The sequence below is a fragment of the Caulobacter sp. ALps2 genome (assembly GCF_058681635.1).
The window spans coordinates 5,218,086-5,273,644 of sequence record NZ_CM178743.1 but is presented as its reverse complement, the minus strand read 5'-3'; the positions used below and the strand labels follow the sequence as shown (position 1 = coordinate 5,273,644).

The 55,559-nt window shown below is 66.5% G+C and carries 55 protein-coding genes and 1 pseudogene (2 of these 56 cut by a window edge); 38 read left to right on the top strand and 18 right to left on the bottom strand.

Features of this window, described 5'->3' with window-relative positions; translation table 11 throughout:
* The 3 genes from ACW173_RS24925 to ACW173_RS24915 all read left to right on the top strand — a co-directional run.
* Window positions 1–1,058, top strand: partial view of a ParB/RepB/Spo0J family partition protein gene (locus tag ACW173_RS24925; RefSeq protein WP_492082838.1) — the 3' portion only. The gene continues 1,048 nt to the left of window position 1, outside the view; the window shows 1,058 of its 2,106 coding nt (coding positions 1,049–2,106); its start codon lies off the left edge, out of view; its stop codon occupies window positions 1,056–1,058.
* A 726-nt stretch (window positions 1,059–1,784) separates the two neighbouring features.
* Window positions 1,785–2,132 (top strand): DUF736 domain-containing protein, encoded by a 348-nt coding sequence (locus tag ACW173_RS24920; protein WP_492082837.1) that lies wholly within the window; start codon window positions 1,785–1,787, stop codon window positions 2,130–2,132.
* Window positions 2,133–2,203: 71 nt separating this feature from the next.
* Window positions 2,204–3,136, top strand: coding sequence for an ArdC family protein (locus ACW173_RS24915; protein ID WP_492082836.1), 933 nt, complete (start codon window positions 2,204–2,206; stop codon window positions 3,134–3,136).
* A gap of 3 nt (window positions 3,137–3,139) precedes the next feature.
* Here the strand turns inward: ACW173_RS24915 and ACW173_RS24910 are convergent, their stop codons facing one another.
* Window positions 3,140–3,508, bottom strand: coding sequence for a hypothetical protein (locus ACW173_RS24910; RefSeq protein ID WP_492082835.1), 369 nt, complete (start codon window positions 3,506–3,508; stop codon window positions 3,140–3,142).
* A gap of 366 nt (window positions 3,509–3,874) precedes the next feature.
* On the opposite strand from ACW173_RS24910, the gene ACW173_RS24905 reads away from it, so the two are divergent.
* Entirely contained in the window at window positions 3,875–4,213 is a 339-nt protein-coding gene (locus ACW173_RS24905) for a DUF736 domain-containing protein (RefSeq protein WP_492082834.1), read from the top strand.
* Between the two features lie 15 nt (window positions 4,214–4,228).
* Here ACW173_RS24905 and ACW173_RS24900 read toward each other — a convergent pair whose 3' ends face one another.
* A complete protein-coding gene (locus ACW173_RS24900; RefSeq protein WP_492082833.1) occupies window positions 4,229–4,723 on the bottom strand; it encodes a helix-turn-helix domain-containing protein in 495 nt (164 codons plus the stop codon).
* Window positions 4,724–5,053: 330 nt separating this feature from the next.
* Between ACW173_RS24900 and ACW173_RS24895 the strand changes: the two genes are divergently transcribed.
* From ACW173_RS24895 to ACW173_RS24885, 3 genes are all read left to right on the top strand, one after another.
* On the top strand, window positions 5,054–5,611 hold the full coding sequence (locus tag ACW173_RS24895) for a GntR family transcriptional regulator (protein WP_492082832.1): 558 nt from the start codon (window positions 5,054–5,056) through the stop codon (window positions 5,609–5,611).
* Between the two features lie 940 nt (window positions 5,612–6,551).
* Complete coding sequence (locus ACW173_RS24890; RefSeq protein ID WP_492082831.1) at window positions 6,552–7,214, top strand: lasso peptide biosynthesis B2 protein; 663 nt, start codon at window positions 6,552–6,554, stop codon at window positions 7,212–7,214.
* A 3-nt stretch (window positions 7,215–7,217) separates the two neighbouring features.
* On the top strand, window positions 7,218–9,062 hold the full coding sequence (locus tag ACW173_RS24885) for an asparagine synthase-related protein (RefSeq protein ID WP_492082830.1): 1,845 nt from the start codon (window positions 7,218–7,220) through the stop codon (window positions 9,060–9,062).
* On the opposite strand, the gene ACW173_RS24880 is transcribed toward ACW173_RS24885, so the two are convergent.
* The 4 genes from ACW173_RS24880 to ACW173_RS24865 form a co-directional block, all read right to left on the bottom strand.
* Window positions 8,960–11,440: a prolyl oligopeptidase family serine peptidase gene (locus tag ACW173_RS24880; protein ID WP_492082829.1), complete on the bottom strand. Its 2,481-nt coding sequence runs from the start codon at window positions 11,438–11,440 to the stop codon at window positions 8,960–8,962. The two genes, ACW173_RS24885 and ACW173_RS24880, sit on opposite strands and share 103 nt — an antisense overlap.
* 34 nt (window positions 11,441–11,474) lie before the next feature.
* Window positions 11,475–14,444 carry a TonB-dependent receptor gene (locus ACW173_RS24875; RefSeq protein ID WP_492082828.1) on the bottom strand — a complete coding sequence of 990 codons (2,970 nt, stop codon included), beginning with the start codon at window positions 14,442–14,444 and terminating at the stop codon, window positions 11,475–11,477.
* Window positions 14,445–14,607: 163 nt separating this feature from the next.
* Complete coding sequence (locus ACW173_RS24870) at window positions 14,608–15,618, bottom strand: FecR family protein (RefSeq protein ID WP_492082827.1); 1,011 nt, start codon at window positions 15,616–15,618, stop codon at window positions 14,608–14,610.
* A gap of 13 nt (window positions 15,619–15,631) precedes the next feature.
* Entirely contained in the window at window positions 15,632–16,135 is a 504-nt protein-coding gene (locus ACW173_RS24865; RefSeq protein ID WP_492082826.1) for an RNA polymerase sigma factor, read from the bottom strand.
* Window positions 16,136–16,285: 150 nt separating this feature from the next.
* Between ACW173_RS24865 and ACW173_RS24860 the strand changes: the two genes are divergently transcribed.
* The 18 genes from ACW173_RS24860 (at window position 16,286) to ACW173_RS24775 (ending at window position 35,638) form a co-directional block, all read left to right on the top strand.
* On the top strand, window positions 16,286–16,630 hold the full coding sequence (locus tag ACW173_RS24860) for a helix-turn-helix domain-containing protein (RefSeq protein ID WP_492082825.1): 345 nt from the start codon (window positions 16,286–16,288) through the stop codon (window positions 16,628–16,630).
* 168 nt (window positions 16,631–16,798) lie between these two features.
* Window positions 16,799–17,545: a DUF2285 domain-containing protein gene (locus ACW173_RS24855; RefSeq protein ID WP_492082824.1), complete on the top strand. Its 747-nt coding sequence runs from the start codon at window positions 16,799–16,801 to the stop codon at window positions 17,543–17,545.
* A 123-nt stretch (window positions 17,546–17,668) separates the two neighbouring features.
* Window positions 17,669–17,956, top strand: a complete 288-nt coding sequence (locus ACW173_RS24850) for a helix-turn-helix transcriptional regulator (protein ID WP_492082823.1) — start codon at window positions 17,669–17,671, stop codon at window positions 17,954–17,956.
* Window positions 17,949–18,428 carry a DUF2840 domain-containing protein gene (locus ACW173_RS24845; protein WP_492082822.1) on the top strand — a complete coding sequence of 160 codons (480 nt, stop codon included), beginning with the start codon at window positions 17,949–17,951 and terminating at the stop codon, window positions 18,426–18,428. The genes ACW173_RS24850 and ACW173_RS24845 overlap by 8 nt, the downstream gene beginning before the upstream one ends.
* Window positions 18,425–18,943 (top strand): S26 family signal peptidase, encoded by a 519-nt coding sequence (locus ACW173_RS24840; protein ID WP_492082821.1) that lies wholly within the window; start codon window positions 18,425–18,427, stop codon window positions 18,941–18,943. Before ACW173_RS24845 ends, ACW173_RS24840 begins: the two co-directional genes overlap by 4 nt.
* A complete protein-coding gene (locus tag ACW173_RS24835) occupies window positions 18,940–19,761 on the top strand; it encodes a lytic transglycosylase domain-containing protein (RefSeq protein WP_492082820.1) in 822 nt (273 codons plus the stop codon). The genes ACW173_RS24840 and ACW173_RS24835 overlap by 4 nt, the downstream gene beginning before the upstream one ends.
* Before the next feature lie 237 nt (window positions 19,762–19,998).
* On the top strand, window positions 19,999–21,717 hold the full coding sequence (locus ACW173_RS24830) for a relaxase/mobilization nuclease domain-containing protein (RefSeq protein WP_492082819.1): 1,719 nt from the start codon (window positions 19,999–20,001) through the stop codon (window positions 21,715–21,717).
* Window positions 21,718–21,729: 12 nt separating this feature from the next.
* Window positions 21,730–23,700 (top strand): conjugal transfer protein TraG, encoded by a 1,971-nt coding sequence (locus ACW173_RS24825; RefSeq protein ID WP_492082818.1) that lies wholly within the window; start codon window positions 21,730–21,732, stop codon window positions 23,698–23,700.
* Complete coding sequence (locus ACW173_RS24820) at window positions 23,697–24,110, top strand: ribbon-helix-helix protein, CopG family (RefSeq protein ID WP_492082817.1); 414 nt, start codon at window positions 23,697–23,699, stop codon at window positions 24,108–24,110. Before ACW173_RS24825 ends, ACW173_RS24820 begins: the two co-directional genes overlap by 4 nt.
* A gap of 276 nt (window positions 24,111–24,386) precedes the next feature.
* Window positions 24,387–28,358: an AAA family ATPase gene (locus tag ACW173_RS24815; RefSeq protein ID WP_492082816.1), complete on the top strand. Its 3,972-nt coding sequence runs from the start codon at window positions 24,387–24,389 to the stop codon at window positions 28,356–28,358.
* Between the two features lie 44 nt (window positions 28,359–28,402).
* Window positions 28,403–29,041, top strand: a complete 639-nt coding sequence (locus ACW173_RS24810; protein WP_492082815.1) for a hypothetical protein — start codon at window positions 28,403–28,405, stop codon at window positions 29,039–29,041.
* A gap of 936 nt (window positions 29,042–29,977) precedes the next feature.
* Entirely contained in the window at window positions 29,978–30,889 is a 912-nt protein-coding gene (locus ACW173_RS24805) for an AAA family ATPase (protein ID WP_492082814.1), read from the top strand.
* Window positions 30,886–31,362 carry a hypothetical protein gene (locus ACW173_RS24800; protein ID WP_492082813.1) on the top strand — a complete coding sequence of 159 codons (477 nt, stop codon included), beginning with the start codon at window positions 30,886–30,888 and terminating at the stop codon, window positions 31,360–31,362. The genes ACW173_RS24805 and ACW173_RS24800 overlap by 4 nt, the downstream gene beginning before the upstream one ends.
* Complete coding sequence (locus ACW173_RS24795; protein WP_304281566.1) at window positions 31,359–31,859, top strand: HORMA domain containing protein; 501 nt, start codon at window positions 31,359–31,361, stop codon at window positions 31,857–31,859. Before ACW173_RS24800 ends, ACW173_RS24795 begins: the two co-directional genes overlap by 4 nt.
* Window positions 31,859–32,761, top strand: coding sequence for a CBASS oligonucleotide cyclase (locus ACW173_RS24790; protein WP_492082812.1), 903 nt, complete (start codon window positions 31,859–31,861; stop codon window positions 32,759–32,761). The genes ACW173_RS24795 and ACW173_RS24790 overlap by 1 nt, the downstream gene beginning before the upstream one ends.
* 37 nt (window positions 32,762–32,798) lie before the next feature.
* Window positions 32,799–34,310: an SAVED domain-containing protein gene (locus ACW173_RS24785; protein ID WP_492082811.1), complete on the top strand. Its 1,512-nt coding sequence runs from the start codon at window positions 32,799–32,801 to the stop codon at window positions 34,308–34,310.
* A 3-nt stretch (window positions 34,311–34,313) separates the two neighbouring features.
* Window positions 34,314–34,844 (top strand): hypothetical protein, encoded by a 531-nt coding sequence (locus ACW173_RS24780; protein ID WP_492082810.1) that lies wholly within the window; start codon window positions 34,314–34,316, stop codon window positions 34,842–34,844.
* A gap of 71 nt (window positions 34,845–34,915) precedes the next feature.
* The gene (locus ACW173_RS24775) at window positions 34,916–35,638 is read left to right on the top strand and encodes a hypothetical protein (RefSeq protein ID WP_492082809.1); all 723 of its coding nucleotides are present in this window, start codon (window positions 34,916–34,918) and stop codon (window positions 35,636–35,638) included.
* A gap of 185 nt (window positions 35,639–35,823) precedes the next feature.
* Here the strand turns inward: ACW173_RS24775 and ACW173_RS24770 are convergent, their stop codons facing one another.
* Window positions 35,824–36,297 (bottom strand): MerR family transcriptional regulator, encoded by a 474-nt coding sequence (locus ACW173_RS24770; RefSeq protein ID WP_492082808.1) that lies wholly within the window; start codon window positions 36,295–36,297, stop codon window positions 35,824–35,826.
* 78 nt (window positions 36,298–36,375) lie between these two features.
* Here ACW173_RS24770 and ACW173_RS24765 point away from each other — a divergent pair, with 78 nt between their 5' ends.
* Entirely contained in the window at window positions 36,376–37,614 is a 1,239-nt protein-coding gene (locus ACW173_RS24765; RefSeq protein ID WP_492082807.1) for an NADH:flavin oxidoreductase/NADH oxidase family protein, read from the top strand.
* 73 nt (window positions 37,615–37,687) lie between these two features.
* Entirely contained in the window at window positions 37,688–38,593 is a 906-nt protein-coding gene (locus ACW173_RS24760; protein ID WP_492082806.1) for a hypothetical protein, read from the top strand.
* Between the two features lie 171 nt (window positions 38,594–38,764).
* Here the strand turns inward: ACW173_RS24760 and ACW173_RS24755 are convergent, their stop codons facing one another.
* The gene (locus ACW173_RS24755; protein ID WP_492082805.1) at window positions 38,765–38,926 is read right to left on the bottom strand and encodes a DUF1214 domain-containing protein; all 162 of its coding nucleotides are present in this window, start codon (window positions 38,924–38,926) and stop codon (window positions 38,765–38,767) included.
* A gap of 61 nt (window positions 38,927–38,987) precedes the next feature.
* Window positions 38,988–39,128 (bottom strand): annotated as a pseudogene (locus ACW173_RS24750) (DUF1214 domain-containing protein); the annotation flags it as partial.
* Between the two features lie 153 nt (window positions 39,129–39,281).
* Here ACW173_RS24750 and ACW173_RS24745 point away from each other — a divergent pair.
* From ACW173_RS24745 to ACW173_RS24735, 3 genes are read left to right on the top strand one after another with little or no spacing between them, the layout of a single operon-like run.
* A complete protein-coding gene (locus ACW173_RS24745) occupies window positions 39,282–39,869 on the top strand; it encodes an SRPBCC family protein (RefSeq protein ID WP_492082804.1) in 588 nt (195 codons plus the stop codon).
* Between the two features lie 29 nt (window positions 39,870–39,898).
* Window positions 39,899–41,089 (top strand): zinc-dependent alcohol dehydrogenase, encoded by a 1,191-nt coding sequence (locus ACW173_RS24740; protein WP_492082803.1) that lies wholly within the window; start codon window positions 39,899–39,901, stop codon window positions 41,087–41,089.
* Window positions 41,089–41,880 carry an SDR family NAD(P)-dependent oxidoreductase gene (locus tag ACW173_RS24735; RefSeq protein WP_492082802.1) on the top strand — a complete coding sequence of 264 codons (792 nt, stop codon included), beginning with the start codon at window positions 41,089–41,091 and terminating at the stop codon, window positions 41,878–41,880. Before ACW173_RS24740 ends, ACW173_RS24735 begins: the two co-directional genes overlap by 1 nt.
* A 191-nt stretch (window positions 41,881–42,071) precedes the next feature.
* Here the strand turns inward: ACW173_RS24735 and ACW173_RS24730 are convergent, their stop codons facing one another.
* From ACW173_RS24730 to ACW173_RS24720, 3 genes are all read right to left on the bottom strand, one after another.
* Complete coding sequence (locus tag ACW173_RS24730; protein WP_492082801.1) at window positions 42,072–42,581, bottom strand: CinA family protein; 510 nt, start codon at window positions 42,579–42,581, stop codon at window positions 42,072–42,074.
* A 3-nt stretch (window positions 42,582–42,584) separates the two neighbouring features.
* On the bottom strand, window positions 42,585–43,067 hold the full coding sequence (locus ACW173_RS24725) for a DUF421 domain-containing protein (protein ID WP_492082800.1): 483 nt from the start codon (window positions 43,065–43,067) through the stop codon (window positions 42,585–42,587).
* 104 nt (window positions 43,068–43,171) lie between these two features.
* A complete protein-coding gene (locus tag ACW173_RS24720) occupies window positions 43,172–43,816 on the bottom strand; it encodes a YoaK family protein (RefSeq protein ID WP_492082799.1) in 645 nt (214 codons plus the stop codon).
* Window positions 43,817–43,958: 142 nt separating this feature from the next.
* Between ACW173_RS24720 and ACW173_RS24715 the strand changes: the two genes are divergently transcribed.
* Window positions 43,959–46,460: a PAS domain S-box protein gene (locus tag ACW173_RS24715; protein WP_492082798.1), complete on the top strand. Its 2,502-nt coding sequence runs from the start codon at window positions 43,959–43,961 to the stop codon at window positions 46,458–46,460.
* Between the two features lie 171 nt (window positions 46,461–46,631).
* Here the strand turns inward: ACW173_RS24715 and ACW173_RS24710 are convergent, their stop codons facing one another.
* The 5 genes from ACW173_RS24710 to ACW173_RS24690 all read right to left on the bottom strand — a co-directional run bounded on the left by ACW173_RS24710 (window position 46,632) and on the right by ACW173_RS24690 (window position 51,213).
* A complete protein-coding gene (locus ACW173_RS24710; RefSeq protein ID WP_492082797.1) occupies window positions 46,632–47,930 on the bottom strand; it encodes an NRAMP family divalent metal transporter in 1,299 nt (432 codons plus the stop codon).
* Entirely contained in the window at window positions 47,927–48,118 is a 192-nt protein-coding gene (locus tag ACW173_RS24705; RefSeq protein ID WP_492082796.1) for a hypothetical protein, read from the bottom strand. The genes ACW173_RS24710 and ACW173_RS24705 overlap by 4 nt, the downstream gene beginning before the upstream one ends.
* 93 nt (window positions 48,119–48,211) lie before the next feature.
* Window positions 48,212–48,637 (bottom strand): helix-turn-helix domain-containing protein, encoded by a 426-nt coding sequence (locus tag ACW173_RS24700; protein WP_492082795.1) that lies wholly within the window; start codon window positions 48,635–48,637, stop codon window positions 48,212–48,214.
* 427 nt (window positions 48,638–49,064) lie between these two features.
* Complete coding sequence (locus ACW173_RS24695) at window positions 49,065–49,190, bottom strand: hypothetical protein (protein WP_492082794.1); 126 nt, start codon at window positions 49,188–49,190, stop codon at window positions 49,065–49,067.
* Between the two features lie 391 nt (window positions 49,191–49,581).
* Window positions 49,582–51,213 carry a Na+/H+ antiporter gene (locus tag ACW173_RS24690; protein ID WP_492082793.1) on the bottom strand — a complete coding sequence of 544 codons (1,632 nt, stop codon included), beginning with the start codon at window positions 51,211–51,213 and terminating at the stop codon, window positions 49,582–49,584.
* Between the two features lie 463 nt (window positions 51,214–51,676).
* On the opposite strand from ACW173_RS24690, the gene ACW173_RS24685 reads away from it, so the two are divergent.
* From ACW173_RS24685 to ACW173_RS24675, 3 genes are all read left to right on the top strand, one after another.
* On the top strand, window positions 51,677–52,159 hold the full coding sequence (locus ACW173_RS24685) for an Hsp20 family protein (RefSeq protein WP_492082792.1): 483 nt from the start codon (window positions 51,677–51,679) through the stop codon (window positions 52,157–52,159).
* 10 nt (window positions 52,160–52,169) lie between these two features.
* Window positions 52,170–52,433 carry a hypothetical protein gene (locus ACW173_RS24680; RefSeq protein ID WP_492082791.1) on the top strand — a complete coding sequence of 88 codons (264 nt, stop codon included), beginning with the start codon at window positions 52,170–52,172 and terminating at the stop codon, window positions 52,431–52,433.
* A 69-nt stretch (window positions 52,434–52,502) separates the two neighbouring features.
* Window positions 52,503–52,754, top strand: coding sequence for a hypothetical protein (locus tag ACW173_RS24675; protein ID WP_492082790.1), 252 nt, complete (start codon window positions 52,503–52,505; stop codon window positions 52,752–52,754).
* A 6-nt stretch (window positions 52,755–52,760) separates the two neighbouring features.
* Here ACW173_RS24675 and ACW173_RS24670 read toward each other — a convergent pair whose 3' ends face one another.
* Entirely contained in the window at window positions 52,761–53,123 is a 363-nt protein-coding gene (locus ACW173_RS24670) for a CZB domain-containing protein (RefSeq protein ID WP_492082789.1), read from the bottom strand.
* 345 nt (window positions 53,124–53,468) lie between these two features.
* Here ACW173_RS24670 and trbB point away from each other — a divergent pair, with 345 nt between their 5' ends.
* The 4 genes in view from trbB to trbE are tightly spaced (at most 44 nt apart) and all read left to right on the top strand, a layout consistent with a single transcriptional unit that may run on beyond the window.
* Window positions 53,469–54,422 carry a P-type conjugative transfer ATPase TrbB gene (gene trbB, locus ACW173_RS24665; RefSeq protein WP_492082788.1) on the top strand — a complete coding sequence of 318 codons (954 nt, stop codon included), beginning with the start codon at window positions 53,469–53,471 and terminating at the stop codon, window positions 54,420–54,422.
* A gap of 44 nt (window positions 54,423–54,466) precedes the next feature.
* On the top strand, window positions 54,467–54,829 hold the full coding sequence (locus tag ACW173_RS24660; RefSeq protein WP_492082787.1) for a TrbC/VirB2 family type IV secretion system protein: 363 nt from the start codon (window positions 54,467–54,469) through the stop codon (window positions 54,827–54,829).
* Window positions 54,829–55,095, top strand: a complete 267-nt coding sequence (locus ACW173_RS24655) for a VirB3 family type IV secretion system protein (protein WP_492082786.1) — start codon at window positions 54,829–54,831, stop codon at window positions 55,093–55,095. Before ACW173_RS24660 ends, ACW173_RS24655 begins: the two co-directional genes overlap by 1 nt.
* A gap of 2 nt (window positions 55,096–55,097) precedes the next feature.
* Window positions 55,098–55,559, top strand: partial view of a conjugal transfer protein TrbE gene (gene trbE, locus ACW173_RS24650; protein WP_492082785.1) — the 5' end (the start) only. The gene runs 1,971 nt beyond the window's last position; the window shows 462 of its 2,433 coding nt (coding positions 1–462); it begins with the start codon at window positions 55,098–55,100; its stop codon lies off the right edge, out of view.

The window sequence follows — 55,559 nt, the reverse complement described above, 5'->3', positions numbered from 1 at the left end:
AGGACGTGGAGGCGCGCCTCGTCGAGCTGGAAACCCTGCTGAACCCCGAGGTGGTCGAGGCCTACACGCCCGACGCCCTGGCGCGGGCCGGGGTCTGGGTCGTCCTCGGCTATGACGGTCAGGTGCGGATCGAGCGGGGCCTCGTGCGGCCCGAGGACGTGCCGGTCGCGCCCAAGTCCGCACCGGAGGACGACGACCAGACGGGCGAGGCCGAAAGCCTGGACGACGAGGCGGCGGCGGACGCGTCCCCGCCTGTCCGACCGACCGAGGCGGACGCCGAGCCCGAGGGCGACGCCACCGCGCCGCTGTCGGCGCGGCTGGTCGCCGATCTCACCGCCCACCGCACCGTCGCCCTGCGTCTGGCGATCAGCAACGATCCGGACTTGGCGCTGCTGGCCCTGACCCACGTCCTGACGCTGACCACCTTCTTCGGCGGCGGGCGCGCCTCGTGCCTGGAGGTTCGCACCGGCTCGGCGATGCTCACCGACCACGCGCCGGACATCCAGAACACGCCCGCCTTCGAGGCGTGCGAGGCCCGCTATGGCCAGTGGGCCAAGCTCATGCCTAAGAAGCCGGAAGAGGCCTGGAGCTTCGTCGCCGGGCTCGACGCGGCCAGCCGCCTGAGCCTCCTGGCCTACTGTGTCAGCCAGACGGTCAATGCGGTGCGCACCTGGGAAGAGCGCGGCGCGGCCCTGAACCAGGCCGACGCCCTGGCCAGCCTCGCCGGTCTCGACATGTGGCAGTTCTGGGAACCCACCGCCGAGCGCTACCTCTCGCGGGTCTCCAAGGCCCACGTGCTGGCGGCGGTGGCCGAGGCCGTCTCCCCCGACACCGCCACGCGCCTGTCGGGACTCAAGAAGGGCGACATGGTCGCGGCGGCCGAGCCCGAACTGGTCAAGGCCCAATGGCTCCCGGCGCTGCTGCGGACCAAGCCGGTGGCGCAGCCGGATGACCCGGAGGGCGGCCCGGCGGCAGCAGATGCGTCTGAGGGCTTGGCCCAGGACGCCACGCCCGACCCCGAGGTCTGCGAAGAGGCGATGCTGGTGGCCGCCGAATAGGTCCCTGGACGGGCCGCTCCCTTGGAGCGGCCCGTTTGGCCGCGCGTCAGGCGCTCTCCCCGACGTGGGATGAAGGGGCGCCCGCCGCGTGGCGGCGTGGGCAAGAGGGCGGCCATCAGGGCTTCCAGCTTGGAAGCGACCGGCGGGTCGGCGGCGTCGCGCCTGCGGGGCGGCGCCAGAGGCGGTCGAACCTCTGCGGAGCCAAGAGGCGGCCACTGACCGGCGCGGGGAAACTCGGGTCGTCCAGGGATCGACAGGGCGCCGAGACCTTCGGCCAAGGTGTGATCCAGGCCACGCCGACCCCGCCGCCTTCGACGAAGACACGTTAGACAGGCTGGCCCTGGCGCGACCGCCATCGCCTTGAGGGCGACCTTTGGAGGGGGGCGCTTCAGGCGCGGGCCGACCCCGAGACCTCGGGCGCGGCGGCGACCGCACCGATCCCGGCCATGGCCGTCCTGTCGCTGACCGGGCCACGTCTGTCGCGGCCTCTCTGGGCTTGATCCGAACCAGGGCGTCGCCCGGCGGCAACCTGGCCATCGGCTTTCTTCCCCGGCGCACACGCCTTCCTCGCGAGGCAACAAAGCCGCCGTCGGCGGTCCTGCGCTGCGCTGCGGGTCCGTCCCGTCCTTCGGCCGGAAGCGTCCTGCCGCCCGTCGCCTGTCCCCGGTCTCGGAGCGCCATCGAGGCCGCGAAAGGCGCGGCCCGAAAAAGCGAAAGGACTACACCATGGCCCGCATCGGCACGTTCACCGCCACGCCCGAAGGTTTCTCGGGTTCGATCCGCAGCCTGAAGCTCCACGTTCCGAAGGTCGTCTTCAAGGCGGTCGAAGGCGATCCCGCCAAGGACCAGCCGGTCTACCGCGTCTTCGCCGAAGGCGCCGAAATCGGCGCGGCCTGGAAATACACCTCGGCCGCCGGCGTCGACTACCTGTCGGTCCGCCTGGACGACCCGAGCTTCCCCGCGCCGGTCAGCGCCCGCCTCTTCGCCTCCGAAGAGGGCTTCGACCTGGTCTGGAGCCGCCCGCGCAAGCGCGACGACGCCGACCAACCGGTCGCTCCCGAACCGGAAGCCTGACGGCTCGCTCCCCTTGCCCCCGCCGCCAAGCGGCGGGGGCGCCCTTTCACCCCAACGCCAGGGAGGCCGCCATGACGCGCGCCCAAACCCCTTCGCGCCAGGACGGCGCGACCCGCCAAGACCTCTACGCCGCCATCACCAACCAGATCCTCGCCGACCTCGAAACGGGCGTGGCGACCTGGACCAAGCCCTGGGCCGCCGGTCATGCCGCCGGTTCGATCACCCGGCCGCTGCGCCACAGCTTCGAACCCTATTCCGGCATCAACACCGTGGTGCTCTGGGGCCGGGCCGTCGAGCAGGGCTACGCCGCCCCGATCTGGATGACCTTCCGCCAAGCCCTCCAATTGGGCGGGGCGGTGCGCAAGGGCCAGACGGGAACGATGGTGGTCTACGCCAATCGCTTCACACGCCAGGAGACCAATGACCGAGGCGAGGACGTCGAGCGCTCGATCCCCTTCCTCAAAGCCTACAAGGTCTTCAACGTCGAGCAGATCGAGGGTCTGCCCGAGCGGTTCCACGGGACCAGCGCCCCGCGCCTGTCCGAGAGCGAGCGCATTGCCCGGGCCGAGGCCTTCCTCGACGCCACGGGGGCCAGGGTCGAGCATGGCGGCGACAACGCCTGCTACAACCTCGCCACCGACCTGATCCGGCTTCCGGACTTCGCCGCCTTCGCCAGCGCCCATGACTACTACGCCACGCGCGGCCACGAGACGGTGCACTGGACGCGCCACCCTTCGCGGCTGGATCGCGACTTCGGCCGCAAGGCCTTCGGCGACGAAGGCTATGCCCGCGAGGAGCTGGTGGCCGAACTGGGGGCGGCGTTCCTGTGCGCGGACCTGGGCATCGACCTTCATCCGCGTCCCGACCATGCGGCCTACATCGGCAGCTGGCTGAAGGTGCTGCGCGGCGACAAGCGGGCCATCTTCACCGCCGCCGCCCACGCCCAGCGGGCGGTCGAGCACCTCAAGGCGCTTCAGCCGGTCTCCGAGAGGCGGCCGGACTGAGTGTCAGGCGGCCTGGCCGGCGGCGACGGCGCCGTCGGCCAGATCCGGCGCGGCAGGGTCTTCGAAGAGATCGTAGCGCAGGGGCGGGAAGGCGGCGTTGGGGGCGACCTCGCCGGGGGCCTGTTGCGAGCCCGCCAAATGCACCAAGACCTCATTCATCCCGCGCGAAACGGCATGCGGCCAAGCCTGGTGCCCCGGCACGGCTTCTCGGCTGATGTCCTTGGAAAGCTCCAGGCAGAAGATCGTCCGCCCGCCGTCGGGATCGCGCCGGGCGAAGGCGAAGAGGCCGCCGCCGCGCACGAACCGGCCGTCGTGGTGGTGCAGGCTCATGAAGCCGACCCCGTCGATCACCACGTCGCTTTCCTGCGCCATCGCATCCTCCATCTCGCGCCTTTGCCGATGAGAACAAAGATGGAACAAAAGTTCGCGCGAGTCGAATCCCCAGAGGTCCCGAGGCTAGGGGGACTTTGCGATTCTTTCCCAGAGGCTCTTTGTGTTTCCTGGAGATCTTCGGTGGATTGAGCGGGCAAAACCCTTGCGACACAAAGGTTTGGCGCGGACCAGATAGTCGCCTCCAACCGCCCGCCAGGCGCTCTATCGATCGTCCGCGACACCCGGCCCGCCGCCGCTCCCCTCGGCGGCCGGTCGCGGCGACCCGATCGACAAGGCGTTTCCCCCAACGCCCCGATCGGGTCGCCGCCTTGCCGGGGTCCCTCCCTCGGTGGGCTGGAGTCTCCCATGTCGATCCTTGGCCACTTCCGTCGCGAAGGCGACGGCTTCACCGGTCGCCTGACGACCCTCAGCCTCGACGCCGTCGTGCGCCTGGCGCCGACCGGCAAGGTCAGCGGCAAGGGACCTGATTACCGGGCCCTGGTCGGTGAGAACGAAATTGGCGCCGCATGGCGCGCGGGCGACGCCAGCGGCGCCCTGCTCAACGTCAAGCTCGACGATCCGGCCTGGCCCGAGCCGGTCAATGCTCGCCTGCTGGCGGCCGAGGACGGCGTCCTGCCGCTGACCTGGATCCGCCAGGTCGACAAGCCCGCCACGCCGCCCGCGCCGCCGCCGCCCTCGGACTAGGCGCGCGCCGTCGTCCTAGCCTTCGGCGTCATCGTCGGGATCCTCGTAGGTCTTGGCGATGGCCCGCTCGAGATAGTCCTCGGCGCTGGCGTCCTGGCGCTCGAACAATTTGCGGATCTCGTCGCCGATCTGCCGGTATCCCGAAACCAGCAGGCCCGGCGGCACCCGCGACAAGCGCGGTCCGATCTCCGTGTGGAGATCTCGCGTCAGAATGAAGAAGGCGGTCGCCATCATGTTGTCCATCATCAACACGGGCAATTCGGGCCAGTTGTACTGGACGCCCAGATGGATGCTGGTGGCGTCCGACCGCGTGGCCTTGGCGAACCGCCGGATCTTGTCGAAGTCGTAGGCGCGCAGCCCCTTCTCGAAGTCCTGATAGGTCCTGAGCGACACGCCCATGCCCGCCGCCACCTGGACGGAGGTCATGTGGCGCTCCTTTTTGACGAGCTTGAGGATCTGGGACAGCAGGCGCCTCTGACGCGCTAACGGCGTCTTGGGATTGGCGGCCATCCTTCGCTCCAAGGGACTCAATCAACCTGGAGGCTAGTAGAATAGCAAACTCCCGGCACGGCAACTCCTCCGAGTGGAGATGTTTGCCTGGGCGCGGCGAAATTTGGCCCGGACGGGCAATCACGATCGACATTCACCAAACTTGCCGGGCCACCCGCAACCGATCGGCCTTCGACCGGCAACCATTCCTGGGGTCAGCCCTCATGTGTTGCCGGTCGAATCAGCCGTCCACAGGAATGGCGGCTCACTCCAGGCGCTGGAGATGTCCGCCCATCGACGGGGTCCTGGCGACGGACGGAGACTTCAGGCCCCTCCATGGGAGACCTGACCTTGAGCCGAGACCGAGACCCGTTCGATCGCACCCTCGAAACACTGCGCCGGCGCCTAGCCGAACACGGTCCGCTGCAAGGCGACCCGCTACCCGTCAACAGTCTGGCCACCGAACTGGGCGTTAGCCCCACCCCGGTGCGAGAAGCGTTGGCGCGCTTGGCCGGCGAAGGTCTGGTGGCGCGGACGGGATCCGGCTACGCGGGCATCGTTCATGACGCCTTGAGTCTGGCGGGCCTCTACGGTTTGGCCGGTATCCTGGCGCTTCAATTGGCCCGCGCGACGCCAGGCGCGGCGGCGGTCGCCGCCGCGCCGTCGGACGCGATTGTCGTCATGGCGCGCGGAGCCGACAACCGGATCCTGGCTGCGGAGGTCCTGCGCATCGTCTCGCAACTGGCGCCGTTCAGCGCCGCCGAGCAGGTCGTGCTGTCGCCCGACCGCTGGCCGCCGGATCCAAGCGAGATCGCCGAATTCTTTCGTCGCTATTATGCGCGACGGGTACGGCGCAGCGAAGCCATCCTGACCGCCGCCGTGACCGCGAAGATGCGGACGCGAATATAGAATTGAATATAGGTCCAGCCGGTCGCCCCCTGATTGCGCCGCGATGATGCGGCGTTCAAAGGAGACGACCATGCGTACGCGACTGATCGCTATCGGCTCGGCCTCGGCCCTGACCCTGGCCGGCGAGATCCAGCTGGTGCCGGAAGACATGACCGGCAAGCTCTATTCCGGCGTCTGAGCCTGAAGAAGGCGGCGGACGCCTGGCGTCCGCCGCTGACGGTCGATCGACGCCGAAATGCGCGACGGTCCCAAAAGAGGGCGCAGGACGGACGACGCCGCCGTCCGGACCGCGCCGCGAATATAGGTTTGAATATAGACGCCAGCGCGCCGCGCCTGCTGAGGGCGCATTTGGCGGCCCACCTCAAGGGGCAAGCGGCGCCCATTCCCTACAGACTGATCGCCCCTGGCTCAGCCAGGCCCTGACCCTGGCCAGCGACCTTGTCCTGCTGCCCGAAGACCTGACCTGCAAGACCGTCTCGGGCTGAACCTGAAGGCGGCGGAGATTTGCGCTTTCGCCGCCGCGCGGGGCTTCATCGATCATACGAAGATCCATCATGATCAAACTTCTGATACGGGTCGGGTCGGCCAGACGCCTGACGCACGGTGCCGGCGGCACGATCCCCGAGGCTCTCGTGCCCCGGCATTGCGAGCCCGAGTGAGCGGCGCTCCGGCGAGCGAAAGATTCCCCGAATATAGATTTGAATATACGTCCGCCTGGTCGCCTCCTGATTGTCGCCGCATCTCGCGGTTGAAAAGCGAAGGAGAGACCACGATGACCCAGCGTCTGATCCGCGTCGGCTCGGCCAAGCAGCTGACCGAAGGCTCCGAAGGCACGATCCCGGAAGGCGTCCAGCCCCGGGAATTCTCGCTCGTCTGAGCCGTCGCCGACGGAAGCCAACCCGCTTCCGTCGGCGCCTTGTCGCGCGACCAGGAGATGACCTTGCGCCTGAAGCTGACGGAACCGGTTCACGCGGTGATGATCGATACGGATTTAGTCTTCCTCGACATCGACGCCGACACTTATTTTTGCCTCCCTCTGCCGGCGGGCCTGGCAAGGCTGGACGGCGAACGACTGGAGACACCCGACCCGCTGCTTGGCGAGGAGCTGATGGCCGCAGGCCTTGTCCGCCAAGACCAGGCCGGGACCGGAACCTCCCGCCACGCGCCGCCGCCGGCGCCGTCTCGCACGGCGCGGCGACTGCTGGAGCTCAAGGGCGGCGCCGAAGTCCGGATCCGGCCCGCGCATCTTGGGGCGTTGGCGGCGGCGGTCCGCGCCGGCGTGGCCAGCCGCAAGCGAACCTTTCGCCAGTTGATCGAGGCGCATACCAGGACCAAGGCCGATGGGCCGGTCGAGATGGACCGCCTGCTGTCCGACATCGCCGTCTGGCGGAGCCTCGCGCCATGGCTGCCGCTCGACGGGGTCTGCCTTTTTCGCAGCGGAATGCTCGCGGCCTTCCTGCGGAGCCTGGGTCATCGTCCGACATGGGTTTTCGGCGTGCGCACCTGGCCGTTCCAGGCCCACTGCTGGCTGCAGGTCGATGACGTGGCCCTGGACGACGAGGCCGAACGTCTGTGCGCCTTCGCGCCGATCCTCGGAGCCTGAGCCATGGCCTACCTGGCCCTCACCCATCCTGGCGGGCGGACCGCCGAGGCGTTCGACGCGATGGTGGCCGATCTCCAGAAGCGGGGGTGGAGGCGCATCCTAGCCCCTTACGCCCTGGCCATCCTCGTCAAGGACGTCGCCGCCCCGCCAGTGCGCCCGCTGGGCGACTGGCGTGGACCGGTCGGCGCGGTGATCGGCGAAATCTTCGATCGCGCGGCGCTCGACGCGGGCGAGGCGCGGCTGCTGGATCTGGACGTGCTTGGCGGCTTGGCCAGCGACGATCCCAAGGCCATCGCCCGGCTGCTCGCCCAGCACGGCTTTGGTGACTACGTGGTGGTGATCCGCCAACGCCAGGGCGGGACACCCATGGTCGTTTCGGATCCGCTAGGCGGACGTCCGGCCTTTGCCTGGGTTCGTGACGGCGTCACGGTCATCGGGGACGAGCCGCCCGATGGCTTGGCGGCGCCCGCCGACGTCGCCGTGGATTGGCCGGCGGTGGCGGCGCTAATGGCTGATCCGCGCCGCATGGGCGCGGCGCCGCCGCTTGAGGGCGTGACTTGGATTGAGCCGGGCGTCTGCCGGCATGGCCCTGACCTGCAACATCGTGATGTCGTATGGACGCCGGCCTTGGCGGCGCGGCGGGGGCCGCGCCGTGGGGATAAGGCCGGACTGCGCCGAGCGGTCGAGGGGACCCTGCGCGCGTTCTTGATCGGTCGAAGCCGGGTGCTGTGTGAGATCTCCGGAGGGCTGGACTCCGCGATCGTGGCGACCAGCTTGAGGGCCGTCGGGCGTCCGGCCGACGCCGGGCTCAACTTCTTCCGCGATCAGGCAGAGGCCGACGAGCGGGTCTATGCGCGGGCCGCGGCCGAGCGCGCGGACACGCCGCTGCGCTGCGTGGAGCGACCGCTCCTGGCTCTGACGATGGACGGTCTGATGGCCGATGCCGGAGCCTTCCGACCCAACTTTGAAATTCTTGACACAGACTTCGACGATCTGGCGCTGGAGGCGATCGCCGAAACCGAGGCCGACATCCTGTTCACGGGGCACGGCGGCGACGTGGTCTTTTACCAGCTGGCCGCCGCCGACCTGGCGGGTGATCTCCTGCGGGGCGCGCCCTGCGAAGGCTCGCGTCTCGCCCGCCTTGTCGAGGTCGCCCTGCGAACCCGGCGGTCGATCTGGAGCCTTGCCGCCCAAGCTCTGCGCGGGCGGCCCACGCGCGCGGTCGAGGCGTTGATGTCGGCGCCGAAAATCCTCGCGCCGAACTTGGCCGAAGGCGCGTGGCACCCGTGGGTCTCCGATCTGAACGGCCTGCCGCCGGCCAAGCGCGCCCAGATACGCGGCTTGGCGCTCACCCAAGGGGTGTTCGCCTACACGCGCCGAGGCGCGGCGGCGCGGCTCTGCCATCCGCTGCTCAGCCAGCCGGTCGTGGAGGCCTGCCTGGCGACGTCGACACCCGTGCTGAGCCAGGGAGAAGGCGAGCGCAGCTTCGCGCGCCGGGTGTTCGCCGACCGGTTGCCGGAGATCATCGTCTCGCGTCGGTCCAAGGGCGACATCAGCGTGTTCCTCGGAAGAACCTTGGCCCGCAATGCGCCGATGCTACGCGACTTCCTTCTGGACGGGCGCCTGGTGGCGAAGGGCGTTCTTCACCGCGAGGACCTCGAGGCCGTGCTCAGTCCCGAGGTCCTGATCTTTCGCAACACCTACGCCGAAGTGGTCACGGCCACCGTGCTCGAAGCCTTCGTTCGCTATTGGGAAGGTCGCGCGCCGGGGGCGGGCGCCGCCGCCTCGGGCTCGGCTGCAGCCCCTGTCTTGGATCCGGTCGTGCGGTCCTCGGAAAGCGCGGCGTGAAGGAAGGCGAAGGATCGTGCGTAGACGTCGCGGACGTTGGCCGGTGACTGCACCACGTGTCCCTCGCCCGCATAGGTAAGGAGTTCGACTGGTTTGCCCTGGCGGTAGAGCGCGGCGAACATCGACATCGACTTGTAGGGATCATAGTCGAGGTCGCCTTGGATCAGCAGGACGGGCGCTGTGATCTTGTCGGCCTGGAACAGCGGGCTGCCGTCGATGTAGCGCTGTGGCCGGGCCCAGGGCGGGCCGGCCATTCGGCCCTGTCCGCTTTCGGCCCAACCAAACATCGTGGAGACCCGAAGCATGACTTCCGGGATCGCCGTCGCGGCGGGGCCTTGGGCGGCCCAGTAGGACAGCAGGTCGCTGACGCCTGACGACGAGATCACCGCCTTGAACCGAGGCGTCTGGGTCGCAGCAACGAGCGCTCCATAACCGCCATAGCTATGACCCCAAACGGCCAGGCGCGTCCTTGACAGCCCCGGATCGGCGGCGAGCGCCGCATCGACCGCCATCAACATCGCTTCACCCAACCGGTCCTGTGGGGCGGCGTCGGCCGGGATGGGCAGGCTCGGCGCCAACACCGCGTAGCCGGCGCCGACCATCAGCCGGATGTTGGCGGTGTAGCCGCGAAAATCTGGAGCCGCCAAGACCGAAGGCGAGGTGTAGTTCGAGCCGGGGTAGGGCACCACGATCAAGGGACGGTCGTCACCAGGCTGGTGGTTGGCCGGCGTGTAGAGCCAGCTGGTGACGGTCTGGCCTGCGGGTGTGCGATGGATGATGGCCCTGGGGGGCTCAAGATCGATCTGAGCCAGGCTGGGGTTGAGGATCATCAGGGCGCGCGCGGGCTGACCCTCACGCGTCAGCCACAGCGTCCCCACGCCCTGGTCCGTCTTGCTGACGCTCAGGCTCGCGCCGACGATTGGGGCTTGTGCGAGCATGACCGTGCCCGTCGGGAGCGGCGAGGACGCGTGTTCCTGGCCATTGGCCATGATGGCTCTAGCCCCGTCAGCAGCTTCGACCTGGACGGCGGACGGAAGGTTTCCGGCCAGGGCCGGTGCGCTGACGACCTTGTCGTTGGGGCCGGCGATCCTGTGGGAAGGTCCGCCTAGCTGCAGGAGGCCATCGGCCGTGCGCACCAGGAAGCCTTGCGGCGACGGGGCCAGGCGTCGCCCACCCTCGACCGTCAGACCAGACACCAAGATCTCGGGGCCTGCCTGTCCCACGCGCCACCAGCTCATCGGCTCGCCCTCCCTGCGGTGGGCGAAGATGGCCGGCGCGCCATCGACCCAGCCGGCGTCCGGCTGCAGAAGCGCGGTGGTGGCGCCGACCGTCCGCGTGACGCCTGGCGCAAGGTCTGGCGCTAGCTTCACCGCCTGTCCGGACACGGCCGCGCGCCAATAACGGATGTCGCGCCAATCGCCCGACTTGGCGTCGTCCGGCCTGGCGCTGAACAGTGCGGATTGACCATCAGGCGACCAGCTCACGAGCGACGAGGCCAGGTCGCAGCGGAGGCAGGCCTGGACCAGGGCGCCGGAGCGAAGATCGGCGAACACCAGGCGCCGGCGTCGGTCGAAGAGACCGTTCTGAGCCAAGAACGCCCCGTCCATCAGCACCGGCTCGTCGGCCGATATCAACGCGGCCGTCCCGCCACCGGGGGCGACGGACAGCTCCATGAAGGGGCCACGCGCGACCACATGCGAGGCCCCCGTCGCGGCGTTGAACACGACAAGGTCCGCGTCCGGCCAGGGGGGATTGTGCTCGGCTCCGGGACCACCACGCAAGGCGATGACGCTTGGGCGCCCAGCCTGCGCCGCCGACCAGGCCGCCACGGTCCGCGCCTGCGCCTGCCAACCCTGGTTGAGCAGCATCGACGGGGTTTGCGGCGTGGTCGTGAGGGCGACGAGCTCGTCATTGTTGCGCCAGCGCGCCAGACTGAACCAGGCTTCCGCATCGACGGCGCGCCCGGACCAGCGCACCCGTCCGGAGGCAAGGTCGAGGACGCCCAGCTCGTTGGTGTGGTCCCTGAGGCGATAGATGACCAATCGCCGACCGTCGGGCGAGAGCTGACCCAGGCTCTCGCCAACGCCGGCCGGCGAGCCGAGCAACAACCGGGGAGCCCCCCCGTGTTCGACATCGACGACATAGAGACGTCCTGTCCGCTGGATCGACAGGAACTCCAGGTCCCATCGACCCGCGGCGGTCACGGGCCCCTGAACCTCGAAGACGAGCGTGCGCCCATCGCCCGAAAACGCCGCGCGACCGACATTGCGGACAGCCAGCATATCTTCGACCGTGTAGGGCCGCGCCGGTTTGTCCGAGGTCGCGGTCGCGGGTGTCGCCAGCGCGCAGGCAAGCGCCAGCCCTGCGAAAATTCGCATTGCCTTGTACTCCAATGTTCAGGGGGCTGGCGGCCTACCAGGCCTTGGTCAGCTGCAGCGCGACGACCCGGCCGCTCGGATCATAGTTCGTGGCGTCAAACCCCACGATCTGCGGCGCGTCATAGAAGGGCGGGTCCTGGTCGAAGAGGTTCTGGACCGTCAGCGCCACCGCCGTACCACGCCAGAGGCCCGAACGTGTCGAGGGCGACCAGCGCACCTGCAGGTCCGCTGTCGTCAGGGGCTTCATCCGACGACCCGCGTCCGTGTGCAGGTCGCCCGTATGGTTGAGCGACAGGGTGGTGGCGAAGGCGTCGTGGGTCCAGGTCGCCGAGCCGCGAGCGCGCAGATCCGCCGGGAAACCGGCCATCCCGGCCAGCTCGGCGGAACTGGAGGCCGAGGTGATCTTGCGCTTGTAGTGCATGAGCCACGACAGGTTGCCGGCAAGGTCGAGCCGGTCCGCGCCCAGATCCAGGCGATAACCGCCGGTGAGATCGACGCCCTCGACCGTGAAGGCGCCGGCGTTGACGTACCGCGCGTCGCCGATCGCGCCATAGGCCTCGGCGGGATAGAGCGCCTGGGCGGCGGCCGAGGCGTTGGCGAGATAGGATTTCACCAGCGCCAGGTCGGCCGCGTTGGTCGATGGTGCGACCAGGGTGCGGAACGGCGCCAGGTCGCTGGCCGTCAGGATGGTCGACAGGTAGTTGATCGCCGGCCGACCAATCCGACCTTCGAACTCGGTTCGAAAGAGCGTGCCGGAGAGCTTCAGTTGAGGGTGGTCTAGCGGCGCATATTCGAAGCCGCCGGTCCAAGACTTGGCGGTTTCGGGGGCCAGGTTTGGATTGCCGCCGATCAAGATCAGCGTCAGCACCGGGCGCGAGCCGTTGCTCAAGTTCACTGGTGTGGCGCTTGGGGCGTCGGTCAGTTGGCCGATCGACGGCGCGCGGAACGACTCGCCATAGGTCGCGCGCAGCGTCACGTCTTCGACCGGCGCCCAGGCCAGGCCAAACTTCGGCACGGTCGATTGCACGCCACCCCCATAGTCTTCCCAGCGCACGGCTGCTGAAAGCTCCAGCTTCGAGAAGCCGGTCTTCTGGAAGTCGCCGCCAAAGATCGGGATGCGCGCTTCGCCGAACAGGGCGTGGACCGTGCGCTCGCCACGGCGTGGCGCGATCGGCACAGGCGTCAGGGACGACGAAGTGCTGACCCCATACATCTTCAGAAATTCGCGGCGAGCCTGGGCTCCGACAGCCAGGCGCACGGCGCCGGCCGGCAGACTGAAGAGCGTTCCGTCGGCGGTCACGTTAGCGATGTCGAGCTTGCCAAACGTGCGGCGACGGTCCCAGCCGGAGACGACGAAGTCGAGCACGGCCTGCGAATTTCGGCCCTGGCCGATGTAGGGATTGAAGTAGCCGTCCCGCGCGGCGCTGTAGCTGCTGAGCGGATTGTCGGCCAAATTTCCGAGCGCCTCGTTTAGCGCCGCAGAGTTCACCAGCCCGCTCGATCCGCCGCGCGTCAGCTCTTCACCGTGCCCGGCATAGACGTCCAGGCGCCAGTCGGCGAGCAGGTCGACCTTCGCGCCTAGGGAGAAGTTGCTGCTGCGAACGCGGCCGACCCCGCGACTAGCGCCGGTTTCGTTCTGAAAGGAATAGGCGACGGTGTTGGACGCCGCGCCGTTGGGGGACACGAAGTAGGGGTTGGCGCGCGACACCGTCATGGCGGCGATGGGCGCGAGATTCCAATGCGCGTAGCGCCGATTGCTGAACCGCGCTTCGGCGTTTAGGCGAACTCGGGACCCGACCTCCTGGGTCGCCGAGGCGTAGACGGCGGTGCGCTCCTGCTCGGGCAGAATCCCCGCCACCTCGTTCTGGTTCTGATAGTTGATCTGACCGGCGAGGAAGGATGACGGCGTCAAGGCGGTGCCGCTTTGCCCCGACGGGATGGCGTAGGCGGGCGCGTTGGCGATCAGGATGTTGCCCGGTTGGCTATAGAAGAGCCGGTGATCAATGCCCCCGAACGATCGCAGGTCGGCGTTGGCCGTGTAGGCGCGGTCTCGGCCCATCACCTGATTTGTGCGTTGATACTCCGCGCTCAGGAGGAGTGAGCCGCTGTCCCAGGCTGTCCCGTAGGTTTGGGCCAGCTGGTACTGGCCAAGGCCGCCCTGGGTCGCGCCGCCGATCCGGGCCCGGGACTCCATCCCGACCCAATGGTCGCGCATTACGACGTTGACCACGCCGCCGACCGCGTCCGAGCCATAGACGGCCGACGCGCCGTCGAGCAGGACGTCGACTCGCTCGACAGCCGACAGGGGCAGGCTCGAAATGTCGGCGAAATCGGCCATCAGGCCCGCGCCGGCGACGCGTCGGCCGTTGACGAGAACGAGGGTCGCGTCGGCGCCAAGGCCCCGAAGGTTCACTCCGGTCGCGCGCCCGGCGTTGTTGCCGGTCGTGTCGGCGCCGATTCCGCCGGCCCGGTTGCTGGCTGTGCCCGAAAAGGTTTGCGGAAGCGCGGCTAGGGCGTCTCCGATGCTACCGAACCCGCCACGATCGATGGCTTCGCGCCCCAATGTTACGACGGGTGAGGCTGAATCCTTGCTGCCGCGAATGTGCGAGCCAACGATGACCTCTTCGAGCAAAACAGGATCGCTGTCCGGCGCTGAAGACGCGACCGCTTGACCGGCCTCCGCGCTGACGACCGCGCCGTCGGACCCCAAGGTGCTGACAGGGGCGCGGAGCGGGCGCAACACCAGCAGGCCTGGACGAATCTGATCGACGGCGACGTTGCTGCCCGACAGCAGTCGCTCGACGGCCTCGCGCGCCGTGAAGCGGCCATTGATCGCCGGAGCCCGAAGGCCGGCGACCAGCTCGGGCTCGAACAGGATCTTGAAGTTGGCTTGGCTCGCCACCGTGACGAGCGACTTCTGCATCGGTCCCGCCGGCACGGCGACCGAAAACACGGGCTCCTGCGCGGCGGCGATGGTCGGCGCGACGGCCGCCAGGACGCTCAAGGACGCTGAACTCAACAAACCGACAGTTACGCGCATCATCTCCAAATTCCCCCGCCATCGGCGGGCGCGACCTGTTTGATGCGCGCTTCAGCCGTCGATGGATCGCGGGTGAGACGACCGAACACGGCGGCTCGGGCGGTGGGCGCGTGAAAAAAATATGACGCTAGGCTTTTGGTTCCCTCTTGGGTTGCAATTCGATGTCTCCGTTCGAATTGCGTTCCGCCTTCAGGCCGTAGTGCCATGAGACCGCGGCGATGAAATCGTCATTGTCGCCAGTCGGAAAGACGCCGCTTATACGAGACGCGCGCGGCGCGCCGACGCCCAGCACCATCTTCTCGCGGCTGTAGCGGTTCAATTCGGCGACGGCTTCGTCGAGCGGAAGGTCCTGGAAGATCAAGGCGCCGGACGTCCAACTCGTCGCGGTTTGGACATCCACGGGGATAGGCGTCGCCGTGGCCGCGGCCGCAGGCTTCAACGCCAAGGCCTCGCCGGGCTTCAACCGCCAGGTCTTCGACTTGGCGTCGCTATCGACGATCTCAACGCTGCCCTGGGTCAGCGTCACGCGGACATCTTGGCCGATCTTGCGCACTTCGAACCGCGTGCCCGTGGCGCGAACGCGGGTGTCGCCCGCTCGGACGATGAACGGACGCTGCGCATTGTGGGCGACCTCGAACAACGCCTGACCGCGCAAGAGTTCAATCCGGCGCTCGCCGCCACTGAAACGGACGCGGACCCGACTGTCTGTGTCGAGAGTGAGCCGCGAGCCGTCCGCGAGCCGGACGCTGAAGGTTTGGCCGACGCCGGTCGCGTAGGTTGGCCGCATCGCGAAGTAGCCGCCCGCGATTGACGCCACGACACTCGCGGCGACAAGCGCGCCCACCACCACGCGCACCCGGCGCGTGCCAAGACGCATGACAATGCGCTTGCGCTCGGGCCCGCGCGCAAGCGCGTCGGCGGTGGCCTGGCGGATGTCGGGGTCATCCTGCAGCGCCCGGACGCCCCTGCTGATGTCGTCGACCCGCTCGTACTCGGCCCAGTTTTTGGGGTTGGACCGCCAGCTCGAGAAGGCCTCCAGATCGTCGGCGTCTAGCCGAGGGTGGGGGTCGTTGAGCAGCGCATGCCAGGCTCCCGCCTCGCGGATTACGCGCTCGTCCTTGGTTCGGTTATGGATCATGAGGAGCGCCGCCCTAGTCCCGCATGGCCGCCGACGTCAATGCTAGGGCGCGCCGCATCCGGTCCTTTACGCGGCGCTCCGGGATATCCCGGAGCTTGGCGACCTGGCGGTAGCTTAGCCCCTGTATATGGGTCAGCAAGAAAACATCGCGCAACTCTGGCGGTAGAGCCAGCACGATTTGCTTCAGCATCAGTGCATGTTCTTGAGGCGCGGCGGTCGACTGGGTCGTGAAGGCGTCCACGTCTGTTCGCCGGGTTTCCTCGCGCAGCGATCGTCGCGCGCGGTCTCGGGCCAGATTATCGGCCACCGTCAGCAGGAAGGCGCGGTGGTGCAGGATCCCTCCCGCCGCCTCCTGCGCGGCGGCGCGCAGATATGCCTCCTGGGCCAAGTCGTCGGCCTGGTCGCCGTAGCGTTTTCGCAGCACGCCGCGAAACCAGCTGTCGTATCGCCGGTAGAGCGCTTCGACCGCCCCGGCGAAGTGAGGGCGTGTCGGCGCTGGAGAAGAAAAGCCATCCATGGGGCTGTCCACCTGAGATTGCCCCACAGAATCCCGCATTCAATGTGTCAGATAAAGTCATATTTTATGAAAATAGGTCATATTACATCCTTAGACGTTCGCTGACGCGCTTCGACACTGACCGCCTCGTTGTCGAAGGGGTCTGTGCGTATGTCGTCGTTGCGTCGCCAAGTGGGGACCAAGGTTCGCCACTACCGCGAGCGTGCCGGCCTGACCCAGACTGAGCTTGGCGACCTGATCGGAAAGTCGTTGGAAACGATCGGTCGGATTGAGCGAGGGACTACCGCTCCCAGCTTGGCGCTTCTCGATAAGCTGGCTGACGCATTGAAGGTCGACCCGCGAGACCTGCTTGGCACCGGAAGCCATGCTGCAAAAACGCGCAAGGCAGACCCGCTTGCCCAGCTCATTGATAGACTCGCTGGACTCTCTGACGAGGATCTTGCGCGTGCCGAGAAGCTTCTTGCGGCAGCTATCGAATGGAAAAATTCGAAATAGGCTTCGCATTAATAGGCGAGCATCAATCGTTGACCGAGCAATGAACCAGCCAGGTCGCTGCAAATCGTTGCCGGTGTCTTGGCGCATGGCTGCCGATTGACCTGATCACAACTGTCGTAGCCGAGGTTGAACTGGGCCGCGGGGGCTGTCCTCTGGCTCCCTGTCGGCATGGCCGCGCCGCTCGCCAATCGGGGACCGGATCGGACGCCGAGCGCTGGCGCCGGCGGCGGCTGGCGCGCGTTTGTCAGGCTGACGACGCCAGCGCTGTGCTGGGAGTTTCTCCGACGCAACCCGGCCTATCGGGTGGACTTCGACCGCGCTCAGGGCGCCGGCGCACGGCTAGATCGACGCTGGGGTCTGGCTGCGCCCGCCGACCCTGATCTGTCCGCCGACGAGGGCAAGGTCATCTGGCGCGAAGACGTCGCGCCAGGTCTGGTCGTGCCGGTGGAGCGCGCATCCTTTGGCAAACCACGGTCGCTGCCCCTGGCGCGATCCGACATTCATCATGGCGAGGATGGGCGCCACATCCGTCTTCCGAGCGGACTGCAGGTCTTGCTGCGTGGAGACGCTCCGGCTGGCGGCCCGCTGATGGTGGTTATGGCCTATGACGCGGACTTCAACCTCCGGGTCCGCGCCGTCGACGCCTTGCGCCGCGCCGATTTCACCGACGCGCCGCCGGCCTCGCGCCTCAACACGGCGCAAAAGGAGCGCCTCGCGCGCTGCCTCTTCGCGCTGGATGCGACGCTCAGGGACCGCACCCACCGTGACATCGCCCGTGAGCTCTTCGGCCCCGAAGAGACAGAGGGACCTGGCTTCGCCACATCGACCATCCGCGACGTCACCGCGCGCCTGGTCCGTCGAGGGCGCGCCCTGATGTCGGGCGGCTACCTCCGCCTGCTGCGGGCCGGATTCTAGCCGGGGCGAATTCGGCCCCCTCCCTGCCTTCGCCATCCCTGATCGACGACCTGGTGCGCCAGCCTTTCCTGGAGCCGCCGCCCGATGTCCGGAGCTTTCCGGCGGCTCTCGTAGGATCAGGTCATGTCCCAGATCGATGAGCCGTCGCCCGAGCGTCTCCTGTTGGCTCCCGAAGCCGCCAAGCATCTGCGCCTTTCCCCGGCGACGTTGGCCAAGCACCGCTGCTACGGCACGGGGCCTGTCTATCGCAAGAACGGCGGGCGCATCCTCTACGCTTTGAGCGACCTGAACGACTGGTCGCGACGCGGCGTGCGACGCTCGACCAGCGATCGTGACGCCGTGGCGACGCCGCCGGCCCAGGCCCACGCCGCCGTCGCGCCGGCCTATACCGGGCGGCGCGGCGATGACTGAGCGCGCCAACTCCGGCCTGACCCGCGTCGATCTGGTGTTCCTTGCCAAGCGGATCGAGCGCTGGATTCGCTTTGGCCAGATCGCGGCTGAAGAGGTCCACGATCGTCGCCGTCGCACCGTGATGTTCGCGCCCGGCGAGGTTTTCGCCTTCGTCCGCTGGCGCGCGGAGTCCTATGGGACTGTAGACTCCCGGATCGCCATCCTGCGCGCGGTGCGCCCAGGCCAGGCCTTTACGACCTATCCCGAAGTGGCCCCGGGCGCCGAGATCCTGCTTGATATCCACGGCTGGTCGAAGGTCCAGGCAGTCCTGGAAGCCATCGACAGCGTCGAGCGGATTGGCGTCCAGCCGCATCGGGCCGCGCCGGACTATTGGCGTCACGTCGGCGCCCGGGTCGGCGTGGGCTTGCCTGCACGCGCCTACGACCGCGCCCGTCATCGCGCCTTCACCGTGCGCCGGGGTATCTTCCAATGAACCGCCGCCGCGTGGTTCCCGTCGCCGTCGCGGCCGCGATCGGTTGCATGCTGGTGCTTCGACCGGGCGCTCGACCGGCGCCGCGTCTGCTCTTCAACACCACTACCAGCGCGCCGATCGGCTTCTATCTTTTGACGCCAGGGCGCTACACCAAGGGGCAGCTGGCGGCGGTCTCACCGCCCCCTTCGTTGGCGAACTGGATGGCGCGGCGCGGCTACCTGCCGGCCAATGTTCCGCTGCTGAAGGAAGTGGCGGCCGTTGGCGGCCAGCGTGTCTGCGGCCGGGGCGATGCCCTGTCGATCGACGGCCAAACCCTTGCCCGCATCCGACCGAAAGACCGTTGGGGCCGGACGCTTCCCGCCTACCAGGAGTGCCGACAGCTTGCCGCCGGCGAGGTGTTTCTTCTCAACCGCCACGCTCCCAACAGCCTCGACGGGCGCTACTTCGGCCCAATGCCGGCGCGCCAGGTGATTGGCGGCGCGCTCCCCCTGTGGACCTGGGAGGCGCGGCGATGACCGACCGCCCGTTCCTTTCCTTGTTCGGTCGGTTTGCCGGTCCTTTCCTCGTCCCGGTCAAGACGACGTCGGCGGTCGCGCGCAGGCGCGGTCAAGGGCGGCCGCCAGGCCGGCGCGGGACGCGCCTTGCCCTTGACGGCGACGAGCACGGCCGCATGCTTGTTGTCACCGAGATGATCGTCAGGACTCCGCGCGCCGCGCGCGCGTCCGCCTCGATCTGTTCGGCGTTGGCCGCGCTCATGGTCGGCTTGGCGGCGACGCCTGCGTCGCCCGCACCAACGGTCAGCCGCAGTGAGACCATCGCGGCCGCCGTCGATGAGGCTTCGGGCCGTTTCAGCATTCCCGCCGCGTGGATCTACGCGGTTATGCAGCAGGAGAGCGGCGGGCAGGCGTCGGCGGTGTCGGCGAAGGGCGCGATGGGTCTGCTCCAGCTGATGCCCGCCACGTGGCGCGATCTGACGGCCGACTTGGGACTAGGCGACGATCCGTTCGAGCCTCGCGCCAACATCCTGGCGGGCACGGCGTACATGCGTCGAATGTATGATCGCTTCGGCGCGCCAGGGTTTCTCGCGGCCTACAACGCAGGCCCCGAACGATATGCCCGCTTTCTAGTTTCAGGAACGGCGCTCCCGCGAGAAACCCAAAGCTACGTTCGCAGACTGTCGCCCCTGATTGCGGAAGGGAGCCTCCAAGGCGTCTCGGCCAGGCCAGTCTCAGATTGGCGCACAGCAGGCGTCTTCGTCGCGCGGGAGGCGGACGACGCCAGGACCGGCGATCCTTTGGCTCCAGGTAAGCCTTGGGTGGCGGTGCGGCCATGACCGTCAGTAGATCATGGGGCTGGGAGGTCTGGCAGGGGAAGCTTGAGGCGAGGCAGGGACGGTTCAAACGCCACATCAGCCTAAGGCAAGATAAAAGCACAGGGACCTTCGGCCCCTATGTGTTTGATGATGTTCGGGTTTTACAGGGACCCTCGACGTCGTCGCGGTCCTCGAAGTCCAATTTTCTTCACGAAAACAAGGGCCTCATAGGGACCTTCCGCGTAGTCGCGTGCCGTCATGCGGCGTGACGACGATTTCGAACCCAAGGTTGGTCGGATCCGGGATCGAGGTGGCGACGCGGCGGGAAAAATCCGCAGCTTCTCGTCCGAGGTCGCAGCGGCCGCGCGAAAGACTGGCCTAGGCAGTCTGGATCTTGGCCCTCGCCGCGGCGTCCGGTCCCTCGGTCGTGGTCGCGCGATCCCGCGCTCACAGAGCCAGCGCCAGGTCATCGTCAAGGGCCGGATCATCCGCCATCGCGGCCAGCGATTCCGAGCGGCCAGCGTCGGGACGCATCTCTATTACTTGCGCAGAGGCGGCGCGGGACGCGATGGCCGCGCCGGCGAGTCCTTCGATCGTGACGGCGTCGCCGACCACGAGGGCTTTGCGAAGCGGGCCGAGCCGGACCGGCATCATTTCCGCTTTATCGTCTCGCCCGAGGACGCCGCCCAACTGGCCGACCTTCGCGCGACCACCCGCGATCTCATGGCCCAGATGGAGAAGGATCTGGGGACGCGGCTCGACTGGATCGCCGTGGATCACTGGAACACTGACAATCCCCACGTCCATTTACTGGTGCGGGGCGTTGCCGAAGATGGTCGCGATCTGGTGATCGACCGAGACTACATGACCTTCGGCCTGCGCGAGCGGGCCAAGCAGTTGGTCACGCAAGAACTCGGGCCGCGCTCGGCGCTGGAGATCGCCGCCGCCGCCGATCGTGAGATCGAGGCCGAACGCTGGACCGGCCTGGACCGTCGCCTGCGCGACAGGGTCGATCCCGCCAGCGGCCATATCGATCTTCGCCCCCATGACCGAGACCGCTCGGAGGACCGCCGGCGTCTGATTGGACGGGCGCAGGTTCTGCAGCGTTACGGCCTGGCCGAGGAGGTCGCGCCCGGTCGCTGGCGCGTACCAGAAGACCTTGAAACCAGGCTCCGCGAGATCGCTCTGCGCGGGGACATCATCAAGACCCTTCATCAGGCGCAGGGTGGCGTTGATCGGGATCCGGCTAGCCTGGTGATCGAGGGCGAGGCGCTGAACGCGCCGGTCACCGGGCGTCTGGCGGCCCGGGGGCTGCACGACGAACTCAATGGGCAGGCCTATGCCGTCGTCGATGGCGTTGACGGCCGTCTGCACCACTTCCGATTCCGCGATCTCGCCGCTTCAGGCGACACGCCCGTTGGCGGGATCGTGGAGGTTCGATCCGCTGTCGACGCCGATGGCGTCAAGAGCATGAGCCTCGTCCATCGCTCCGATCTGTCGATCGCCTCGCAAGTCTTGGCTACCGGGGCGACTTGGCTGGACAGGCAGCTCGTCGTCGCCGAGCCGACCACGCTCGCCCAGCACGGGTTCGGCGCCAAGGTGCGCGGCGCCTTGGATCGCCGCCGCGACCACCTCGTAGGCTTGGGCCTCGGCGAAATGCGCGATGGCCAGTTTCAGCCGGGGCGGAAGCTGATCGCGAAGCTCCGTGACGCCGAGCTCGACCATGCGAAGGCCAAGCTCTCAGTCGGCGGCAAGACGGTCGTGACGGGCGGGGAGGGGGAGGCGGTCTCGGGCGTCTACGTCCGCCGCCTCGACCTCGCCTCCGGCCGCTTCGCCATGATCGATGACGGCCTTGGATTTCAGCTGGTGCCCTGGACCCGGGCGCTGGAGTCCAGGCTCGGCCAGGAGGTGACGGGAACGATCACGAAGAACGGGGTGGATTGGTCGCTGGGGAAAAAGCGCGGGCTTGGACTGTGATGGTGCAAGCAAATGAACGGCACGAAAATCCTCTGGGGCCAGATCCTTGTGGTCGCGGCCCTGACCCTGGGCGGTGTCTGGGGCGCGACGCAGTGGACGGCGTGGCAGCTGGGGTATCAGGCGGCGCTCGGGCCGCCGTGGCTATCTGTCGGCGCCTGTCGCCTTTACCCGCCGCCAGCCTTCTTCTTCTGGTGGTTCGTCTACGACGCCTATGCGCCACCGATCTTCGCCCGCGGCGCGTTCATCGCGGCTGGGGGAGCGCTTGTCGGCGTCGCCGCGGCAATCGGTATGTCGATCTGGCGCGCGCGCGAAGCCAAAACGGTGACGACCTATGGCTCGGCGCGATGGGCCGAGCCGGCCGAAATTAAAGCCGCCGGTCTACTGGGCGACGACGGCGTGATGCTGGGTCGGATCGGCGAGGCGTATCTGAGGCACGACGGTCCAGAGCACGTGCTGTGCTTTGCCCCGACCCGGAGCGGTAAAGGCGTGGGCTTGGTCGTGCCGACCCTGTTGGTTTGGCCGGGCTCGGCGGTGATCCACGACATTAAGGGCGAGAACTGGCAGCTGACCGCTGGCGCCCGGGCCGCCTTTGGCTACGTCCTTCGCTTCGACCCGACTGACGCCGGGAGCAGCGCCTACAATCCCTTGCTCGAGGTGCGCCCCGGACCGACCGAAGTCCGAGACGTGCAAAACGTGGCCGACATTTTAGTCGATCCGGAAGGGGCGCTCGAGCGCCGAAATCACTGGGAGAAAACGTCCCACAGCCTTCTCGTCGGCGTCATTTTGCACGTTCTCTATGCCGAGCCCGACAAGACCCTGGCCGGCGTCGCCAACTTCCTGGCCGACCCGGCTCGATCAATCGAGGCCACGCTGCGGGTGATGATGACGACCCGGCACCTCGGGGACCGGGTCCACCCGGTCGTCGCCAGCGCAGCCCGAGAGCTGCTGAACAAAAGCGACAACGAACGCAGCGGAGTGCTCTCAACCGCGATGAGCTTCCTCGGCCTCTACCGCGACCCGGTCGTGGCGGCTGTGACGTCACGTTGCGACTGGCGCATCACTGACTTGGTCGAGGCCGACAAGCCGGTCAGCCTGTATCTGGTGGTGCCCCCGTCGGACATCAGCCGGACCAAGCCGCTGATCCGCCTGATCCTAAACCAGATCGGCCGACGGCTGACCGAAGGCCTTGAGGCGTCGCGCTCGCGCCGGCCGTTGCTGCTGATGCTCGACGAGTTTCCGGCGCTAGGGCGCCTGGACTTCTTCGAGGCATCGCTGGCGTTCATGGCCGGCTACAAAATCCGCGCCTTTCTAATAGCCCAGTCGCTGAATCAGATCGAAAAAGCGTACGGGCCCAACAACGCCATCTTGGACAACTGCCACGTACGCGTGGCTTTCGCGACGAACGACGAGCGCACGGCGCGCCGGATCAGCGACAGTTTGGGCACCGCCACAGAGATGAGGGCGATGAAGAATTATGCGGGCCATAGGCTCTCACCATGGCTTGGACATTTGATGATCTCGCGCCAGGAAACGGCGCGAGCGCTGCTGACACCGGGTGAAGTTATGCAGCTTCCACCGCAAGACGCCATCGTCTTGGTCGCAGGCGCGCCGCCCATTAGGGCGCGGAAGATCCGCTACTACGCCGACACGCGTCTCGCCGGACGTTTGCGACCGATCGCGAGCGTCGATCAGCGTCCGCTGGCCAGCGGCCCGCCTCCATGGGCGGTCGTGGCGACGGCTTCGGGAGCACCGGGCCCCCTGGCAAAACCCGGCGCCGACGATGGCGGCTTAAAACAGGAGCCGGAGCTGGCGGTTCATGAGCACCGGTCAATCGATCCAGCAGCTGATCCGATCGACGCTGAGCCGGAGGCCGACGGGGACGAACTGCAGCAGGGAAGGGAAATGCAGCGGCGCTTCACGGGCGTCGCGCGCCAGACCGCCATGGATCAGGACGACGGCATTCCCTTGGGCGGTGACTCGTGAAAATCCCCACTAAGGTCTTTCTCCCACCCGACACCATTCGCAAGCTCGACGCTCTTTCTGACCGGTCAGGGCGGGGCAAGTCGGAGATCACCAGGGCCGCGATCGAGTCGTACCTGTCTCCGGATTCTGCTGAGGCTGCAGAGGCGGCGATGACGCGTCGGTTAGACCGCTTGTCTCGTCAACTCGACCGGATCGAACGTGACGTCACGATCGTGACCGAGGCGGTGGCTCTCTATGTGAAGACCTGGTTGAAGATCACGCCGGCGATGTCCTCAGCTGAGGATCGCGCGGCTGCCGCGAAGGGGCAGGAACGATATGCGGCGTTTGTCGAACTATTGGCTAAGCGACTTACGGAAGGGCGTCTCCTAAAGGGGGAGGTGTTCGCTGATTTTCCCGACGACCCGTCCTGACTCATCGCTGAACTTGGGAATGTCCGCTCGTCGGCGAGCAGGTCGGCGCGTTGGAGAGGGAGCCTGCAGAACGGCGGACCTGACTCAAAGCGGAAGTCGGCGCGGACACGGAAGCCCGACGTTCAGCTGGGCGCTAAAATGACGGTGTACCGCCGCCGCCCCTTGGCGATAGGCCGTAGGTGGCACCTATCTTTCGCGCCTGGAAGAGATCGTGGTGTGGCGTCGCGTCACTACAACCCTGTATAAGCGTCGCCGACGAAATCGCAGGCGGTCGCCATGGCCCACAATATTGCTGATCTTACGCTCGATGAGGTGATCGCAAGGCTGATCGCAGGCGAAACCTTGCAAGTGTCGGGCGGCGGCGGCTTCAGCCTTAGCGTCGTGGACTCCCGCGCGATCTTGTCCTTCTACAACCAAGACCGTCGCGCCTACTGGAATCCGGACAAGGACACCGCCATTCAGGATGGCGAGATCGACAAGGTGTTGGAGGCGCTCGACCGTGCGCCGAAAGCCACCGCTCTTCCCAGCCGCGCCGCGTCCACAGCGCAGAAGTGGCAGTTGGTCAGCATCGAGGCGCACCGGTTCCGTGGCCTGCACCGCCACTGCGAGGAGGCGGGCAAGGACCCGAAGCCGTTCGAGCTGTCGCTCTCGGCGAGCGCAACGCTCTTTCGAGGGTTCAATGGCGCCGGCAAAACCTCGCTGATTAGCGCCGTCTGCTGGTGCCTGACCGGACTCGGCCACCACTCCCAAGGCCTGCCCGCGCCACTGCACGAGGTGCTGACCGTCCAGGTCGATGGGCCGCTCGGCGCCGACGGTGTCCCGCCGCCCGGATTCGAGCTGCCGGCGATCGTGCCGATCCCGACCGAGGCGGAGCTGATCGCCGTTGATGGGACGCCCAAGGTCGACACCTGGGTCCGCCTGACCTTCAAGTCGCTGGCCGATGGTCGCGAGGTCAAGGTCGAGCGCCACTTGCAACGCGACGGGAAGAAGGCGTTCAAGACCGTGGCGACCGGCCTAGAGAACCTGGGCCTCTCCGAGTTGGCGCTGCAGGTCGGCACCTTGATGCCGGGGATCGCGGCGGCCACGCGGTTCGACGACAAGACCACCTTGTCCCTCGCGGTCTCGACCCTGACCGGGCTTCGCCCCCTCGCGCACTTCGGGACCCGGAGCGAGCGGCTGCATGACCGCCTGACCAACAAATATCCGAAGCAGGCGCGCGAGGAGAAGGCGGCCGCGGAGAAGACGGCGGCACTGCAGAAGCAGACCCTTGAGGATCTGTTGAAGGATGGCGAGGGCCTGCCGAAGCTCGATTGCGTCGCCCTCCCGAACGACGCCGATCCGAAGGCTTGGTCGCTTGGCCTCACCGAGGCGGAGACGCGCCTGAAAGCGGTCGAGGACCGCACCGCGAGCGATGCGACCTTGGTTCTGGGATCCCTGCCGCCGTTGACGACCGATGTCGAAATCCGCCGGTTCGCCGAAGGCCTGAAGAACGCGGAGCACTGCACAAGCAACGCGGCGCTCAAGGGCCTGCCGTCGATCCAGTTGGCCGGCCGCCTCGGCGAACTGACCGACGAAGTGCTCACCGAGGGCGAGGCGGTGCTGGCCACGCTCGAGGGCGAGGCGGACGCGCTCGTGCGGACCCTGTCCCAAGCAGACCGGGCCGATCGACTGCGCCTCTACGGTCTGGTGGCGCGCTGGCACGACGACGCCCACCCAGGCCATCCCTTTACGGCCTGTCCCGTCTGCGAGCGTGATCTGACGCAGCCGGGCGCCATCCCGCAGGACGCGCTCCTGGACCGGTCCGTCGCCGACGCCCTTGAGCAAGCGCGCAATGCGGACGCCGCGCTGTTGAAGACGGTGGCGGAGTGGGAGCGGGACGCCTTGCCCGACCTGCGCCGCCGGCTCCCCGCCGCCTTGCAGCCCTTCCTCGACGAAACGGTCCCAGACGACCTGTCGTCGATCTACGAGACCGCTCTGTCGAAGGAGATGTTTGCGCAGTCGGACTTCCCCGCCGCGTTGAAGCCGATGGCGGCGCACGTTTTGGCACTCTGCAAAAAGGCGAGCGCGGCAGCGCCGGCGCGGCCGCCGTTGCCCACCGCCGCCCTGCCGGCGGAGATCCCCGACAACGAAGGCCTCAGGGCGAAGATCAAGACCATCCGACGGGCGATCATGCTCGCGCGGTATCGCCGCGAACACGCGGAGTTCGCCCGCTCCCTGGTCACCGGAGTGTTGAAATCCGCCGATCCCGAGGACGCGGTCGCCGCGAACGAACGCTCCATCCACGGGCAGCTGACCGTCCTCAGCGGCTATCTAGAAGCGGCGCGGGTGTTCGCCGGCATTCGCCGCCAGCTCGCGCAGATTAAGCAGACCTGCGAGCTCTGGGAGGCCAAATGCACCCGGATCACCAAGCTGGATCGCGCGGCCAAGGCGGTGGAGCCGTTCATGGCCTTCCCGGCCCTGGTCCATGATCAGGTCACCGGCCTGATCACCGCGCTGGACGGGCAGGCCAACACCTGGGCCCGTCGGATGTATAAGGCCCAGTTCCTCCAGGCCCCGACCTATTCGGGCCTGGATCGCAAGAAGGGCGACGGCTTCACGTTCCTGGCTTCGCAGGGCAAGCACCTGGTGGAGGCACACCATGTGATGAACGCCTCGGCGCTGCGCGCCTATCTGTCCTCCTTCGTGATCGCCCTCTGGCAGCAGGTCTGGGACCGGACGGGGGGGCTGTCGACCTTCCTGATGGACGACCCTCAGGATCTGCTCGATCCCGCCAATGTGGCCAACTTGGCCGCGACCATCCCGCACCTGATCGGCGCGGGCTTGAACCCGATCGTGGTCAGCAACGACTTTGGGTTCATCCCGGCCATCGAAGCGTTCGTCGCAGCCCATCCCGCGTCCCCCGCCTCCGCGGCGGCGGGGCCCCGCACGGCGGTCTGGGAATTTTCCGCAATCTCGACCAGCAAGTGCACGGTCAGCTTGGCACCGGTCACCGACGAGGTGCGCGCGCGCTGCGACCTTTGGACCAAGGATCCCAACAACGTCGGCCTGGCGCGCGACTTCGTGCACCCGGTCCGTGTCCGCATCGAGATCAAGATGTGGGATCTCTTGGCGTCGGACCCGTCGGTCCTGCGCGATCCGACGTTGAACGACCTTCTGGGCCGGGTCGCCAACGCGCGCAATCGCGGCGAGCGTCCCTTCAACGAAGAGCCCTTCAAGAAGCTCATCGAACTGCCCGCGCTTCGCGCTGGCGCGCCGTTCCGCGACGTGATCAACAAGGCCCATCACAGCCGCGCCGATCAAATCACCCCGGTCGATGCGGAAACGGTGCGGGTCAACTTCGAGGAGGTCTTCGCCGCCCTCGACGCCTGCTGGCTGGCCTACGCGCGCTTCATGGGCCGCTTGCCGCCGGAACAGGCCGTGGCCGAGGTGCGCCAAGCGCCGCCGGACCCCGTCATCATCCCATTGCCCGCCGAGCCGATCTCGGTGATCGGGCGGCTGGCCGCGCGCGAACGCGGCGCCCGCCTCTCCGCCATCGAAGACGCCATCGAGACCTACGATCTGGCCGGGCTCGGCGATGTTTCGCTCTTCACCCTGCGCGCGCCGACCCTAGGCCTGGTGGCTTTCCCGGGTCAGACGCTCATCGTCTCAATCGGGGCGGAGGTGCGCAACGGCGACCTCGCGGTGATCCAGACCGCCGGCCGAACCTACGCACGCCGGGTCGGAATCGATCCGGCTGACACGACCCGGATCGCACTGGAATCCATGCCGTCGACCAACTCGCGCGTACCGCCGACGCACTTCGTGCAGCGCAGCGGCTCGACCTTGAGCAAGGTCATCGGCGTCCTGTTTGACGAGACGGCGCCGCCGAAATCCAACGACGAGGCCGTTCCTGCACTGTGCTCTGACGTGTTGGGGCAAGTTCTGGCTGCGGCCGGCGTGGTTGGCGACAGCGCCTTCCCGGTCGCCCGCGACAAAGGGCACGTGCTGCTCGGCAAGGCGTCGGACATCAGCGGGCTCGGCGGGCGAATCCTGGCGATCGTCACGCGAGAAGACGAGTTCTCGACCGAGCACTTCGCCTACCTCAAACGCCTCGGCAAGCAGATGCCGGGCGCGCCCGCGGTCTACTATCTAGAGAACGTCGGCCAGAGCGGCGAAGGCGAGTTCGTACAGTTCCCCTCGTCCTCGACCCTGATGAACGGCGTGCCGATCGTCCTCGACACCTGGCGGGTATTGGGGACGATATTTTGAGGCCATCGCCGCCCATAGGCGCACCCACAGGAGATAACTCGCCCATGCGCCTTGCCGACGTCTTTCCGAGGGCTGAGATCGCGGCGGCCGTGCCAGGGGCGGTGTTCCGCGACCTCGACGTGCAGGGACTGGAGGCTTTCACAGCGGATAGCCCAAACACCATGATCGCCTTCGGGTTCGCGACCTGGGACCACGCCTTATCCTCGGGCCGACATGACGATCTCGATCCCCAGATGCTGGCGGGGCCCATCAGCGATGAGGACCCCTGGCTTATTCGGCACGTCGAAGCGGCGCTTGGGCGGCGGGCGCTTCTCGATTTCCACCATGCCGAGGCGCGGACGCCTGGGGCGCCGGAGCCGTTCGCTTCGGTCAGCCTGGCCCACCTATACCCCAACCATTTGCATATCGGCGACGTGCTACTCCTCGACCCGAACCGGCCGAGGCAGGATTCCCGATGGGTCGACCAGAAGTACGCCAGCCTTCGACTTTTCGGTGTTCTGCTGGAAAATCTGGAGGCGGCCGCCGCCGCGATGGGTGTGGAGAAGCTGACGCTGACGGCCGCCAATCGGCCGTTGCGGGCCGCATTCGAGCGGCACGGCTTCCGCCTGGCCGACACCATGGGCGCGCGGATGATCGAAGCGGTTGGCGTGGCTCACAGCTTCCCGATGGAGCGGGTGGTTTAGCGTGTGTTTGGCATTGTGGAAGGGCCGGAGGGCCCGTCAATGCACCCGGCGGGCACCGCAGAGAGTGCGATCTGCCTAATTGCGTTAATGGCAACACGTATTCGGACGCAGCCACATGTCGGTGCGGCATTCCTTAGGACGGGGCGCGCTCGGCTCGACCCGCGTGCCGGCAATTATCTGGGGATACTAGACGATCGGAAGCGGAGCGGCGCCGGTTCAAACCCGCCACTCGAAGTCCGATTTCACCATGATCTGGAGGCTATGGACGTCTGGACCACTACATCTTGACTCGAAGGTCGACAGGTGGGACGAATCGACCTCATAGTCGGAATTGGTAAATGGGGTCTTTCCGCCCACAGCCGACTCGTACTATCGGGTACTGGCGAGTGGATGATTCCGGTTTCCACTCCCACATCATTTGAGTTTGCTTATCTCGCCGACGGGCTTGGTCGGATGTTCAGGACGTCTTCAAAGCAGGAGCGACGGCTGAAAAGCATTGAAGCAGCGTAGATCGCTGATGGTGGGGAGAGGACGGAACATCCTGGAACTTTGCCGGTCACCGGAAAGTCCATCCTCTCACCCGATTCCCAACCCGTTTCCGAGTCGGTAAGCGAGCAATAGCGGCGGCCGCGTAAGCACACAATGGCCGCGACTGCTAACAGCGCCGTTGGCCGGCTCGGATGTCTTCAAATCATTCCTCCAGGGTCGTGAAGGACCCTCAGTAGGTACAGCGCGCGCTGGCGGCTGACCCTACGTCCCATTTTGTCGGGGAGGTCTGGTTACATCCGCCCGCGACCGTGAATGCCACAGCCATTCAGCGGCCGAGCGCCAACCAAAGGAGGGGCCCATGGTCCCTAGCGCCGACCTCGACACCGCCCACTGCTGTCCTCGTTCAACGCCACCGGCCCGTCAGGCCGCTCGCCTGGAGATCCAGCTATGAGGGACGGTCACGCCTATAACGCGGAACTGCCCAAGGGCATCAGCCGCAGCCGGCCGCTGCCGGACGAGAAGCTGGGCGCTTTGTGGGACTCCATCGTCATTGAGGAGGAGACCAAAAAGCAGCTTCTGTCCCAGGCGGTGCTCAACTTCACCCTGCGGGGCAAGGTTGATCGGACCGTCATTCCCCTGCACGGCGTCATCCTGCTCACCGGTGAGCCCGGCACAGGCAAGACGTCGCTGGCGCGGGGGCTGGCTCATCGCACGGCGATGGCGTTCCGGGGCGGCCGGTTCAAGCTGCTGGAAGTCGAGCCCCATTCCCTGACCAGCTCGGCGATGGGCAAAACCCAGCGGGCAGTTTCGGACCTCTTTTCCCAAGCGATCGCCGAGGCCGCCATGAGCGGGCCCACGATCGTCCTATTGGACGAGGTCGAGACCCTGGCGGCTGACCGCTCGAAGATGAGCTTGGAAGCCAACCCCATCGACATCCACCGCGCCACCGACGCGGTCCTAGTGCAGTTGGACGCGCTGGCCGAGCGGTTCCCCGATCTGCTCTTCGTGGCGACGAGCAATTTCCCCGACGCCGTCGACAGCGCGTTCACCTCCCGCTGCGACCTGGTCCTGCGCGTGCCGTTGCCCGACCGGGCGGCCTGCGGCCAGATCCTGCGCGACTGCCTGACGGGCCTGGGGAGGACCTATCCCGAGATCGGTCGCCTGGCTTCCGCGCCGGGCTTTGACCGCTGCGCCCAGGAGTGTGTCGGGCTCGATGGCCGCGCGATCCGCAAGATGGTGGCCAACGCCTTGGCCTGTCGCCAGGAAGTGGCGATGGATCCGGCCAAGGTCACGCTCGATGACGTGCTGCGCGCGGCCCAGCGCGCCAAGGCCAATCGCACGGGGGGCAAGTCGAAATGACCACCGTCGCCAGTCGCAGGTTTTCCAGCACGCCTCAACGCGACGCCGGCGCCACCTGGCGGGCTGTCGTCGATCTTCTGACGGGGGGCGCGACCGGTGCCAAACGTGACGAACTGCTGGCCGTGGCCGGCGTCGCCTCGAGCATCATCGCCGACAAGGCGGCCAAGGACGCGGCCATCGTCGTCACCTGCGATGGGCCGCGCACCCGCATCTATTGTCTCTACGACGATGACGCCATCGACGGCTCGGACGCCAACGAAGACGCCCTTGGCTATGATCCCCTGGACGGCGATTGGGGCGTGTCGCTCCCTTGCGAGCCCGACGACCTGGCTTGGGTCCAGGGCGCGCTGAAAAAGCACAGCACGCGCATTACCGCCCGAGACAAGGCCTCGGCCACCGGCGGCGAAAGCGCCAGCAGTGGCCAGAAGGCCGCCGGTCTCGTCCTGGACCCGAAAGGATTCCTCGGGTCATGACCGCCGTCACCGTCAACACCTACACCCACTCGGTCACCTACGTGGCTGACAACATGCTCAAGAGCCTCAAGGACATCATCCGTCTGAGCGGCCTGGACCCCGCCGCGTTCATCGACGACTGGGACGTCAACATGCGGGGCATCCGCACCTGGCTCGACACCGGCGACCTCGAAACCGTCAAGCTCGAAATTTTCGATCCCAAGACCGACGCGCTTCTTGTTCGCTGGGACATGGACGTCGTCTACGGCTGGAGCTCCGGCGACGGCAACTTCTGGGTCGACACCGAGCAGTTGAAGTACGCGATCCTCAAGGCCGGCGTGTGGCCCAGCCAGGCCAGATACCGTTTGCTGCTGCACACCAAGCCGGGCCGCCCCGACGTGGCCGGCTGGAGCAAGACCAGCGCCCGCTCCACGGCCGGCTTCACCAAGCAGTCCCTGGGTACAACGATCGATCACAGCGGCCTTGGGGCCAATGCCGGTTACTGGAGGAAGGCCTGATGCTCACCGTCGATGAAGCGTTTCGGAAGTTCAAAAGTCGTCTGGAGCTGAACGACCGCGAGCAGAAGAACGCCACCGCGCGCCATACCGAAGTGCGCGACTACATCCGCACGAAGTTCAAGATCGAGAAGGATTTCCTGACCGGGTCCTACAAGCGGCATACCAAGACCAAGCCGCTCAAGGACATCGACATCTTCTTCGTCCTCAAGGACTCCGAGCGCGAAACGTACCGCGACAAGGCACCGTCGGTGGTCATCGGCGATTTCTATGACGCCCTGGTCGAGAAGTACGGGACCAGCGCGGTCCGCAAGCAGGGCCGTTCGGTTAATGTCGACTTCGGCATCGTCGCCGACGCCGAGGACAACACCGACTACCGGGTGCTCAGCGTAGATGTCGTCCCGGCCTTCACCTGCGGCGGCGACTACGAGATCGCCGACACCGACAAGGGCGAGTGGATCAAGACCAATCCGGAAATTCACGCCTCCAAGGCCGTGACCGCCCACCAGGCCTATTCCAACGAATGGAAGGGCTTGGTGCGCATGGCCAAATACTGGAACAACAACCCCCGTCACGGCGAAAAGCCGGTCAAGCCTTCGTTCCTGATCGAGGTCATGGCGCTCCAGTGCCTGTACGGGGGCTGGCAAGGCCGGTTCGACTACGAGTTCCAGTCGTTCTTCCAGACCCTGGCCGACAGGATAACCGACGAATGGCCCGATCCGGCCGGCCTTGGCCCGCCGATCAGCGACGGCATGGACGCGGCCCGCAAGCAGCGGGCGAAAACCCTGCTGCAGACGGCCAGCCGCGACGCCAGTCTGGCGATCAATCTGAGCCGGCAAGGCAAGAACGGCGAGGCGCTGAAGGCCTGGCGCGCGCTCTTTGGGCCCAAGTTCCCGCTGTCGTAGGGGCGCGTCGCGCCGACCGCATATTCTGGAGATCATCATGGCCGATGCGGTGACGCCGCGATGGAACGGCGACAAGTACCAGGCGCGGGTGTTCTGGCATAACGCGCTGCACATGCTGGCCACGGACTCCGTCGTCGTGGAGGTCACCTTCGAGGCCGATGCGCCCAAGGCCTTCGACGACGTCGTGGTCAAATACGATCCGCCCATCGCGGGGTCTGGACCGGTGCGGGTGCCTGCGACCTATCACCAGGTCAAATGGCACGTCGAGCTGGGTGGCCGCTTTGGCTACAAGGACTTCATCGAGCCGGACTTCATCGGCGCGACCAGCGTGTCGCTTCTCCAGCGGCTGCGCGAGGCCAAGAAGATCGCGCCCGGTGGCGCCCAGTTCGACTTCGTCACCACCTATCGCATCCATGACGACGACCCTCTGTCGCCGCTGCTGTCGGGGACCGATCGCTCGATCCTCATCGACCGCCTGTTCGACGGAACCACCGACCGCAGCAAGACCGGCAAGATCCGGAGGCTCTGGCGCGAGCACCTGGGACTGGCTTCGGACGACGAACTGAAGGCCGTCGTCTCGGGGCTACGCATCTTCGATGGGCAGCTGTCGCTCGATGAGTTGCGCTCCCAGGTCAATCTGCGGGCGGAGGTGGTCGGCGCCCTGACCTGCAGGACCAACTCCGACTTCCGCTATGACGGCTTGGCCCAGGCCCTCAAATCGCGGCGCCTCAACAGCTTCACCCGCGAGACCTTGCGCGCGATCCTGGCCGAGGAAGGACTGCTGGTGGAGGTCGCGCCCTTGGCGGACGCGCCGCTGCCGGTCGCCATTCGCAGCTTTCACGGTCTGGCGGCCGACCTGAGCATCGCCTCGCCCGAGAACACCCTGGTCCTGACCGAGGCGTTCAATCAACGATACCTGCGCGCGGATCGCAGCTGGCAGGACGACATCGGGCCGCGAGTTTCCACCTTCCTGGCCGAGGCTGCCCGGCGGTCGGGGAAGCTTCGCCTGTCGCTGGACGCCCATGCCTCCATCGCCTTCCTGGCCGGCTCGGTGCTGGACGTGAAATCGGGCGTCGACACCACCCTGGTCCAGAAAGGTCGGGTAGGTAGTCGCGAGTGGCGCGCCGACGATGGAACGGAGACGGTCGCGGCTAGGCTCGTCGTGACCTCGACGGCGCTGAGCAAGGGTAGGGACATCGCCGTGGCGCTGGGCGTGTCGCGCGACGCCGAAAAGGAAACGCGCGCCTATGTCGCCAAGTCGCTGAAGGGTGTGGGAAAGCTCCTGACGTTCGCGATGCCGTCCGGGCCAGGGCAACAGGTCGTCACCGGCGGCGGCCACGCCGCGGCCTTGGCCGAGCAGGTCGCCAACCAGGTTCGCGACGCCCGGGAGGACCCCGACGCGGTCGTGCACATCTTCGCGGCCTGCCCCAACAGCGTGATGTTCTTCCTGGGTCAGGAACATCGCGGCGTCGCGCCCTGCGTCGTCTACGAATTTGACTTCGATCGCCGGGGCAACAAGAGCTACCAACCGTCCTTTGTCATCGAGTAGGCCATGAGTCCCGCGGAAAAGCTCCACCTTCGCTTGGTCTATTCGCTTCGGGACTTGGAGCTGGCCAACAGCGCCCTGGCGTTCCTCGACGAGTTGGATGTCACGGCGCGGTATTCGAAAATCGAGCTGCGCCGTTACCGGTGCTTCCTGGAGAGCGCGGTCATCGCCTATTGGCGGCCCTTCGCAGCCGCCGATGGTCTGCCGGCTCTTGGCTTCGAGGCCTTGGGCGTCGTGCCCACAGCCGAACAGCGAGCCCTGCATGAGCGTCTTCGCATCTTCCGCAACAAGGTCGTGGCTCATTCCGACCCCAAGCAGATGCGCGTCCTGCTGACGGCCCATAAGGCGCAGGTTGATCATGACGCCCAGATGCCGTTCCTGGCGTTTGACGAGGGCTTGGAGTTCCTGGACGATCGCGCCCTCTGGCGAGGCTGGGTCTCCATCCTGATCGGGGCGCTAGCCGAGTATGTCTTCGAGGCGGTCCAGGGGACGAGCTCCTACCGTTTCGAGCGGGATTATCTCAACCAAGGCCAATAGTTCGTCGAGACGGACCTCACCGGCTGGGCTTGGCGTCAAGCCGACGATGCTCGTGCAGGGGGCAGGGCGCGATGTTGGACATCAACACCTGGAATTGGCCAGATCCGCATCCCACCACCGAACTGGCCAAGATCGCCTTGGCGTCGGAACGGGCGATGGCGCTGGTGGTCCGCAATCGCCAAGCGCCGGCCCTGCAGACCCACCTTCTGCAGATCGTCGGTGCGATCGAGATGATCGCCGCCATGGAATATCATCATCGCGCCTTCCTCCGGTTACACCGGCGCATGGTGCGAAGCGGCGACGCCGACGAGCTGCACCTGCGGCACGAAGCTATCGCGTACCTAAACCGCCTGGGCCAGTTCGTGACGTTCTGCCGATCCCGCTTCGCCAGCGAGGCCGGCGTAGTGCCGGCGCACGCCCTCCCGACCCTGGAGCGGGCGATGATCTTTCGCAACAAGCACTCGGCGCACCGCTCGATCGACGCGCCGCGAAAGGGGGACACCCCGGGGCTGACCCATTCTCACGCCCGAGCGCTCTCCAACACGTTCGGTTCGCTGTTCAGGCCGCGACCTGGCCGGCGGCCGCTTAACCTGCGGCGGTTGCCGATGTCGGACCCGCTCGCGTTTTTCAAGCGGCAGACCTGGCGATCGGGGTTCCTGCTTTTCCAGTTTCAGTTGGAGGGCGGCGGCTACCTGAATCTCTCACTGGAGGAGGAACACCCGGCGATGATGGACGAAGCCTACGGCGTCATCGAGCGGGTGACGTTGAACGGGGCAGCGCAGGCTCTGTCGTGATCGCCGGCCTAAGTGAATTCGGGTCGATGCCCTCGAGATGTCTGAGCAGATCGATCTTTGAGTGCTAGCTTGACTCGGTGGACGCTGCTTGGCGCACCTGGCCCACGAACGTCGCGTTCATGGAGGTGCACCAAGGTCCGTTCATGGCGCAGTCCAGCCTGCCAAAAGCGGGAGGGAGCCTGGCCCTAGGCTCCGGCTCGTCGTCCCGGCGGCGCCCGAAGGGCGCTGGCCTCGGTCGACGCGGACCCGATCTGCTTGCCTAGAACGGTTGAAAGCACACGGCGAGCGTTGGCGGCGCAGTCCAGATCGTCGGGCTTGCCTTCGATGCCGGCGATAAGCGCGACCAGCTGCGCCTTGCTCTCGGCCAGGCGCGCTTCGAGCGCCTCGATGTCCGCTACGCGGCCCCGCAGCGCCGCAATGAGCGCATCATGCTTCCAGTCGGCTAGATCAGACGGAAGCAGCGTGCGGATTTCGTCAAGGCTGAAGCCGGCCTTCTGCGCCGTGGCGATGAGCTCCAGGACAAGCACCGCGTTGTTCGGATAGGCGCGATAGCCGTTGGCACGGCGCTCCACCGTCGTGAGTAGGCCCTCCCGCTCATAGAACCGAATGCGCGAATGGGTCAGGCCCGTGCGCTTGGCCAGATCGCCGATGTTCATCATTCGGGCTCCAAATAGCCTGTTGACCCTAAACCTAACTTAAAGGTTAGGGGGCGGTCCATGCCTTTCGTGGAGCCGCCCATGTCCCTGTTCTCGCCGCTCAGCCTGCCCAATGGCGCTGTGATCCCCAACCGCATCGCCAAGGCGGCGATGGAGGAGAACATGGCCGATGGCGACCATCTGCCGTCCAAGGCGCTGATCGACCTCTATCGGGCCTGGGCCGAAGGAGAGGCGGGGCTCATCATCACCGGCAACGTGATGATCGATGCGCGCGCCATGACCGGGCCGGCCGGCGTCGTGCTGGAGAACGACCGTCACCTGAACCGTTTCAAGGACTGGGCTGCAGCGGCTCGGTCGGGCGGCGGCCAGGTGTGGATGCAGATCAATCATCCAGGTCGCCAGATGCCCGCGGCCCTGGGCCAGGAAACCCTGGCCCCCTCGGCCATCCGCCTGGACCTGGGCGCCCAGTCCAAGGTCTTTCCAATGCCGCGCGAGATGTCGGCTGCCGACATCGCCGAAGTCGAGCGGCGATTCGTGACAACGGCGGTGCTGGCCGAACGCGCCGGCTTCACTGGCGTGGAGATCCACGCCGCGCACGGCTATCTGCTGAGCCAGTTCCTCTCGCCCCTGGCCAACCATCGCAAGGACCGCTGGGGCGGCAGCCTGGAAAACCGTGCGCGCCTGCTGCTGGACATCGTTCGTGGGGTGCGCGCGGCGGTGACGCCGCGCTTTGCCGTCGCGGTCAAGCTCAACTCGGCCGACTTCCAGCGTGGCGGCTTCTCGCCCGAGGACGCGCGCGCCGTCGTTGAGATGCTCAATGGGCTGGGCGTCGACCTGGTCGAACTATCGGGCGGTAGCTACGAGGCGCCGGCGATGATGGGCGCCTCGCGCGACGCGCGGACCCTATCGCGCGAGGCCTACTTCCTGGAGTTCGCGGAAGAGATCGCCAAGGTCGCGGCCATGCCGTTGATGGTCACGGGCGGCATCAAGCGGCGCGAGGTGGCGCAGAAGGTCGTCGAGAGCGGTGTGGCCATGGCCGGCATCGCCACTGCGCTGGCCATCGCGCCGAACCTTCCCACGCTGTGGCGACAGGGCAAGGCCCTCGCGCCCAGCCTTCGGCCCATCACCTGGAAGAACAAGCCCATCGCCTCGTCGGCGCACATGGCCGCGGTCCGCTACCAGCTCCTGCGCTTGAGCCGGCGGAGGCAGACCGCGCCGAACATCTCGCCGATCTGGGCCCTGGTCACCGCTCAGCTGCAGGCCAGAAGCAGCGCCCGCCAGTATCGGCGCTGGATGGCCCAGCGGCCGGCGACGGCCTGATCGCGGTCGCCCGGCTTGGTGACGCAGTGCGCCCCGACGTCGTCTTGGTCCCATTTTCAAGAGGTTTTCGTGCATGGTTGAGCAATATGAGGACGCCGAGTTCGGCGGCCAAAAGGTCCAAGTGCCCAAGGGCGGGTACTACGACCGCTTCGGCTCCAATCCCGACCTGGAGGTGGTGGCGCGCGATCCGGCCGCCGGCAATATCGATTTCTTCCGGCGGATCCCCAAGCAGAAGGTCGCCTCGCGGGTCGGTCCTGTCTGGGCGCCCAACTTCTACTATCGCAGCAGCTCGGTGCAGCTTCTGATGACCGCGCCGGTCGATCGGCTCGCAGCAGCGCTGCCTTCGCCGCTCGAGCCGCTACGACCGCTGCCGGGCAAGGGGCTGGTGGCGCTGACCTTCTTCTCCTACGCCGTCTGCGACAACGATCCCTACGAGGAGGTCTCGATCGCCGTAGTAGTGCGCCGGCCCGGCGCCATGGGCTCACATGTCGGCCAGCTCCTGGGCGCCATCCGAAGGCGCAACTTTGCCGCCCACGTCCTGGCCCTGCCGGTCACGACCGAGATCGCCCGGACACGTGGCGTACTGGGCTATCAGTTGCCTAAGTGGCTGACGCCGATCACGGTGGAGATCGGCCATGAGGTGAAAGCCAGCATCGCCGCCACCGACGGCTCGCCGGACCTAGTGCTGCGCGCGCCCGCGCCGACCTTTCGCGAGGCGCCGTCCCAGTCGCGCCTGGGCGCCAACACCATGATCCATCAGGTCGACGGCCGGTGGAACCAGACGATCGTGCAATCCAACACCTTGTCCTATTCCCAGGCGCTCTTCCCCAAGGGCGTGACGCTGTCGCGCCACGGCGGCCCGATGAGCGATCTCCTCAACGGCCTGGGCGCCTCGGCCATGCTGCGTCTAGATGTGGTCAGGGACGCGCAGCTGGTGCTCAACATGCCAACGCCGCTCACGGCGTTTGGAGGCGGGTGAGGGGAGTGGGGCGGTTAGCCACGAAGCAGCTGGCTTGGATCGCATTCCTGGAGATGAGCCAAGGTCTGTTGATGGCGCCACTTGGAACCGTCTTTTAAGTCCCAATGTTCTCAAGGTCGGACGTTCTGACTGGCGTGGCACGGCGGAGCCCCTCCAGTTCTCAGCTGGCGACTATGCGATCTTTCGCAGAGCCTGCGGCGTCCAATCACCCCGCTTCACGGCGGCTTTCGGGACGTAGGTTCGCAGGGTGAGCGAGAAGGCTTCGCCGTCGGCCGAAGGCAGCCAATTGGATTCGGCGACGCCCGTTTCCGGCCTCGACCCGATCCCGATCATCAGCGAGCCGGCCGCTTCCTTCCGGAGGGGGCGACTGGTTATTGAGATTGAAGCGGTTCAGCGGATTCTTCACCACCCGGTAGTTGGTGGCGTCGACGAGGATCACCGACCAGTAGGCGTCCACGGCCGCCTCCGGAACCCGGTCGGCAGGGAAGTGCAGCAGGTAGCTGCGGCCGCCGTCCAGCCGCTCGCCCCGGCGCACTTAGGCGAGGTGATTCTCAATGCGCCGGGCGAGCGTCGGTTCTGTCGGCTATCGGGCGGTCGTCCCATTCCAAGCGGAGCCATAAGTCTCTGACTTCACTATAGGAACGCGTCGTTGCGCGAGCGGTTGAAGCCGGGCAGGAGGAGCTATCCCATGTCTGACGAGACCATTGCCCGCGCGCTGGAAAGCGATGCGCCGCTCACTGCCGCCGTGCACCAACGCGACATCGCCCACGAGGTGGCCGAGGAGCGCGGCTGGCACGAGGCGGCCCTGGTCGGCCGCACCGTCACCATCAATCGTCCGCGCGCGGAGCTATACGCCTTCTGGCGCGATTTTCGGAACTTGGCGCTCTTCATGGAGAACGTCGAAAGCGTCACACCGGGCGACGACAAGCGCTCGCACTGGGTGGTCAAGGCCCCGGCCGGCAAGACCGTCGAGTGGGACAGCGTCCTGACCGAGGAGGTCGAGAACGAACTGCTGGCCTGGGAGTCCGTCCCGGGCGCCGACATCAAGAACGCTGGCCGCATCGAGTTTCGCGACGCGCCGCCGGGACGCGGCACCGAGGTCACCGCCACCATCGCCTACGACCCTCCCGGTGGCGACCTGGGCAAGCTGATCGCCAAGCTCTTCCAGAAGGAGCCGAAGATCCAGGCGCGCCGCGAGCTTCGCCGCTTCAAGCAGCTGATGGAGACCGGCGAGATTTCCACGGCCAAGTCTTCCGACGCCGCGCCGCAAGGCTGATCCCCAAACCTCATTTGAAGGAGACGCCCATGCGCGCCCTGACCTGGCACGGCAAACACGACGTCCGCATGGACACAGTGCCCGACCCCAAGATCGTCAATCCTCGCGACGCGATCATCAAGATCACCTCGACCGCCATCTGCGGTTCGGACCTTCACCTCTATGACAGCATGATCCCCTCGATGGAAAAGGGCGACATCCTGGGTCACGAGTTCATGGGCGAGGTCGTCGAGACCGGCCCTGGCTCGACCCTGCAGAAGGGCCAGCGGGTCGTGGTCCCGTTCGTGATCGCCTGCGGCAAGTGCTTCCATTGCGAGAAGCAGCAGTTCTCGGGTTGCGAGAACTCCAATCCGGCCGAGACCCAGGATCTGGGCGAGATCGCCTATGGCACGGCCATGACGGGCCTGTTCGGCTATTCGCACATGACCGGCGGCTATGCTGGCGGCCAGGCTGAATATGTCCGCGTACCCTATAGCGACGTCGGCCCCATCGTCATCCCGGACGGGTTGGAGGACGACAAGGTGCTGTTCCTGTCCGACATCCTGCCCACCGGCTGGATGGCGGCCGAGAATTGCCAGATCGAGCCCGGCGACACCGTGGCGGTCTGGGGTTGCGGCCCGGTCGGGCTGTTCGCGATCCAGAGCGCCCTTATTCAGGGCGCGCACAAGGTGATCGCCATCGACCATCACCCCCACCGCCTGGAGCTTGCGAAGGGTATGGGCGCGCAAGTCATCAACTATCACGACGTCAAGGTGCGCGAGGCCCTGATGGCCATGACCGGCGGCATTGGCCCGGACGCCTGCATCGACGCGGTCGGCATGGAAAGCCACGGCGTCTCGATCGACAACGTCATCGACGCCGTGAAGGTCGCCACCCGGCTGGGCACCGACCGCGCTCACGTGCTGCGTGAGGTCTTGATGGCCTGCCGCACTGGCGGCCGCGTCTCGGTCCCGGGCGTCTATGGCGGCATGGGCGACAAGATCCCGATCGGAGCCCTGATGGAGAAGGGCCTGCAGATCCGTACCGGCCAGACGCATGTCCACAAGTACCTGCGGCCGCTGCTGGACCTGATCGGGGAGGGCGTCATCGACACCACCTTCCTGATCAGCCACCGCCTGCCGCTGGAGCGCGCGCCCGACGGCTACAAGATGTTCAAGGAAAACCAGAACGAGGTGACCAAGGTCGTCCTCAAGCCCGACTGGCAGAAGGAAGCCGCCTGATGATCGAAGACATTCGCCCCCTGGCCGTGATCACCGGCGCCTCGTCCGGCATCGGCTACGAGTTGGCCCGCCTGGCCGCCGATGACGGCTATGACCTGATCATCGCCGCCGACGATCCCTCCATCGTCGAGGCCAAGGCCGGTCTCGAACAGCATGGTGGTCGCGTCTACGCCCTGCAGGTCGACCTTTCGACGACCGATGGCGTCGACGAATTGGTCGAGCTGATCGGCGATCGTCCGGTCGATTCCTTGATGGCCAACGCCGGCCGCGGCCTGGGCCATGGCTTCCTCGACCAAGATTGGGCGCAGGCGCGCTTCGTGATCGACACCAACATCACCGGTACGGTCTATCTCATCCAGCAGATCGCCCGCGACATGCGCGAGCGGGACAGGGGGAAAATCCTGATCACCGGCTCGATCGCCGGTTTGATGCCAGGCTCGTTCCAGGCCGTCTACAACGGCACCAAGGCGTTCCTCGACAGCTTCGCCTGGGCGCTGCGCAATGAGCTGAAGGACACTAATGTCACCGTCAGCTGCCTGATGCCCGGTCCAACCGACACCGAGTTCTTCGAGCGCGCCGACATGCTGGACACCAAGGTCGGCGCCGATCCCAAGAAGGCCGACCCGGCAGACGTGGCTGTGACGGGCTACCGAGCCATGCAGAAAGGCGAGGGCGACGTCGTGGCCGGCTTCAAGAACAAGCTGCAGGCGGCCGTGGCGGCGATCACCCCACAGAGCGTCCTGGCGCAGCAGCACCGCAAGATGGCCGAGCCGGGCTCAGGGAATTCGTGATGCCGCACCCCGACGACGCGCCGCGGTTTGATCCGACACCGCCGCCCGACTCGCCATGGCCGGCGGGACTAGAGGCGCCGCCACCGCCCAGCGCCACGCTTACGGGCGCTCAAAGCAGATGGGGGCAAGCTGTCGACGGTCGCGGTGAGCGCGGTGACGTGTGATCGGCGCGGTGACTTCCTCTGGTCGTCTCAGCAGGTCAAGCCGCTGTGCAGCAGTTTCAGGCCCACCTCTAGGCAAGCCAGGCGCACCGCGCCACGCCCGATGTTCCCGAAGTGATGCTCGCGGATGATCGTCTCGAAGCCAACGCGCGCCATGCCGAAATAGACCAGGCCGGGCTCTTCGCCGGGCGCGCCGGGCCCTGCGAACCCGGTGACGGATAAAGCCACATCTCCGGACGAAGCGGCCAGAGCGCCGGCGGCCATGGCCGCGGCGACCTGACTCGACACCGCGCCGTAGCGAGTCAGCAGGTCGGCCGGGACGCCTAGAACTTCGCGCTTGGCCGCGTCGGTATAGGCCACGAACCCTCGCTCGAAGGCGTGGGCGCAGCCTTCAACATCGGTCAGCAGCGACGCCAGAAGGCCGCCGGTGCAGCTCTCGGCGGTGACCAGCGTTAGGTTGCGGTCGCAGGCGATCCGAAGCACCGTTTCGACGAGGTGCTCGATCTCGGCGGTCAGGGTGGCGGACAGGGTCTCGGTCATTGCTCAAGCCTTGGGCACGACGCTAATCTTGCCGCCAGCTTCCAGGGTCGCCAAGCGCACGTCCCCAATCTTATCGATTTGTTCGATGCGCAAGCCTTCAGCCAGGTCGGCGTCGCTGATCTCGTGGCGGGCCATGGCCGCCGCGTCGGCGACGCCGTCGCGGACCAGCACCACCGGGCCGCACTTGATCCAGCGCGCCAGGAGGTTCCAGCGCAAGGTCGCCATCGCTAGCAGCCGGTGAAGCACGACGATCACCAGCGTAGCGGCCAATCCGCCGAAAAACGGCGCCTTACCCGTCATGGCCCGGCTGATGTTCGAGCCGATGATGATGGCCACGATGATATCCAGCGGCGAGATTTGGGAAAAGGTCCGCCGGCCGGCGATGCGGATACACGCGATCCCGAACACGAAGAGCACGACCGCGCGAAAGCACAACTGCAACACGCTGGCGTCGCCGCCGTCCGGCCCAATCAGCACCCGGATCATTTCCATCCACGTCTAACCCGACAATGGACGTCTGGTTCAGTGTTTTGGCGGCCAAGGCGATCAATCGCGCCAAGCCACACCATCCAACGCGGCGTGGCGTACCGCTAGTTCAATTCGCCTGGACCGATGAGCGCCGCCGCCAAGGCAAGCATCGCCGCCGCGCCGGCCGCCAGCCACAGGCTTTCTAGGCCCAGGTGCGGATAGCACAGCGCACCCGCGAGGCCGCCGAGCGCAAGGCCAGCCCAAAGCAACAGATAGGGTGTCCACGCCCAGCGATCGCCACCTAGGAGGGCGGCGGCTATCCGTTGGCCAAGTTTGACCAGCGTGCCGGTCATGTAGGTCAGGCCTATGCGGACATCGCCATTTTCCTCGAACACGGCATTCTCCGCGCCCATGGCCAGTCCCATGGCGACAATGGCGCTGCGGGTCTCGCCGACGAGGTGCAACCCGGCCGCCGCGGCTAGCAACCCCGCAACGAGGACTAGAATAAGGGGGCGTCGATGGGGACCAGCGGCCCTGCCGGCCAAGGAGCCCAGGATCACGCCGATCACGAACGTACCGATCAAGGCGCCCGCCATCCATGCGCTCGGCGAGGCTTGCGCAAGTCCAACACCCAGCCGCGTGGAGTTGCCGCTCATGAACGATACGAAGAACCCACCCAGTTGCAGGAAGCCGATGGCGTCGACATAGCCGGCGAGGGCGGCCAGGCAGGCGGCGAGCCATCTGACGCGACGGTCGAAGCGGGTCATGCAGACGTCTCACGACTTGGGCCGGACCGGCCAACCACGCGCAGGGTGACAGCACGGCGCTTCACATGGCAATCATGACGATCGTCGTCCCCTGGATGTCGAGCGCCTTTGGCCGCAAGGCCAGGCCCAGCACGAGAGACGAATGGCCGACCAAGATCCCATCGCCGAGGCCGCGCTGACGGTGATGGACGCCATGCTGGACGCGGTGGTGGCGATCGACGCCGACGGCGTCATCCTGGCCTGGAACGCGGCGGCCACGCGGGTCTTTGGATGGAGCCGTGAGCAAGCTGTCGGTCGGGCGATGGGCGATCTCATTGTTCCATTCCAGCATCGCGACGCCCATCACGGCGGCATGCGCCGCTACCAGGAAACCGGCCAGGCTCGCGTGCTCAACCGCCGCATCGAGATCTCCGCCGTCGACAAGCGTGGCCGAGAGTTTCCGATCGAGCTGTCGATCATCGCCACGCCGGGCGGGCCCGCCGCCTTTATCGGCTTCCTGCGCGATATCAGCGATCGCCGGCGCGCACAGGAACGCCTGGTGCTTAGCGAAGAATCCCTGCGTCTGACCACCGAGGCCGCCGAAATCGGCACCTGGGATCTGGACCTGGTCACCGGCGTCCTGACCTGGTCGGACCGAACCAAAGCGATGTTCGGGATTTCTCCGGGCGCGGCCTGCACGTTGGACGACTTCTACAGCGGCCTGCATCCAGAGGATCGGGAGGCGACGAGCCTGGCGTTCGCCCAGGCGCTCGATCCAGATCTCCGGACGGTCTACGACGTGCAGTATCGCACGGTCGGCAAGGAGGACGGCGTCGTGCGGTGGGTCGCGGCCAAGGGCAAGGGCCTGTTCGATACCGATGGTCGGTGCGCGCGCGCCGTGGGCACGGCGATCGACATCACCGCACGCAAGCTTGCCGATGCGCGCCATGCCTTCATGCTTGAACTGAGCGACCTGCTGCGCGGCGCGGAAACCCAGACCGCCCTGCAAGCCGCCAGCGCCCTGATGGGCCGCTACTTCGGCGTGTCGCGGGTCGGATACGGCCTGCTCGATCCGGTCGAAGACGTCTTCGACTATTCGATCTGTTGGACCGATGGCAGCGTGCCGCCCTTGCTTGGGCGCTTTGCGGCCCAGGCGTTCGGCCGCAAGATCGTCGCCAAGCTCAGCGCCGGCGAGACCGTGGTCGTCGATGATCTCTTCAGCGACGCCATCAGCGACGAGATCGAAACCTTGGACACTGCGTCCAGCGTCGATACCCGCGCCATCCTCGTCGTGCCGTTCCTTCGGGCCGGTCGCCTGCGAACCATCGTCTACCTGAACGATCGACCGGTCCGTCGCTGGAGCGCCGACGAGATCGGTTTCATGGAGGAGGTGGCTGAGCGCACGCGGCAGGTGATCGAACGCGGCGAGGCCGAGGCCGCGCTCCTGGCGTTGAACGCCACGCTGGAGGCGCGTGTCGAAGCCCGCACGCGCGAGCTGCGATCAACCGAGGAGGCGCTGCGCCAATCCCAGAAGATGGAGGCGATCGGCCAGCTGACCGGCGGCATCGCCCACGACTTCAATAATCTGCTGCAGGGGATCACTGGCAGTCTGGACCTGATGCAGCGCCGACTGCACGAGGGACGTACGGCCGAGCTCGATCGCTATCTCGTCGGGGCCATGGCTTCGGCCAGTCGCGCCGCGGCCCTGACCCATCGGCTGCTGGCCTTCTCGCGACGCCAGCCGCTCGATCCCCGGTCGGTGCAAGCCAATCCGCTGATCGCCTCTATGGAAGAGCTCCTGCGCCGCACGCTAGGTGAAACGATCGAGCTGGTGCTGTCGCTGCCCGAGGATACCGGCTCCACGCGGTGCGACCCCAACCAGCTCGAGAACGCTGTGCTCAACCTGGCCATCAACGCCCGTGACGCCATGCCCGATGGCGGCACGCTGACGATCGCGACCCGCAACGTCCAGATCGACCGTGGCCCGACTGTAGAGCAGCAGGATTTACGGCCGGGTCAATATGTCTGCGTCAGCGTGAGCGACACGGGCGTCGGCATGGACGCCGAGACCATCGCGCGGGCCTTCGAACCCTTTTTCACCACCAAGCCAACCGGGCAAGGAACGGGTTTGGGCCTGTCGATGATCTACGGATTTGCAAAGCAATCCCAGGGTTTCGCCAAGATCGAGAGCGAGCCGGGCCGGGGCGCGACCTTTAAGCTTTATCTTCCTCGCGACGAAGGGCAGAGCGCGGAGCAGGAATCCACGGCTGCTCCGGTCCAACTCAAGGCCTCGCATGATGGCGAGACCGTCCTCGTGGTCGAAGACGAACCGGTGGTCCGCGCGCTGATCGTCGAGGTGCTGAGCGAACTGGGCTATCGGGCTCTGGAGGCTGACGATGGCCCTTCGGGCCTGGACATTCTTCAGTCGAACCGGCCGATCGACCTGCTGATCACAGACATCGGCCTTCCGGGCCTTAATGGCCGCCAGATCGCCGACGCCGCGCGGCTGCAACGGCCGGGGCTCAAAACCCTGTTCATGACCGGTTACGCCGAGACTGCAGCGGTGGCCTCGGGCTTCCTTGAGCCCGGGATGGCGATGATCACCAAGCCCTTCGCCATGGATGCCCTGGCGGCGAGGATTCGGGAGCTTATCGAAGGGGGCTAAGGATTCACGAGGGGATCTGTTGTCGTGGTGGGGGCGGTTGACGCGCATCGACTCGATGCTCGCGCCCACGGTCGCACCCTTGTGGGGGCGCTGGCGCGCCCTACCTCACCTCCTATTGAGGTTGGCCTGCTAGCGATTGCTTGGTGCTTGGCGTTCTCACGCCAAGATCGGCTACTTGCCCCAGGTCGCAAAAAGGCCGACCGCGGCCAAGGCCATCACCACGGTGGCGGTCCAGCCAACGATCTTGAGGCCAGGATGAAGCTTGAACTCGCCCATGGCGGCCTTGTGGCTGGATAGGTGCATCATCAGGGCCATGACCGGCACGGCCACGACGCCGTTGATCACCGCGCTCCAGAACAAGGCCTTGATTGGGTCGATGGGGCTCATGTTCAACAGAACGCCCAGCAGCGTGGCCACGGTGATGGCGGCGTAGAAGGCCTTGGCGCGATGCGGTTTGCGCGCGAGCCCCACGTGCCAGCCGAAGGTCTCGCCGAGCGCATAGGCCGATGAGCCGGCCAGGACGGGAAGCGCCAGCAATCCAGTGCCGATGATTCCCAGCGCGAAGACGAAGAAGGCGAAGGGCCCGGCAATCGGACGCAGGGCTTCGGCGGCTTGGGCTGAGGTCTGGATGTCGGTCACGCCATGGGCGTTGAGCGTCGCCGCCGCCGTGAGGATCACGAACAGCGCCACGGCGTTGGAAATCGCCATGCCCACCATGGTGTCGATGCGGATTCGCCGGAACTCGGCGGGCGCCTGTTGCGGCGCGCGCTGAAGGGGCTTGGCGTTCGAACGCTCCTTAACCTCCTCGACCTCCTCCTCGGCCTGCCAGAAGAACAGGTAAGGACTGATGGTCGTGCCCAGGATCGCGACCACGGCGGTCAGATAGCCGGCGTTAAGACTGACGTGCGGCACCACGAGATTGTACGCCACAGTGGTCCAGGGAATATGGACGACGAAGGCGACGCCGACATAGGCGAACAACGACAGGGTCAGCCACTTGAGCACCGAGACGTAGCGCGAGTAGCGGGAAAAGACCTCAAGAAGCACGCTCACCAGTCCAAAGACGGCGACATAGGCCAGGGCCGGCCCGCCGATCAGCAGCTTCAGCGCCGCGCCCATGGCCCCCAGGTCAGCGCCCAGATTGATGATGTTGGCCACGACCAGCAAGGTGACGATGCTATAGCCGACGCCTGCGGGGTAGTGTCGCTTGAGGTTGCCGGCGATGCCGCGGCCGGTGACCCGGCCGATGCGGGCGGCGATCTCCTGGATGGCGCACATCAAAGGCCAACTGAAGAGCATCACCCAACTGAGGCCGTAGCCAAATTGGGCCCCGACCTGGGAATAGGTGGCGATGCCGCTGGGGTCGTCGTCGGAAGCGCCGGTGATCAGGCCTGGGCCCAGAACCTGCAGCAGCTTGGGCCGTTCGGGCTGTTTGACATCCTCCGCGCGATTAGGCGCGGCGACGCTCATGCGTCGGCCTTGGATTCTTCGGCTTCCGCCGCCAGCAGGAGGCGCTGCGCGGCGCTTCGCGCATGCTCAAGACTTGCCACCATGCTCAACTTCTCATGATCCAAGGCTGTGTGAGGCACGAGGATTTCCAAGATCAGGCGATCGATCTCGACGATGGTCTTCCTCAAGCTCGCGGCGGTGTCCGGCATCGAAAATCCCCAGGTCAAGCATCGACCTAGGACCTCAATTGCGGCGCGATCAAGCCTTGATCCGAGACGGCGTAGCCTGGTGTTTTGTGAAGCTCAGGTTTCAGCATCCTCATTCGCCATCGCCCGCACCAAGTCTAGAACCTGGCGACGAACGCGGCTCCGGCCGATGCGCGGGAAAATCTCGGCCAGCTCCATGCCTTCGGTTGTGGCCAGGAAATCTTGGAGCGTCCGGGCAGCCTGACGAGAGGGCTCGTCGGCGTCGGACCCGCTTGTCGGATCGGCGAGGCCGTCGAAGAAATACGACACGGGCGCCTTCAGCGTCTTGGCGATGTCGTAGAGCTTGCTGGCGCTGACCCGGTTGGCACCACGCTCGTATTTTTGAACCTGTTGGAACGTCAGCCCCAGGCTTTGAGCCAGTTGTTCCTGACTAACACCGAGCAGCTTGCGCCGCATGCGAACGCGGCCGCCAACGTGCAAGTCGACGGGATTGGGCCGTCTGGCTTCAGCGTCTTTGTTCATTGGCCACCTCCAAGCGTTTGCGCGACAGTGTCACGCGCATGGTGGCGACGAAAGCACGACGAGGACCCTTGGTCCGGCGAAGATTTGTCCAGGAACGTCTATCTGAAAGAAGCCTGTTGTTGCTGGAGGGAGATCAAGCCGCCGCGATGGTCGGTCCGAACAGGGGCGTCTACTCGTCCGGCTAGGTTATTTTTGGGTGCGCCCCGACGAAAGTTGGCTGCGGGCCTGAACCATAAATGTGCGCCGTCGCCCATCTTTGCGAGCCAGGCCAACGACCTTGACGCCGTTTCCGGCAAAGCATGATGGCGGACAAGCGGCTCGCTCATGGGATCTGGCGCCGGAGCGAGGTGGCTCGCGCCCATGAGGCCGCCGCTAGTGCTCGGCCGAGGTCGAAAACGTCCGCGGCCAGAATCACGTCTTGGGCGCGCTAAGCGCGGAATAGGACCGACAGGACGATGAAGGCCAGGACCGCCGCCAGTACGGCGAGGGCGGTGAGGCCAGCCCAGCCGGCGGGGGTCAGCAAGCGGGCGGTGGGGCGGGAGCGGGCTGGCATTGCCCCGATAGTACGGCGCCGCTTATGGCGGCGCTAGGCGGACTTGCGGATCGTTGGCGCTCTGGCCTTTTCGAGGCGAGCGTCCCGTCAAGGCCGCTCTGAGGCTGGGCAGGCAGGCGCTCCGAGCGCTTTCGCGTCCAGCTCGAGACGCCCGTGGCGGCCAGCGTCGTCATGGTCAATCCGGCACTCACGGCCACGCTAATCCCCAAGCCTCGGCATGTGCAGGGCCGAGATCCTGTGATGCACTTCGCCTCGTTCTGTCCCTGGGGCGCGCAGGTCTTGGCCAACTGGCTGCCGCCTTGCCAATGGCGAGCCATATACCCATGGCGCGCTCCCGTTCTCTGCGACCCTGCTCGCGAGCAAAGTCGCTAGAAGCGCCGATCGATCAGACCTAGATGCGGTAGCGCGCTTCCAGCAGGTCGATCTCGCGGACGATCTTGCGGGCCGCCTCGCCGTCGAGGACGCGTTCGCGCACCATTCGGAAGATGGCGTCGCGCTCGGCGACGAGGCCGGCGACCCGTAGCTGCCGCTCGATCTGCTCGATCTTGCGATTGATCGCGGCGGCCTCGGGCGTCTGGAGGCGCCCATCGATCCTTTGTCGATAAAGCTCCATGATCCGCGCCGAGGCGTCGGTGTAGAGGTCGGCGTCATCGCGGCCTTCGCCGAGGGCGTGCTGCGCCGTTTCGATCGCCTGGATCGCGGCCTGAGCGGCCACGGCGCGGGCCTGATCGATCTCGGCCTGATGCGACGGCTCTGGCGGAAGCTCGAGGTTTCGCAGCGCGCGTGGCAGTCCGACACTGGCCACCAGCAGCGAGACGATGATCACGCCCGCAGCCAGGAAGATTGCCAGATCGCGTGCGGGAAAGGCGGTTCCGTCGGTCAGGGTCAGAGGCAGAGTCAGGACACCGGCCAGGGTGATCGCCCCGCGCACGCCGGCGAAGGACATGCCCAGAACCAGCCGCCAGCCGATCTTGGGTGGACGTTCGCCGCGCCGGTGCGCCCGAAACAGCGTCCAACGCAGCGACGTCCACACCCAGGCGAACCGCGTCGCGCCCAACGCCACGCTGATCGCCAGCACATAGATCGCCAGCCACCAAGTCTCCTGATGGCCAGTCAGTCGGACCGTCTGGGCCGCCTTCTGGAGAATGCCGGGCATCTGTTCGCCAAGCAGCACGAAGATGATCCCGTTGGCGGCGAACTGGACGGTGTCCCAAACGGCTGTGCGCCGCACGCGCGTCACCGCAAGGCTTTCGCCGGACTGTTCGGTGAAGCTCATCGTGATCCCGGCGGCGACCGCGGCCAAAATTCCCGAGCAGTGGAAATGTTCGGCGAAGAGATAGGCCCCGAATGGGATCAACAAGCTGACCAGGATCTGGGCGCTGGTGTCCTCTCCCAGACGACGCGTCAGCCACTGTTTGGCGCGGGTGGTCAGCCAGGTGACGCACACCCCGATCGCCACGCCCCCCAGCGCCACCCACAGGAAGGTGACGAAGGCGTCCTGCAGTGAGAAGGCGCCCGTCAGCATGGCGGCGACGGCAAAGCGCATGCACACAAGGCCCGAGGCGTCGTTGAGCAAGGATTCGCCCTCCAGAATGTGCATCATCCGCTTGGGAATGGGCGCGCGGGCGGCGATGGCGGAGACGGCGATCGGATCGGTCGGGGAGATAACGGCTGCGAGGGCGAAGGCGACCGGCAGGGGCATGGCCGGGATCATCAGATGGATCAGCCAGCCCACGCCGACGACGGTCAGCACCACAAGGCCTAGGGCCAGTTCCAGCACGATGGCCCGATCCCGCAGCAGGTCTTCCTTCGGGATCCGCCAGCCGTCCAGAAACAGCAGCGGCGGCAGGAAGAGCAGGAAGAAGAGGTCGGGCTTCAACTCCACGGTGGGAACGACCGACACGGCGATGAGCGCGCCCAGGGCGATCTGAACGAGGGGCAGCGGCAGACGGCTGAAGCGCGCCAGCGACCCGCTGATAATGACGGCCAGCAACAGGACCAGGATCGTAACGACGGGATCCAAAACACCTCCAACCGCAACACCCTAACCGCCTCGCCGCAGTCAGGCTTGAGAGCCGAGACTATGGTCTGGCGCGGCGCCGAAGCCAATGGACGCTGGGTTGGCGGCTTGGAGCGCGACAGGGCGCATGGATGCTCAGGAACGGCTCAGGATTGAGGCTCCGGCAGGCGTCGATGTTCAACGCCCTGCGCATTGCGTCGAAGTGGGGTGAGCGCGGTGCGCGCCGGGATCGGTTCGCCCGCCGTCGCATAGACAGGGCGAGGGAGGTCCGCTTCAGGGCGTTCGCCAACTGCCGTTCATGGCGCTGTTTGGCAGAGGGACGGCCATTTTGTTGGTGGCCCTTGACGCGCTCCAGCCCCGTCCTAATTCATCACGTGCTTGCCGGGCGCCGACAGGGTCCGGCTCTGGGGCGCACGCCGCATCGTCCGGCGTCCCTCATGTCCAACTTGCTTTCGAGGAGATGGAAATGAGCACTGCGTTTGACTTCACCCCCCTCTATAGCTCGATGATCGGCGTCGACAGGATGGTCGATCTCGTCGAGACGGCGCTTCGCACCGGCGCCAGCACTCCCTACCCGCCCTACGATATCGAAAGGACCGGCGAGGACGCCTACCGCATCTCGCTGGCGGTCGCCGGCTTCGCGCCAGCGGATCTGGAGATCACCACCGAGCCGAATCTCCTGGTGATCAGAGGACATGGGGCGTCGAGCGAGGGCCGGGGCGCGCGAACATTCCTGCACCAAGGCTTGGCCCAGCGGGCCTTCGAGCGCCGGTTCGAGCTGGCCGACTATGTCGTCGTCAAGGACGCAACCCACGCCCATGGCGTCTTGTCGATCGCGCTCGCACGCGAGGTGCCCGAAGCCCTGAAGCCGAGGCAGATTCACATTGGCGTCGGCGCGGACCAGCGCGCGCTGCCCCTCAAATCCGTGAAGACGCGGAAGGCCGCCTAGGAGACTGGCCATGCGCATGGACACCAATTCGACCGATCGGGCGCGCCCATGGCCTGTGCGGCCCGCTGTCGGCTTTCTCCACCCGTCGGAGGTGCTCAAGGACCAGGACCTTGATCCCGCTGAAAAGCGAGAGATTCTCGCGGCCTGGGCGTCAGACGCCAGCGCGGTGGAGCATCGGCCTAGCCAGAGATGGCTCTTGGGGACGCCCGGACCGGTGCCGCTCAGCGAGGTTCTCTCAGCGCTGAGCCGCCTGGACCGCGATGCGTTTTCTTAAGCGTTGGGGCGGCCGGCCAGCGTAGGATCGGCCGCCACTTCGTCACTCTACTGTTTCTACGTTATAGCCATGCCTTGCTATGTCTTTGTCGAGCCGTCGGGAGAGGGCTGGATCGTTCGCGGCGACTTCGACGGTGGCTCCCTGGAATTCGCCACCGGCGCCCGCGCCGAGCAGGCCGCGCGCGACCTTTGTCACCGGCTGGCCGACGCGGGCGAACCGGTGGTTCTGGACATCCGCCTGCGCAACGGCGCGCGAGCTGGGCGCTTCCTCTTCCCTCCATGTGCGGGCGAGCCGGCGTCGACCACGGTCCGGCGCGCTTAGCCGGGTCTAGGCGGCCACGGATGACGACGTTGATCGCATTCGACGCAGTGCGACGATCAGGTCGGCGAGCGCCTCGGCGAAGGGCGAACCATTGCGAAGCGCCTTTTGAGCTTCGGCCAAATGTCCTCCGCTGATCTTGTCGGCGATCGCACCGGCTTGCTGGTGGAACGCGCGATGCGTCTCGATCAGCCCCAAGAACGCGTGGTTGCCGGCCCAGCGCCCTGATGCCTCCCCGTGCAGCCAGCAGCCTGTCGGACAAAGTCGATCCGACCGCAAGACGGTCGGATCGACAGGATGGCGCTCGGTTATGGCCGCGACCAGCGCTTCGCGAATTTGCGTATGTTGGTGTGCTTGTTCCTGAAAATCCATGACCAAACCTCTCGGCCTAATCCAATGGATCGATTGTCGCGCATGATGGTTTCTGGCCGGTTTTCGGAAAGGCGAATATCCACAGCTTTGCCGACCGCGGTGACTTTGATCGTTCGCTTGCCACCGGTTGAGTCTGGTCTTCGGATGCATCCCCGGGGCTCTTTGCGACTGCGCGCTGGACGTCGCCTTCAGAGAGCCAATGCAACGTCGCCTGCTGTCCTGTAAACGGCGTTGCAATTCGCTGATCATTCTTTGTCTTTCCCATGGTTTTCGATCTCCAATTGACTGTTGAGATCGGTGCAAACGCGGTCTTCTTAATCCTCCTCGTGAAGCACGGGGACCGAGATGGACCAGCCCGACACCACCATTGAACTGACCCGGAGCCAGCGGATGCTGCGCTCGGCCTTGGGGGCGCTGCTGCTGGCGCGCCTGGACGATCCTGGCGTCGCCGAACTGATGGTCAATCCCGACGGCCGGGTCTGGCTCGACCGGTTCGACGCCGGTTTGGTCGATGCGGAGTTGTCGGTGGCGCCGGCCGACGCCGAGCGGATCCTGCGGCTCGTCGCCCACCACGTCGACGCCGAGGTTCATGCCGGCCGGCCGCGCCTGTCAGCCGAATTGCCCGGAACCGGTGAGCGGTTCGAGGGGCTGATGCCGCCTCTGGTCGCCGCTCCGACCTTCTCGATCCGCAAGCCCGCGCGCCAGATCTTCTCCCTCGACGACTATGTCCGCACCGGGGTGATGAGCGCCGAGCAGGCGAGCGGCCTGGTCGACGCCGTACGTGAGCGTCGCAACATCTTGGTGGCGGGACCGACCTCAAGCGGCAAGACCACCCTGGTCAATGCGCTGCTGGCCAAGGTCGCCGAGAGCGGCGATCGGGTGGTGTTGTGCGAGGACCTGCGCGAGCTGCAATGCGCCGCGCCGAATTTGGTGGCGATGCGATCCATCGACGGCGTCGTCACCCTGACCGACCTCGTCCGCTCGACCCTTCGCCTGCGGCCTGACCGGATCATCATCGGCGAGGTGAGGGGCGGGGAAGCGCTCGACCTTATCAAGGCCTGGGGCACCGGCCACCCTGGCGGCATCGGCACCCTCCACGCCGGCAGCGCCATGGGCGCGCTGCTGCGACTGGAGCAGCTGATCCAAGAGGCGGTTGTCACCGTGCCGCGCAGCCTCATCGCCGAAACCATCGACGTGATCGCCGTCCTGTCCGGCCGCGGCCGACAGAGACGCTTGATCGACCTTGCCCGCCTGGAGGGCCAGGCGCCCGACGGCGCCTACCAGCTCAGCCCCGCCTGAGAAACTAGCCCTCCAAACCCCTGACATCCAAGGAGAATGGCCTCGTGTTCACGAGCCTTGCCCTGCCGCGCGCCTATGCGTCGCGGCGACCGCTACCGCGTGTCCGCAACTGGGTTCTCGCCGGCGTCACCGCCGCCAGCACCCTGATTTCCGCCCAAGCCTTCGCCGCCGGCTCGTCCATGCCGTGGGAAGAGCCGCTGCAGAAGATTCTGGAGTCGATCGAAGGCCCCGTCGCCAAGATCATCGCCGTCATCATCATCATCATGACGGGCCTGGCCCTGGCGTTCGGTGACAGCACCGGCGGAACCCGCCGGCTGATCCAGATCGTCTTTGGGCTGTCGATCGCCTTCGCCGCTTCGAGCTTCTTCCTGTCGTTCTTCAGCTTCGGCGGCGGAGCGGTCATCTGATGGCCGGCGATCGCGCGTGGACCTTCGCCGCGCCCGTCCATCGGGCGCTTACTGAGCCGGTGCTCTTGGCCGGCGCGCCGCGCGCGATCGCCTTGGTCAACGGCACCTTGGCCGCGGCGCTCGGGGTCGGCCTGCGGCTCTGGCTGGTCGGCCTGGCCCTGTGGGCAGTCGGCCACGGCCTGGCCGTCTGGGCCGCTCGCCACGACCCCCTGATCTTCGAAGTCGGACGGCGACACGTCCGCATCCCAGCCCGGCTGGAGGTCTGAGCATGTTGGACCTTCGCGAATACGCGCGGCGGCCCGCGGGCCTGGCCGACTATCTGCCCTGGGCTGCGCTCGTCGCGCCAGGTGTGGTGCTCAACAAGGACGGATCTTTCCAGCGGACCGCTATCTTCCGCGGACCAGACCTCGACTCCGTATCGGACGGCGCTGTCGCTGCCGTAGCGGCCAGGGTCAACAACATCCTGCGCCGTCTGGGCTCGGGATGGGCAATGTTCGTCGAAGCCCGTCGCGATCCAGCCCTGGCCTATCCCGACAGCCTCTTCCCGGACCCCGTGTCCGCCCTTGTCGATCATGAGCGGCGCGCAGCGTTCCTGGAGGAGGGGGCGCACTTCGAGAGCCGCTACTACCTGACGCTCCTTTACCTGCCGCCGGCCGAACGGACCGGGAAGCTCGGTCGCCTCTTCATCGAAGGCCAGGCCGACGGCGGGTTGGACTGGCGCGCCGAACTG

Excerpts from the sequence above, each read along its gene's own strand:
- ACW173_RS24710 (WP_492082797.1), bottom strand. The coding sequence starts at position 47,930 with ATGAGCGTCGCCGCGCCTAATCGCGCGGAGGATGTCAAACAGCCCGAA.
- ACW173_RS24865 (WP_492082826.1), bottom strand. The coding sequence starts at position 16,135 with ATGGATGGCTTTTCTTCTCCAGCGCCGACACGCCCTCACTTCGCCGGG.
- ACW173_RS24700 (WP_492082795.1), bottom strand. The coding sequence starts at position 48,637 with ATGAACAAAGACGCTGAAGCCAGACGGCCCAATCCCGTCGACTTGCAC.
- ACW173_RS24780 (WP_492082810.1), top strand. The coding sequence starts at position 34,314 with ATGAGTCCCGCGGAAAAGCTCCACCTTCGCTTGGTCTATTCGCTTCGG.
- ACW173_RS24805 (WP_492082814.1), top strand. The coding sequence starts at position 29,978 with ATGAGGGACGGTCACGCCTATAACGCGGAACTGCCCAAGGGCATCAGC.
- ACW173_RS24680 (WP_492082791.1), top strand. The coding sequence starts at position 52,170 with ATGCGCATGGACACCAATTCGACCGATCGGGCGCGCCCATGGCCTGTG.
- ACW173_RS24920 (WP_492082837.1), top strand. The coding sequence starts at position 1,785 with ATGGCCCGCATCGGCACGTTCACCGCCACGCCCGAAGGTTTCTCGGGT.
- ACW173_RS24770 (WP_492082808.1), bottom strand. The coding sequence starts at position 36,297 with ATGATGAACATCGGCGATCTGGCCAAGCGCACGGGCCTGACCCATTCG.
- ACW173_RS24720 (WP_492082799.1), bottom strand. The coding sequence starts at position 43,816 with ATGACCCGCTTCGACCGTCGCGTCAGATGGCTCGCCGCCTGCCTGGCC.
- ACW173_RS24685 (WP_492082792.1), top strand. The coding sequence starts at position 51,677 with ATGAGCACTGCGTTTGACTTCACCCCCCTCTATAGCTCGATGATCGGC.
- ACW173_RS24655 (WP_492082786.1), top strand. The coding sequence starts at position 54,829 with ATGGCCGGCGATCGCGCGTGGACCTTCGCCGCGCCCGTCCATCGGGCG.
- ACW173_RS24880 (WP_492082829.1), bottom strand. The coding sequence starts at position 11,440 with ATGCGAATTTTCGCAGGGCTGGCGCTTGCCTGCGCGCTGGCGACACCC.
- ACW173_RS24850 (WP_492082823.1), top strand. The coding sequence starts at position 17,669 with ATGTCCCAGATCGATGAGCCGTCGCCCGAGCGTCTCCTGTTGGCTCCC.
- ACW173_RS24910 (WP_492082835.1), bottom strand. The coding sequence starts at position 3,508 with ATGGCGCAGGAAAGCGACGTGGTGATCGACGGGGTCGGCTTCATGAGC.
- ACW173_RS24670 (WP_492082789.1), bottom strand. The coding sequence starts at position 53,123 with ATGGATTTTCAGGAACAAGCACACCAACATACGCAAATTCGCGAAGCG.
- ACW173_RS24800 (WP_492082813.1), top strand. The coding sequence starts at position 30,886 with ATGACCACCGTCGCCAGTCGCAGGTTTTCCAGCACGCCTCAACGCGAC.
- ACW173_RS24715 (WP_492082798.1), top strand. The coding sequence starts at position 43,959 with ATGGCCGACCAAGATCCCATCGCCGAGGCCGCGCTGACGGTGATGGAC.
- ACW173_RS24725 (WP_492082800.1), bottom strand. The coding sequence starts at position 43,067 with ATGATCCGGGTGCTGATTGGGCCGGACGGCGGCGACGCCAGCGTGTTG.
- ACW173_RS24855 (WP_492082824.1), top strand. The coding sequence starts at position 16,799 with ATGGCCGCGCCGCTCGCCAATCGGGGACCGGATCGGACGCCGAGCGCT.
- ACW173_RS24835 (WP_492082820.1), top strand. The coding sequence starts at position 18,940 with ATGACCGACCGCCCGTTCCTTTCCTTGTTCGGTCGGTTTGCCGGTCCT.
- trbB (WP_492082788.1), top strand. The coding sequence starts at position 53,469 with ATGGACCAGCCCGACACCACCATTGAACTGACCCGGAGCCAGCGGATG.
- ACW173_RS24900 (WP_492082833.1), bottom strand. The coding sequence starts at position 4,723 with ATGGCCGCCAATCCCAAGACGCCGTTAGCGCGTCAGAGGCGCCTGCTG.
- ACW173_RS24705 (WP_492082796.1), bottom strand. The coding sequence starts at position 48,118 with ATGCCGGACACCGCCGCGAGCTTGAGGAAGACCATCGTCGAGATCGAT.
- ACW173_RS24795 (WP_304281566.1), top strand. The coding sequence starts at position 31,359 with ATGACCGCCGTCACCGTCAACACCTACACCCACTCGGTCACCTACGTG.
- ACW173_RS24775 (WP_492082809.1), top strand. The coding sequence starts at position 34,916 with ATGTTGGACATCAACACCTGGAATTGGCCAGATCCGCATCCCACCACC.
- ACW173_RS24815 (WP_492082816.1), top strand. The coding sequence starts at position 24,387 with ATGGCCCACAATATTGCTGATCTTACGCTCGATGAGGTGATCGCAAGG.
- ACW173_RS24825 (WP_492082818.1), top strand. The coding sequence starts at position 21,730 with ATGAACGGCACGAAAATCCTCTGGGGCCAGATCCTTGTGGTCGCGGCC.
- ACW173_RS24840 (WP_492082821.1), top strand. The coding sequence starts at position 18,425 with ATGAACCGCCGCCGCGTGGTTCCCGTCGCCGTCGCGGCCGCGATCGGT.
- ACW173_RS24915 (WP_492082836.1), top strand. The coding sequence starts at position 2,204 with ATGACGCGCGCCCAAACCCCTTCGCGCCAGGACGGCGCGACCCGCCAA.
- ACW173_RS24755 (WP_492082805.1), bottom strand. The coding sequence starts at position 38,926 with ATGATCGGGATCGGGTCGAGGCCGGAAACGGGCGTCGCCGAATCCAAT.
- ACW173_RS24870 (WP_492082827.1), bottom strand. The coding sequence starts at position 15,618 with ATGATCCATAACCGAACCAAGGACGAGCGCGTAATCCGCGAGGCGGGA.
- ACW173_RS24765 (WP_492082807.1), top strand. The coding sequence starts at position 36,376 with ATGTCCCTGTTCTCGCCGCTCAGCCTGCCCAATGGCGCTGTGATCCCC.
- ACW173_RS24740 (WP_492082803.1), top strand. The coding sequence starts at position 39,899 with ATGCGCGCCCTGACCTGGCACGGCAAACACGACGTCCGCATGGACACA.
- ACW173_RS24785 (WP_492082811.1), top strand. The coding sequence starts at position 32,799 with ATGGCCGATGCGGTGACGCCGCGATGGAACGGCGACAAGTACCAGGCG.
- ACW173_RS24810 (WP_492082815.1), top strand. The coding sequence starts at position 28,403 with ATGCGCCTTGCCGACGTCTTTCCGAGGGCTGAGATCGCGGCGGCCGTG.
- ACW173_RS24675 (WP_492082790.1), top strand. The coding sequence starts at position 52,503 with ATGCCTTGCTATGTCTTTGTCGAGCCGTCGGGAGAGGGCTGGATCGTT.
- ACW173_RS24905 (WP_492082834.1), top strand. The coding sequence starts at position 3,875 with ATGTCGATCCTTGGCCACTTCCGTCGCGAAGGCGACGGCTTCACCGGT.
- ACW173_RS24845 (WP_492082822.1), top strand. The coding sequence starts at position 17,949 with ATGACTGAGCGCGCCAACTCCGGCCTGACCCGCGTCGATCTGGTGTTC.
- ACW173_RS24735 (WP_492082802.1), top strand. The coding sequence starts at position 41,089 with ATGATCGAAGACATTCGCCCCCTGGCCGTGATCACCGGCGCCTCGTCC.
- ACW173_RS24790 (WP_492082812.1), top strand. The coding sequence starts at position 31,859 with ATGCTCACCGTCGATGAAGCGTTTCGGAAGTTCAAAAGTCGTCTGGAG.
- ACW173_RS24830 (WP_492082819.1), top strand. The coding sequence starts at position 19,999 with ATGCGGCGTGACGACGATTTCGAACCCAAGGTTGGTCGGATCCGGGAT.
- ACW173_RS24760 (WP_492082806.1), top strand. The coding sequence starts at position 37,688 with ATGGTTGAGCAATATGAGGACGCCGAGTTCGGCGGCCAAAAGGTCCAA.
- ACW173_RS24885 (WP_492082830.1), top strand. The coding sequence starts at position 7,218 with ATGGCCTACCTGGCCCTCACCCATCCTGGCGGGCGGACCGCCGAGGCG.
- ACW173_RS24730 (WP_492082801.1), bottom strand. The coding sequence starts at position 42,581 with ATGACCGAGACCCTGTCCGCCACCCTGACCGCCGAGATCGAGCACCTC.
- ACW173_RS24860 (WP_492082825.1), top strand. The coding sequence starts at position 16,286 with ATGTCGTCGTTGCGTCGCCAAGTGGGGACCAAGGTTCGCCACTACCGC.
- ACW173_RS24695 (WP_492082794.1), bottom strand. The coding sequence starts at position 49,190 with ATGCCAGCCCGCTCCCGCCCCACCGCCCGCTTGCTGACCCCCGCCGGC.
- ACW173_RS24745 (WP_492082804.1), top strand. The coding sequence starts at position 39,282 with ATGTCTGACGAGACCATTGCCCGCGCGCTGGAAAGCGATGCGCCGCTC.